General features: G+C 40.2%; 56 protein-coding genes (2 of these 56 only partly in view). 30 read left to right on the forward strand and 26 right to left on the reverse strand.

The window, feature by feature from the left end; all coding sequences use genetic code 11:
• Both C8D94_RS06780 and C8D94_RS06785 read right to left on the reverse strand, forming a co-directional pair.
• Positions 1 to 223 carry the start of a histidine kinase gene (locus tag C8D94_RS06780; RefSeq protein WP_317047714.1) on the reverse strand. Its footprint begins 1316 nt before the window's first position, so the window shows 223 of its 1539 coding nt (coding positions 1-223); the start codon lies at positions 221 to 223; its stop codon lies beyond the left edge, outside the window.
• The gene (locus C8D94_RS06785; RefSeq protein WP_115123182.1) at positions 196 to 942 is read right to left on the reverse strand and encodes a LytR/AlgR family response regulator transcription factor; all 747 of its coding nucleotides are present in this window, start codon (positions 940 to 942) and stop codon (positions 196 to 198) included. Before C8D94_RS06785 ends, C8D94_RS06780 begins: the two co-directional genes overlap by 28 nt.
• Before the next feature lie 589 nt (positions 943 to 1531).
• Between C8D94_RS06785 and C8D94_RS06790 the strand changes: the two genes are divergently transcribed.
• The 4 genes from C8D94_RS06790 to C8D94_RS06805 all read left to right on the forward strand — a co-directional run bounded on the left by C8D94_RS06790 (position 1532) and on the right by C8D94_RS06805 (position 5331).
• Complete coding sequence (locus tag C8D94_RS06790) at positions 1532 to 2395, forward strand: DUF4412 domain-containing protein (protein ID WP_170134733.1); 864 nt, start codon at positions 1532 to 1534, stop codon at positions 2393 to 2395.
• Between the two features lie 33 nt (positions 2396 to 2428).
• The gene (locus C8D94_RS06795; RefSeq protein WP_115123184.1) at positions 2429 to 3094 is read left to right on the forward strand and encodes a hypothetical protein; all 666 of its coding nucleotides are present in this window, start codon (positions 2429 to 2431) and stop codon (positions 3092 to 3094) included.
• Positions 3095 to 3791: 697 nt separating this feature from the next.
• Positions 3792 to 4400 (forward strand): hypothetical protein, encoded by a 609-nt coding sequence (locus C8D94_RS06800; RefSeq protein ID WP_147278509.1) that lies wholly within the window; start codon positions 3792 to 3794, stop codon positions 4398 to 4400.
• Positions 4401 to 4617: 217 nt separating this feature from the next.
• On the forward strand, positions 4618 to 5331 hold the full coding sequence (locus tag C8D94_RS06805; protein WP_115123186.1) for a hypothetical protein: 714 nt from the start codon (positions 4618 to 4620) through the stop codon (positions 5329 to 5331).
• 158 nt (positions 5332 to 5489) lie between these two features.
• Here the strand turns inward: C8D94_RS06805 and ribB are convergent, their stop codons facing one another.
• Positions 5490 to 6635, reverse strand: coding sequence for a 3,4-dihydroxy-2-butanone-4-phosphate synthase (gene ribB / locus C8D94_RS06810; protein WP_115123187.1), 1146 nt, complete (start codon positions 6633 to 6635; stop codon positions 5490 to 5492).
• 130 nt (positions 6636 to 6765) lie between these two features.
• Positions 6766 to 7002, reverse strand: a complete 237-nt coding sequence (locus tag C8D94_RS06815) for a hypothetical protein (RefSeq protein WP_147278510.1) — start codon at positions 7000 to 7002, stop codon at positions 6766 to 6768.
• A 176-nt stretch (positions 7003 to 7178) separates the two neighbouring features.
• Here C8D94_RS06815 and C8D94_RS06820 point away from each other — a divergent pair, with 176 nt between their 5' ends.
• Positions 7179 to 8213: an IS1595 family transposase gene (locus C8D94_RS06820; protein WP_115123189.1), complete on the forward strand. Its 1035-nt coding sequence runs from the start codon at positions 7179 to 7181 to the stop codon at positions 8211 to 8213.
• Here the strand turns inward: C8D94_RS06820 and C8D94_RS06825 are convergent.
• Together C8D94_RS06825 and C8D94_RS06830 are read right to left on the reverse strand one after the other, a co-directional pair.
• Positions 8203 to 8535: a hypothetical protein gene (locus tag C8D94_RS06825; RefSeq protein WP_115123190.1), complete on the reverse strand. Its 333-nt coding sequence runs from the start codon at positions 8533 to 8535 to the stop codon at positions 8203 to 8205. The genes C8D94_RS06820 and C8D94_RS06825 overlap by 11 nt on opposite strands.
• Positions 8532 to 9659: an SH3 domain-containing protein gene (locus tag C8D94_RS06830; RefSeq protein WP_147278511.1), complete on the reverse strand. Its 1128-nt coding sequence runs from the start codon at positions 9657 to 9659 to the stop codon at positions 8532 to 8534. Before C8D94_RS06830 ends, C8D94_RS06825 begins: the two co-directional genes overlap by 4 nt.
• 107 nt (positions 9660 to 9766) lie before the next feature.
• Between C8D94_RS06830 and C8D94_RS06835 the strand changes: the two genes are divergently transcribed.
• The 3 genes from C8D94_RS06835 (at position 9767) to C8D94_RS06845 (ending at position 12193) form a co-directional block, all read left to right on the forward strand.
• Entirely contained in the window at positions 9767 to 9982 is a 216-nt protein-coding gene (locus C8D94_RS06835; RefSeq protein WP_115123192.1) for a helix-turn-helix transcriptional regulator, read from the forward strand.
• A gap of 183 nt (positions 9983 to 10165) precedes the next feature.
• Positions 10166 to 11083 carry a hypothetical protein gene (locus C8D94_RS06840; RefSeq protein ID WP_115123193.1) on the forward strand — a complete coding sequence of 306 codons (918 nt, stop codon included), beginning with the start codon at positions 10166 to 10168 and terminating at the stop codon, positions 11081 to 11083.
• On the forward strand, positions 11084 to 12193 hold the full coding sequence (locus C8D94_RS06845) for an HNH endonuclease (protein ID WP_115123194.1): 1110 nt from the start codon (positions 11084 to 11086) through the stop codon (positions 12191 to 12193). It begins immediately after the preceding gene.
• A gap of 3 nt (positions 12194 to 12196) precedes the next feature.
• Here C8D94_RS06845 and C8D94_RS06850 read toward each other — a convergent pair whose 3' ends face one another.
• Positions 12197 to 12532, reverse strand: a complete 336-nt coding sequence (locus C8D94_RS06850) for a hypothetical protein (RefSeq protein WP_147278512.1) — start codon at positions 12530 to 12532, stop codon at positions 12197 to 12199.
• Between the two features lie 19 nt (positions 12533 to 12551).
• Complete coding sequence (locus tag C8D94_RS06855) at positions 12552 to 13193, reverse strand: AbiU2 domain-containing protein (RefSeq protein WP_115123196.1); 642 nt, start codon at positions 13191 to 13193, stop codon at positions 12552 to 12554.
• A gap of 61 nt (positions 13194 to 13254) precedes the next feature.
• Here C8D94_RS06855 and C8D94_RS06860 point away from each other — a divergent pair, with 61 nt between their 5' ends.
• The gene (locus C8D94_RS06860; RefSeq protein WP_115123197.1) at positions 13255 to 13608 is read left to right on the forward strand and encodes a hypothetical protein; all 354 of its coding nucleotides are present in this window, start codon (positions 13255 to 13257) and stop codon (positions 13606 to 13608) included.
• A 219-nt stretch (positions 13609 to 13827) separates the two neighbouring features.
• Here the strand turns inward: C8D94_RS06860 and C8D94_RS06865 are convergent, their stop codons facing one another.
• The 9 genes from C8D94_RS06865 to tpx all read right to left on the reverse strand — a co-directional run bounded on the left by C8D94_RS06865 (position 13828) and on the right by tpx (position 23295).
• Positions 13828 to 15450 carry an LptF/LptG family permease gene (locus tag C8D94_RS06865; protein WP_115123198.1) on the reverse strand — a complete coding sequence of 541 codons (1623 nt, stop codon included), beginning with the start codon at positions 15448 to 15450 and terminating at the stop codon, positions 13828 to 13830.
• A 7-nt stretch (positions 15451 to 15457) separates the two neighbouring features.
• Positions 15458 to 16114 carry a LolA family protein gene (locus C8D94_RS06870; protein WP_394340209.1) on the reverse strand — a complete coding sequence of 219 codons (657 nt, stop codon included), beginning with the start codon at positions 16112 to 16114 and terminating at the stop codon, positions 15458 to 15460.
• Positions 16101 to 18482 carry a DNA translocase FtsK gene (locus C8D94_RS06875; protein ID WP_115123199.1) on the reverse strand — a complete coding sequence of 794 codons (2382 nt, stop codon included), beginning with the start codon at positions 18480 to 18482 and terminating at the stop codon, positions 16101 to 16103. The genes C8D94_RS06870 and C8D94_RS06875 overlap by 14 nt, the downstream gene beginning before the upstream one ends.
• A 92-nt stretch (positions 18483 to 18574) precedes the next feature.
• Positions 18575 to 19021, reverse strand: coding sequence for a hypothetical protein (locus C8D94_RS06880; protein ID WP_115123200.1), 447 nt, complete (start codon positions 19019 to 19021; stop codon positions 18575 to 18577).
• Positions 19022 to 19106: 85 nt separating this feature from the next.
• Positions 19107 to 20102 (reverse strand): hypothetical protein, encoded by a 996-nt coding sequence (locus C8D94_RS06885; protein WP_115123201.1) that lies wholly within the window; start codon positions 20100 to 20102, stop codon positions 19107 to 19109.
• A gap of 10 nt (positions 20103 to 20112) precedes the next feature.
• The gene (locus C8D94_RS06890) at positions 20113 to 20667 is read right to left on the reverse strand and encodes a hypothetical protein (RefSeq protein WP_115123202.1); all 555 of its coding nucleotides are present in this window, start codon (positions 20665 to 20667) and stop codon (positions 20113 to 20115) included.
• A gap of 77 nt (positions 20668 to 20744) precedes the next feature.
• The gene (locus tag C8D94_RS06895) at positions 20745 to 22154 is read right to left on the reverse strand and encodes a vWA domain-containing protein (protein ID WP_115123203.1); all 1410 of its coding nucleotides are present in this window, start codon (positions 22152 to 22154) and stop codon (positions 20745 to 20747) included.
• A gap of 281 nt (positions 22155 to 22435) precedes the next feature.
• On the reverse strand, positions 22436 to 22795 hold the full coding sequence (locus C8D94_RS06900; RefSeq protein WP_115123204.1) for a diacylglycerol kinase: 360 nt from the start codon (positions 22793 to 22795) through the stop codon (positions 22436 to 22438).
• Positions 22795 to 23295: a thiol peroxidase gene (gene tpx / locus C8D94_RS06905; protein WP_115123205.1), complete on the reverse strand. Its 501-nt coding sequence runs from the start codon at positions 23293 to 23295 to the stop codon at positions 22795 to 22797. The genes C8D94_RS06900 and tpx overlap by 1 nt, the downstream gene beginning before the upstream one ends.
• A 198-nt stretch (positions 23296 to 23493) precedes the next feature.
• On the opposite strand from tpx, the gene C8D94_RS06910 reads away from it, so the two are divergent.
• Together C8D94_RS06910 and C8D94_RS06915 are read left to right on the forward strand one after the other, a co-directional pair.
• Entirely contained in the window at positions 23494 to 24798 is a 1305-nt protein-coding gene (locus tag C8D94_RS06910) for an OmpA family protein (protein ID WP_115123206.1), read from the forward strand.
• Positions 24799 to 24834: 36 nt separating this feature from the next.
• Complete coding sequence (locus C8D94_RS06915) at positions 24835 to 26388, forward strand: hypothetical protein (RefSeq protein ID WP_115123207.1); 1554 nt, start codon at positions 24835 to 24837, stop codon at positions 26386 to 26388.
• Between the two features lie 57 nt (positions 26389 to 26445).
• Here the strand turns inward: C8D94_RS06915 and C8D94_RS06920 are convergent, their stop codons facing one another.
• The 6 genes from C8D94_RS06920 to C8D94_RS06945 form a co-directional block, all read right to left on the reverse strand.
• The gene (locus C8D94_RS06920) at positions 26446 to 27129 is read right to left on the reverse strand and encodes a hypothetical protein (RefSeq protein ID WP_115123208.1); all 684 of its coding nucleotides are present in this window, start codon (positions 27127 to 27129) and stop codon (positions 26446 to 26448) included.
• 73 nt (positions 27130 to 27202) lie between these two features.
• Positions 27203 to 27835 (reverse strand): response regulator transcription factor, encoded by a 633-nt coding sequence (locus tag C8D94_RS06925; RefSeq protein WP_115123209.1) that lies wholly within the window; start codon positions 27833 to 27835, stop codon positions 27203 to 27205.
• A gap of 36 nt (positions 27836 to 27871) precedes the next feature.
• The gene (locus C8D94_RS06930; protein ID WP_115123210.1) at positions 27872 to 31027 is read right to left on the reverse strand and encodes a ligand-binding sensor domain-containing protein; all 3156 of its coding nucleotides are present in this window, start codon (positions 31025 to 31027) and stop codon (positions 27872 to 27874) included.
• 210 nt (positions 31028 to 31237) lie between these two features.
• Positions 31238 to 31882, reverse strand: a complete 645-nt coding sequence (locus C8D94_RS06935; RefSeq protein WP_115123211.1) for a peroxiredoxin — start codon at positions 31880 to 31882, stop codon at positions 31238 to 31240.
• A gap of 166 nt (positions 31883 to 32048) precedes the next feature.
• Complete coding sequence (nhaC, locus tag C8D94_RS06940; RefSeq protein ID WP_115123212.1) at positions 32049 to 33536, reverse strand: Na+/H+ antiporter NhaC; 1488 nt, start codon at positions 33534 to 33536, stop codon at positions 32049 to 32051.
• 111 nt (positions 33537 to 33647) lie between these two features.
• Positions 33648 to 34856: a trans-sulfuration enzyme family protein gene (locus C8D94_RS06945; protein ID WP_115123213.1), complete on the reverse strand. Its 1209-nt coding sequence runs from the start codon at positions 34854 to 34856 to the stop codon at positions 33648 to 33650.
• Between the two features lie 158 nt (positions 34857 to 35014).
• Between C8D94_RS06945 and C8D94_RS06950 the strand changes: the two genes are divergently transcribed.
• The 17 genes from C8D94_RS06950 (at position 35015) to C8D94_RS07030 (ending at position 53062) form a co-directional block, all read left to right on the forward strand.
• Complete coding sequence (locus C8D94_RS06950) at positions 35015 to 35473, forward strand: Lrp/AsnC family transcriptional regulator (RefSeq protein ID WP_115123214.1); 459 nt, start codon at positions 35015 to 35017, stop codon at positions 35471 to 35473.
• Positions 35470 to 36105, forward strand: a complete 636-nt coding sequence (locus C8D94_RS06955) for a CPBP family intramembrane glutamic endopeptidase (protein ID WP_115123215.1) — start codon at positions 35470 to 35472, stop codon at positions 36103 to 36105. The genes C8D94_RS06950 and C8D94_RS06955 overlap by 4 nt, the downstream gene beginning before the upstream one ends.
• 133 nt (positions 36106 to 36238) lie before the next feature.
• Positions 36239 to 37639, forward strand: a complete 1401-nt coding sequence (gene lpdA, locus C8D94_RS06960; RefSeq protein ID WP_115123216.1) for a dihydrolipoyl dehydrogenase — start codon at positions 36239 to 36241, stop codon at positions 37637 to 37639.
• 79 nt (positions 37640 to 37718) lie between these two features.
• On the forward strand, positions 37719 to 39023 hold the full coding sequence (pabB, locus tag C8D94_RS06965) for an aminodeoxychorismate synthase component I (RefSeq protein ID WP_115123217.1): 1305 nt from the start codon (positions 37719 to 37721) through the stop codon (positions 39021 to 39023).
• Positions 39024 to 39111: 88 nt separating this feature from the next.
• Positions 39112 to 39804, forward strand: coding sequence for a fumarate hydratase (locus C8D94_RS06970; protein WP_115123218.1), 693 nt, complete (start codon positions 39112 to 39114; stop codon positions 39802 to 39804).
• Position 39805: 1 nt separating this feature from the next.
• A complete protein-coding gene (locus C8D94_RS06975; protein ID WP_115123219.1) occupies positions 39806 to 40543 on the forward strand; it encodes a DUF3307 domain-containing protein in 738 nt (245 codons plus the stop codon).
• A 5-nt stretch (positions 40544 to 40548) separates the two neighbouring features.
• The gene (gene tilS, locus C8D94_RS06980; RefSeq protein WP_115123220.1) at positions 40549 to 41859 is read left to right on the forward strand and encodes a tRNA lysidine(34) synthetase TilS; all 1311 of its coding nucleotides are present in this window, start codon (positions 40549 to 40551) and stop codon (positions 41857 to 41859) included.
• Positions 41856 to 43832, forward strand: coding sequence for a protein-disulfide reductase DsbD family protein (locus C8D94_RS06985; RefSeq protein WP_115123221.1), 1977 nt, complete (start codon positions 41856 to 41858; stop codon positions 43830 to 43832). Before tilS ends, C8D94_RS06985 begins: the two co-directional genes overlap by 4 nt.
• 13 nt (positions 43833 to 43845) lie before the next feature.
• Positions 43846 to 45687 (forward strand): CocE/NonD family hydrolase, encoded by a 1842-nt coding sequence (locus C8D94_RS06990; protein ID WP_115123222.1) that lies wholly within the window; start codon positions 43846 to 43848, stop codon positions 45685 to 45687.
• 303 nt (positions 45688 to 45990) lie between these two features.
• Entirely contained in the window at positions 45991 to 46977 is a 987-nt protein-coding gene (gene pfkA / locus C8D94_RS06995; protein ID WP_115123223.1) for a 6-phosphofructokinase, read from the forward strand.
• Between the two features lie 13 nt (positions 46978 to 46990).
• On the forward strand, positions 46991 to 47986 hold the full coding sequence (gene gap / locus C8D94_RS07000; RefSeq protein WP_115123224.1) for a type I glyceraldehyde-3-phosphate dehydrogenase: 996 nt from the start codon (positions 46991 to 46993) through the stop codon (positions 47984 to 47986).
• A 1-nt stretch (position 47987) separates the two neighbouring features.
• Complete coding sequence (locus C8D94_RS07005; RefSeq protein WP_115123225.1) at positions 47988 to 48860, forward strand: BadF/BadG/BcrA/BcrD ATPase family protein; 873 nt, start codon at positions 47988 to 47990, stop codon at positions 48858 to 48860.
• A gap of 12 nt (positions 48861 to 48872) precedes the next feature.
• Positions 48873 to 50435, forward strand: a complete 1563-nt coding sequence (gene pgi, locus C8D94_RS07010; protein WP_115123226.1) for a glucose-6-phosphate isomerase — start codon at positions 48873 to 48875, stop codon at positions 50433 to 50435.
• 84 nt (positions 50436 to 50519) lie between these two features.
• Complete coding sequence (locus C8D94_RS07015) at positions 50520 to 50897, forward strand: hypothetical protein (protein ID WP_115123227.1); 378 nt, start codon at positions 50520 to 50522, stop codon at positions 50895 to 50897.
• Positions 50898 to 50907: 10 nt separating this feature from the next.
• Positions 50908 to 51531: a hypothetical protein gene (locus tag C8D94_RS07020; RefSeq protein WP_115123228.1), complete on the forward strand. Its 624-nt coding sequence runs from the start codon at positions 50908 to 50910 to the stop codon at positions 51529 to 51531.
• 62 nt (positions 51532 to 51593) lie between these two features.
• Positions 51594 to 52394 carry a sensor histidine kinase gene (locus tag C8D94_RS07025; RefSeq protein WP_115123229.1) on the forward strand — a complete coding sequence of 267 codons (801 nt, stop codon included), beginning with the start codon at positions 51594 to 51596 and terminating at the stop codon, positions 52392 to 52394.
• An 8-nt stretch (positions 52395 to 52402) separates the two neighbouring features.
• A complete protein-coding gene (locus tag C8D94_RS07030; RefSeq protein WP_245946226.1) occupies positions 52403 to 53062 on the forward strand; it encodes a response regulator transcription factor in 660 nt (219 codons plus the stop codon).
• Here C8D94_RS07030 and C8D94_RS07035 read toward each other — a convergent pair whose 3' ends face one another.
• The gene (locus C8D94_RS07035; RefSeq protein ID WP_115123230.1) at positions 53063 to 54487 is read right to left on the reverse strand and encodes an L-serine ammonia-lyase; all 1425 of its coding nucleotides are present in this window, start codon (positions 54485 to 54487) and stop codon (positions 53063 to 53065) included.
• Between the two features lie 169 nt (positions 54488 to 54656).
• Here C8D94_RS07035 and C8D94_RS07040 point away from each other — a divergent pair, with 169 nt between their 5' ends.
• Both C8D94_RS07040 and C8D94_RS07045 read left to right on the forward strand, forming a co-directional pair.
• Positions 54657 to 55025, forward strand: coding sequence for a S24 family peptidase (locus C8D94_RS07040; protein ID WP_115123231.1), 369 nt, complete (start codon positions 54657 to 54659; stop codon positions 55023 to 55025).
• The gene (locus C8D94_RS07045) at positions 55022 to 56281 is read left to right on the forward strand and encodes a Y-family DNA polymerase (protein WP_115123232.1); all 1260 of its coding nucleotides are present in this window, start codon (positions 55022 to 55024) and stop codon (positions 56279 to 56281) included. Before C8D94_RS07040 ends, C8D94_RS07045 begins: the two co-directional genes overlap by 4 nt.
• Here C8D94_RS07045 and C8D94_RS07050 read toward each other — a convergent pair.
• The gene (locus C8D94_RS07050; protein WP_115123233.1) at positions 56271 to 57530 is read right to left on the reverse strand and encodes an MFS transporter; all 1260 of its coding nucleotides are present in this window, start codon (positions 57528 to 57530) and stop codon (positions 56271 to 56273) included. The genes C8D94_RS07045 and C8D94_RS07050 overlap by 11 nt on opposite strands.
• 70 nt (positions 57531 to 57600) lie before the next feature.
• A protein-coding gene (locus C8D94_RS07055; RefSeq protein ID WP_115123234.1) for a hypothetical protein crosses the window boundary here: on the reverse strand, positions 57601 to 57671 show its 3' portion. It continues 265 nt past the right edge of the window; only the last 71 of its 336 coding nucleotides appear in the window; its start codon lies beyond the right edge, outside the window; it ends in the stop codon at positions 57601 to 57603.

Here is a 57671-nt window from a genome sequence, read left to right on the forward strand (position 1 = left end):
CGGGAATTACACTGTTCCTCAAAAATAGTAGAAAGGTATAACAGCTATAATACAGGTAGCTTTTGTCTTTATGTTGAAAAAAGAGCAAAAAATGATAAATGGATAAAACCAATAATCCACCAATGATAAAGGTGCCTATCCCGTTTTGTTGGTGATGCTCTAATATATGTAGTACAGTATCTATTACGGTAGTTTTTATATAGGATTGCCTAAAAACGCTAATAAAGAAGCTTTTTTAGATCGGGAAACCGGTATGTTTGTTCCATCTTTTAATAGTAAGTACGGACCATCTGTTTTTACAAATTCTTTAATATAGTGGACGTTTACCAAATACGAATTGTGTACCCTAAAAAAAGACTGATTTACAACACTTTCCAGTTCTTTGAGCTTTTTTGATACCATTTCCTTTTTGGCTTCCTTGAAATAAATTTCGGAGTAGTTGCCATTTGCTTTACAATATATAATGTCTTCCATGGCAACATAAATAGTCTTTCCAATGAGTGACAAGGCCAGTCTTCCCGGTTGTTTACTTGGGGCATAAGATGCTATCAAGGACTTAATCTCATCGCCAAGAGCATTACGGTTTTTATTATCACGAATACGTTGTACGGTCACTATTAAATCTTCAGAATCTATAGGTTTCAATAAATAGTCGATGGCGTGTTCTTTAAATGCCTGGATGGCGTGATTTTCATAAGCCGTGGTAATAATCAAATCGAAATTTCTAAAGTTTAGGTTGTTCAATAACTGGAACCCATCCATTTCCGGCATCTCAATATCCAGGAATACACAATCCGGTTGCAAGTAGTTTATAGCTGAAATGGCATCTACAGGATTTGTAAATGTATCGCAAACCGTAATGTCATTACAAAAATTCTCAATCTCCCATTTTAAATTCTTAATGGCATTTATCTCATCATCAACTATTATGGCCTTAATCATCTTGTGTCTATTTCATTACCAAATATAAGTAGTTAATCCATAGCATGTGTTCAAATAACCTAGATGGTAGCATCTGCCAAATACATGGTATGAAATTACGTATGAATTGCAAAAAGAGCTTCATCCTCAAGAATATTCCATGCATACTACAATATAAACAACTTGTAAATCTCTTTCGGTTGGCTATATATCCAGCACTCTTAATACAGTATTGGGGTGTTATATTTCGATGCCGAAAAAAGGAATGAAATTGAAATTACTAAATGATGGGCTTCCCTGAAATAATTGGAGATCCAATTGGTATACAGGGTACAGGTATCGTGGTACTAACCAATAGGGATGCTCAAAACATCCGTTGTGACATTGCTAACACCATATGAGGGAATATGGATGGTAATTCAACTATTTCAATACGTATACAATGAAAATAAAAAACAATAGTACCAAAAGACCTGATACCATTGGTCTTGTAGCCTTGTTACATAGTTGCAATAAAATGTTACATATCTAATATCGATGATTGTAACCGTAACGTAATTTTAAACTGTTCATAAAAAAAAACGAATCATACGTAACTAAAAAGATGAATATGAAATTTTTAAAAACCTTATGTACTATACTATTTATTAGTAGTGTTTCAGTAAATGCCAACGCACAATTCTTTAAAAAACTAAAGAAAAAAGCCGAAAACGCTGTAGAGCGTACCGTCCTCAACAAAACAGACAGGGAAGTTTCCAAAGAAACCGACAAGACCATAGACGGTGTTATTAAAGGGGATAAGAAAAAAGAAAAGGAGGAGCCTACGGACGAAGAAAAAGAGGCAGCTGAAAAAAACGCCATGAATATTTTTGGAGGAAGTCTGGAAGGAATACCAGATTCGTACGAGTTTCAATACATCATGGACATGAAATTGACCACGCATAAAGATAAAATGGACATGAGATATTTCATACAACCCGATGCCTCGTATTTCGGCAATGCCATTGTAGATAAAAGAGCCAATAGCATTATTGTATACGATATGGAAAACCAAGCCATGATCACGTTTATGGACAATGGAAGCCAAAAAATGGCTATGAAAACCCGTATGCCCTTTGATGAGGCAGCCCAAAAAGAAATGGCCAAAAATGACACCAATCAAGAAGACGTAAATATTACGCCTTTACCCAGTAAAACAATATTGGGATACCACTGTAAGGGATACCAAATTGAACAGGAAGACGGAGTGAGTAAATTTTACATCACCAATGAGGCTCCCGTAAGTTTTGTGGGCGTTTTTTCCAGTATCCAGCAAATGCCCAAATCGGGTTATAATGCTACCGTTCCTTTTGATGAAAACTCTATGGTCATGGAAATGGAATTCATTTCCAATAATAGAAAGCGTGATAATGTACATATAATCTGTACCAATCTGGCAGAAAAGAAATTCGCTATCAATAAAGCAGATTATTAATAGAGGGGGGCATTATCCATTAAATCTTGAATGATGAAAACAATAGTTCTAATAGCCGCTTTTGTATGGTTTGCAGTGCCCCATATACTTTATTCCCAAATAGGAGGAAGCGTATTTGAAGTAACCAGAAAAGCACAGAAGAAAGCGAAGGGCGAAGCCGATGACGAAGCAGAAGAAGCCCAAGAGGCGGAGGATATGAAGAATTTTGAAGAAGGATTGGAAAACTTTTCAAAAGAGCTGGGAGATTTGGGAGAGAGACCGGTGGAGGTAAACTGTATGGCACTTCTGTCTTTTCACGCGCATAGTTTAACCAAGCAACAAGAATTAATTGAGTCGCCAGTAGCCTCTTGCCACAAAAGCAAAGAATTGCTCGAAGCGCAAGCATTGATGTTATTATCTGCGGGTACTCAAATTTATTGTCCAGAGGAATTATATGCTGATAAATTATACTATGGACGAATGATTTTAACAATATATTTCTCTGTTTTTATTGAGAAAGATGACCATTATGAACTTATTAAAAAAGCCTTCAAAAGATTAAAGGAGGCGTCTTTAAAATTTGGAAACCCCCATTCTGAAATTTTAAGGTTTTACGATTATATCCAAAAAGAAATACTTAGAAGAAAAGAGAACGGAGAAAATTTAGAGGATTTCGACGCTATCTTAAAAGATGCGATGGGGGTTGAAGAAACAGCTTAAGATTGGGAGGTTCAAAAAGAATATGTCTATTTGGAATTGATTAACTATATCACATATTTTCATTCGCCCGGATTTATAATAAAACGATCGGACCAAATAAGTTCTCTTCGCGAGAGCTTGCCCTGCAAATAATTTTAAAATTCAAATACTATATGATGACACCATTTTTAAAAACAATTTATTAATTACTTAAATCTATTTGATATGAAAACTAAATTCTTATTTATCCTATTATTGCTTATCTCGATTGGTTTTACGAGTTGTGAGGAAGAAGATGCGAAAGAGAGTTGTGAAGATCTTGGATGTCAGTGGTACCAGCCACTTGATGAGGATGAATTTATCTGTAGTTGTTAATTGAAACGTTAACTTTTAAACAGTGAAGAGCTAGCGCTATTGTATTTATGTAACATGAGTACGTATATGATAAAGCATTAGGTGCAAGGCAAGACACTTGGCCTATGCTTTATCCATATAACACTATTAGAGATGTGGCTTGTACTTTTTATGTAGATATTAATATTGATGCTACAGGTGACTTTGATTTACAACGGTACTATAGGTATAAAGGAACATATTAGTCGCTTCAAGACATAAGTAGTCTAATAAAGAATAGTAACCCCATATGGCAACCAAAAGTGATGGAAATAGACCAAAAACACAAAGAATTACCCTAAAACAAATACCCTAAAACAAATTTATGAACTATTTAAAATACATACCAGCTATCCTCTTTTTAATAATGACGTTGTCCTCCTGCGGAAACGAGTCCAATAAAGTAGCAACAGAAATTGAGAATGCTACCCAAACCATAAAGAACTCAAAAAAAGTAGCCGAGAGTGCTTCAGGTATGCAAGAGAATATTCAACTACTGCGTAAAATGGAACACCTTACCAAGGAACAATGGGAAGCCTGGTTGCCAGAAACTGTACTGGGTATGCCATCAACAACACCACAGTTTAATTTTTTACCAGGACTGGGTTCCTGTGCTGCAAATTATAAGGTAGGTAATAAAAGAATTCGGGTCATGGTCATTGACGGAGCAGGCGAAAAGGGAGCAGGTGGCGTAGGACCGTACCGTATGTCCAGTAAAATGGATTATGATACTGAAGATAAATGGGGGTATACTAAAAGCAGGATGATTAACGGGATAAAAGTAAAAGAGAGTTATAATAAAACAGGAGATTCATATAGCCTCTCTATGTTTTATAACGAACGCTTTGCTGTAGATGTTGAAACCCACGAGATAGAACAAAGTGAATTGGATCAAATTGTTAAAGGTTTGAATTTAAACAAGTTGAGTAACTAAAATAGTTGCTTTACTTATAGTTTTTATCCTTTCGGTATCCTGCGGTGTCGAAGAGGTTAAAAATCTTGGAAAGTCCGATTGTGCTGCAAATTTCACCAACTTTTTAGATCAAGCAGAAGATGATTACGAAGAACTTATGACCCATCCAGAAAACCTTGAAAAATTAGTGCAATGCGTTGATTTATAAGATTTTATAGAACTAAAAAAGAAAGATACAATGAAACATTTCACGATAGTACTTTTCACTTTCATATTTTTTATGAGTTGTAATGATCCAACATCCACACAAACGGAACCAAAAGTTGAAGTTACCAATACAAAAGCGATAGCTGCTGATGCTACAAAAGAAGCAACAGGAGAAAGCTCTAAAGAAAATAGAAATAACACCCAATATAATCAAGACGATTGGTACTGGAAAAACACTCAAATGAGTAGAGATAATAGGTTTGAAAATTGGGAACAAGGCGTTGTGGACTTGGTGATGACCTACCGATATAAGAATAACGCTACTAGTCCAGAAACCATAAAAGTAGGTAGTATTGAAAGTGATGGAACTATAAAGGTACACTTGCCAGAAACTATTCAAACAGAAACAAAAGTTAGCAATATTTCAAATTTGGTATTCTATGATATTCAGGACATGACTACATTGCGTTCTCATAATCCCGAAACGGGGTATTTCGGTAAGACTACGATGCAGGTAGTGAAGAACGGAGCGGTTATCGGGAATTTAACGTTGGGAAATTCGGTACGCGTTACGTATAATCTTACCAACCAAAGCACCTTGACCATGGGTGATGAAGGATACCTGGTTTCTTGGGTATACGTAGATGGAGCTGCCAGTACGAAAGGCACCGAGGAAACAAAAACACAGTTCGTAGAGAAGGTACGAACACCATCGAAGCTGAAAATAAAGTTGTATATAACCTAGATTATAAACCAGGATGGAACCTTGTTAAAACAGAAGTGATAGGCAAATACGAGCTAGAACACGAACGCGGACTCAATGCATCGTGGTTTAAAGAGCATAAACATACAGTGATTCCAGAACTCCCAAGGGATGCTAATTATTTCTTTCGGAAATTGTAATTAATACGAAACATATTCCATAATCTCAAGCCCATACCCAATCATGCCAACGCGCTTGGTCTGCTCACTGTTGGATAGTAATTTAATCTTGTGAATGCCCAAATCATGGAGTATTTGTGCGCCTATCCCAAAATCCTTACTATCCATGGCAATGGCAGGGGCCTTCACAACTTCACCTTCTTTTTGAGACTCTTTCAACACTTTTAAACGGCTTAATAAGTTAAAGGATTGGCTTTGTTGATTGATAAAAACAATAGCGCCTTTACCTTCCGTAGAAATGGCGCTGAACATATCGTCCAGTTTTTTATCGGCATTGCTCGTTAGGGTGCCTAAAATATCATTGTTCACCAATGTAGAGTTTACACGTACCATAACAGGTTCATTTTCTTTCCAGCTACCCTTTGTAAGGGCGATATGTACCTGGTCGTTGGTAGTTTGCTTGTACGCCCGCAACCTGTAAGCCCCAAACTTGGTGTTAATGTTGAAATCTTCTTTCTTTTCAATCAAAGAATCGTGTTCCATTCTATACGCCACTAAGTCTTCAATGGAGACCAGTTTAAGGTCGAAACGCTTAGCAACTTCAACCAAATGGGGAAGGCGGGCCATGGTACCATCCTCGTTCATAATCTCCACGATCACTCCTGCAGGTTGTAATCCGGCAAGGCGTGCAAAGTCTATGGCCGCTTCGGTATGCCCCGTTCTTCTCAAGACGCCACCGTCTTTTGCCTTTAATGGGAAGATATGTCCCGGTTTGCTCAAGTCGTGGGGTTGTGTCTTTGGATCAATGAGAGCCTTAACGGTTTTTGCCCTGTCTGAGGCTGAGATCCCAGTGGTTACACCCTGTCCCTTTAAATCTACCGAAATGGTGAAAGCGGTTTCCATAGGATCGGTATTATTGCCCGTCATCATCTCCAGTTGCAACTCTTTGCAGTGTGTTTCGGTAATAGGGGCGCATATCAGTCCACGGCCGTGTTTGGCCATAAAGTTGATGGTCTCTGGGGTAACCAATTCTGCTGCAGCCACAAAATCGCCTTCGTTTTCACGGTTCTCATCATCTACCACAATAATTACCTTTCCATTGCGAATGTCTTCAATGGCTTCTTGTATGGTGTTCAGTTTTATTTGTATGCCGTTCTCGGTAGTCATTATAGCAGCTTTTTAAAGTGCAAAGATACGGAATTGTGTTGCTTCGATATAATTTAGTTCGTGTCCATACAACCACTCATTAATCTTAAATAGGTTAAATAATTAGGCGGTGTTGTAGAATAATGTGGGATTAATTATTCCAATCTAAATTTGGACTTCCCTTTTTCATCTTTTCAATGATTTCAAGGACTTGATACATTTGTAACCATAACATTCCGTTAAGATGGGTTTTGGGATCAATAGGATTAGTTTGATTTTCTTCTTCAATTAATCTCTTTATATCTTTTGAAACACTCTCTAACACTTCAAGTTTATCTTTCTTTATCAACCCTATTTTTTTTAAAAAATTCCTAAATCTAATTCTCATATTCATCTAATATATATTAGAAAAATACTTCTCCAAGATACTTTTTTTTCATTCCCGAGGCAACTTTTAATTTTCAATTCATATAAGGTATAGAATTTTAGCGCAAATTTAGCGCTTTAAATTCCCGTATCACCAGTATTCTCTGGATCTTAGCTAAGATCCAAAAATTAAAAAATATGAATTTTTCAGAATTTTCAAAGGACTTTAAAAACCTTCCATATCAGAAGCAACAGGAAATAATCCAATTATTATCCAAACAAATAATTGATTCACGTCCAATCTTAAATCATAAGGAGAAACCATCGAGTTGTCCTCATTGTAATCACACGACAATCCATAAACACGGAACTTATAAAATCAAAAATGGTGACGGTGTTAAAGTTACTGGTGGAACAAGGTATCAATGTCAAGGTTGTAAAAAGACCTTTAACGAACTTACAGGAACAACTATTCACGGACTTAAAAAGACCGATGAGTTCCGAGAGTTTATTGAGTTAATGTTTGAAGGGGATAGTATTAGAAAGATTGCTAAAAGACTTTCTTTATCCACAAAGACTGTTTTTGATTGGAGACATAAAACATTAGAGAGTTTCAGTGGAATATTCACAAAGAAGTTTAAGGGTATAGTTGAGACAGATGATGTGATTATGGGGTTCAACCAAAAAGGTCGGAAGAATAACTTTCTGAAAATTGGGAAGAGAAAAAGAGGTGTAAATAATGACCAAGATGTATCTGTAATGGTTTCATTAGATCGTTACAAGACTATTGATTTGAAACTTGTAACTTATGGAAAGGTAACTACTGAAAACCTTTATAGAGAAATGGATATGAATAAATACAATGAAGAGAACATCGTTATATCAGATAAGTCGAAAGCATTAGTAAAATTCTTTAAGACAATGGGATTTGAACACATCACATTTCTGGCGAAAGATCATGTTCATCCGAAGTATCCAATTTATCATGTCAATAATTTAAACAACCTCGTAGGTCGTTTGAGAAGGTGGATTAAGGAGTGTTTCTCTTCGGTATCTACTAAGTATTTACAGAATTATTTAAACTATTTCTTAATGTTAGAAATACTGAAAAATGACGATACTGAAAACCAAAGAAATCAATGGTGGGATTTCATGTTGGATGATACTAATACTTTTAAAAGATCAAAGAGCGTCGAAGAAAAGTATCAAGAGTTTTTAAGTTTCAAGAGTTAATTTTTCTCAGAACTCCATCAACATCTGAAATTTTAATGAGTAGTTCAAACATTTTCTGTTGAAGCACTTTTTGGTTTTTAACTTTATAGTCCAGAATTCCTCCATCTTGATTTTTGACATCAACATCAATAATCCAAGTTGATGGCATCTCACTTTCTTTCATTATAAACCTCTTAAATTTATAGTCTATCAATACCATTGTCTCATCAGTTTCAACAATCATATCATCAGATAAATGAACTCCATAAAGACTTTCTTTTATGCTCTTAAATGATGTTGGTCTTTTGGATAAGTCGTTAAGAAGTTTGTCTAGTTCTATCATAGTTTAACAACTCTTGAACTATGTATATAACCTATTGTTCCGTCCGATAGTTTTACTTTTTTATATTCTCCATCAGAAGATAACACTTCAAATTTTTCATTCTTTAAAACCTTACGGATAACCTCTCCCTTTGGTTTATCTCTAAGATTTGAGTAACCATCGGGATCATTTATTTTGAAGTATTTTGTTGTTGTAACAATGCTATTTTCTTCCTCAACCTCTTCGGTAACGTCTATCTTTTCTAATTCAAATCTTTTAGACGCACCAGAGTCACTAAAAAAATTGGCTTCTAACCCATTTTCAAACACGAAAAGAACACCATAGGTTCTTCCCCTATCTTTCTTATAATCAATAGAAAAAGTATATCTGTTACCATCATAACCAGTTTCATATGCAGATGTAAATTCCTTTTCGACATCCTTTACCATTAGAACACCACTAACAACACCTTTTTTACCAAATTTAGATAGTTCTTTTTCATCTATTGATGTAATACTGACACTGACATCCTTTTCTTCATCAGAACTCTTATATCGTCCTAAAATGGTGTTTTCATCAATTCCGTAATCCTCTATAACTTCTTCCTTGTTATTTTCGATTTCTTCTTGTTTTATTCTTTCCTCTTTTTCAATTTTGTTTTCCCAATCTTTAAGTATTATGAAATCATCTTTAGTCTTAGTTCCTTTCAAGATATATGGAACACTAACTTCTTTGATTGACTTTCCGTTTTTCTTTGAACCGTCTATTAAATAATCCACGAAAACAAAGTTGGTGTTAAAATCAAACTGAACAGTCAAAGTATTTCCATTACTCGATACTTTGTAAGTACCTGTAATATCTTCTCGATCAATAATCTCACCCATAACATAAAGAGATGCCACAGAAAAACGAACGGTATTTCCATCAAAAACTAACGCTTCAACTCCGAAGAAATCTCCACTATCACGAGTATATGGACTACTCTTTTGAAATAGTTCATTTATACCTTCTAAATCTAAATTATTCGAAACATTTTCTGTTTTAGAAATTGTTTCAGTAGTTAAAATATCCTTTTCTTTTTTGGATTGGTCTTTACAACTGAGTAGTAAAATTGCGACTATTAGGATGAAGATTGAATTTTTCATAGGACTATGGATTAAGAATTTACGGGGCAATTATAACTATAAATTTTAAAATACAACGTATCCGTTGTGTAAATAATCCTGGAATATCACCCTCTTTGTTCTCTACAATGGAGATAAACAAGGACATAGAACTGAAAAAACTTGGTGAAAAGATTAAAGCGGTTAGAAAGCGTTTATGTCTTACTCAATTTGATCTAGGTGTCCGTATTGATAAAGACCAACAAAGTATCTCACGACTTGAAGCTGGTGAGATAAATCCTTCTTATATCTACTTAATGGAAATTTGTAAAGGTCTTGAAGTTGAATTGAAAGATATTTTGTAATTTTATAAATGACTACCAATCTGTCAAATTGAGTCCAACATTGCAGTGTAATGCTCAACGCTTGGATTTTCTCTTTATTCCAGTCCCTGATCCTAAGTCCATCTTAGGTCATACTTACGTAGGGTTGGTAGTCATTTTATTTACTTCTTATATTGTTCAATATCTAAAAGTTTAAATTCACAAATGAATCAGGGTTATTTCATTCAATATGGTTTGGAGTTATTGGGTGGAGATTTAAAATCAGAAATGAATCATTTTGAAAAGATTTCAGATATTCTTCTAGCATTATATATTTCTCGAATTGACAACAAACAGACTAATTTTCACGGAGAACGATTACACTACATCAACTTAATTACGCAGAAATTTTTATTACACATAAATTCAGTCAAGAAATTAACTGATGGTATTACACTTAAATCAAAATCAAAAGATTTTGAGACAATTGTAAAAGACCCATTTTCAATAAGTGTTTTAGTGAGAGGGTCGATAGAAAATTACTTAGTGTTGAACTATATATCTAATCGTTTCAAAGATGAAGATTTATTGTCAGGAAGGTTTGAGATTTGGTTAAGATACGGGCTTACAAAAAGGGGTGTTCTTCCTGAGAATGATGAAGAAAGGAGAGTGAATCAGAGTGATAAAGATAGTATTGAACTTCTAACTGAAAGAATTATAAACAGAAATTTCTTCAAAAATTTATCAGAACAGAAACAAGAAACTTTTTTGAAACAAATCAATAGAGAATGGAAATTCACCTTTAAGGATGATAAATTTTTTCCAGCATCATGGAAAGATCTAATTTACGATTCAGGACTTAAATCTCATATCGGTCAAAATGTATATAATTATCTATCATGGCATGCTCATACACAAAGTATTTCTGTAATTCAATTAAAAGATATGTGGAATGAAAATTTTGATGAGTTTTCTACAAAAGTTTCTATCAGTAAGCTCAATATGTTTGGTTCGTTTTTGATAAGTGATATTATTCAAAACGATAGTGAATTTAAAAATGCTTTTAATTCTATGAGTGAAGATTTGAGAGAGTTAATAAACTTCTATAACTACTCTTATAGAGGGGATGAATTTCTCATTTAATTGAATTATATTTTAAAACTAAAATTTATTGATTTGGGGTTTTCAAGAGAAGTTAAAGAAGAAATATTTGTTCGATGTGCGAGACATTGTTGTGTCTGTCGAAAAGGTGTTGGATTAAATATAGAAGTCCATCACATAAAACCACAAAAACAGGGAGGGGATGATAGTATAGACAATGCTATTGGATTATGTTTTAATTGTCATGCTGATGCGGGTCATTATTTCGCTGGTCACCCGAAAGGTTCAAAACTATCACCTAGTGAATTAAAAAAACACAGGAATAGTTGGTTTAATATTGTTGAAACAAATGATATTAAACCACCACCAGAAAATTACATAGAAATTGTATTGAATAATAAAAAATCAGAAGGCTCACTTACACCAATATTTGTTCAAGAAACAACACGGTATATTGATAAAAAAAGTATGTATCGATTCTATGAATTGACTGGAGAAGACCCTATGGACTTTGTAAGAAAAAGAATCAATGAAAATACATGGAATAGCCCTTTTTACATACCTAATCTAAATAAAATCAAAACCTATGACGAATATTTAGACTTTATGAGCAGTGATAAATATAGATTTGAGGATGAAAATGAGAACATTGACTGCCAGCCAATAAAACATTCCATGAATATGATGAAAATGACTGAATACAAAGAAATCAATAAGAGTAATTGCGTCATAGATATCAGCATCAAAAATATTAGCAGCGTACCTCTTGAAGATTACAAAATTTATCTAAATTTCGAAAACGTTGTTAATGTTGATTCGGTAGACAAAAATGACAAACATTTAGACTTTTATAATTATTCTTATAATGTCAAATTTGACGAAAATTTAAGAGGTGAATTTACTCCTAGTCAAAATGTTCTTGTTCAAAAAGATACTGTAAGAATTGATTCAATTTGTTTTAGAACAAGACACGATACCAATAAGGTAGTTCTAAAATGGGAATTATTCGCTAGAAATATTAGTGATAAAGGGGAAATAGAATTGACCATAAGCCCTGTTTTAGAAGAGGACGACCACCGAACAAAATACGTGAATCCTGACGAAGTTAGAGAACCAACAATAAGAGTTCTTCCCAAATTAGAATTTGAGTAAAAACTATCCCAACCATTCCGAAACAGTATCCATAGGTTGTCGAGTCCAAGTTTCTTTTAAGCCACTCTGTCCAGAGAAATGACATTTATTTCTATCCTCTTTATCTAACTCAAAATAATAAGCTTTTCCACTATGAATATCATGGAAAATTATTTTATCCTCATCCTCTATTAAATTGAAGTCCAATCTAGATATTTTTCCACTTGAATTTATTTGTATTCCTTGTAGGGGTACATTAAGGTGTGTTAGGGGTGGAAACAAAAAATACTTTTCCTTGTTTTCAGATTTCCAATGAGAATATGTTATCTCTAAATCAGTGTCTTTAAAATGCTCTATCATATTTATTTTTTTTACGTATTTAATCCAATTCACTTTCTAAATCATATTGTTTCGCCAGTTTCCGATAACCTTCCATATATGTTCTTTTCTCTTTAACTAACCTATCAATTGAGTACTTTAAATTTTCCGCAGGTGAGTTCATAATTTTTCTATCCATCAAAGACAACCCCAATGAAAATCGAACTTCTTTTACAACATCGTGAGCAATTTCTAAAAGAGCATCTATATCAGAAAGTTTTACTATTCCCTTTATTTCATGCTCAACACCATCTTCGTGAGCGTACAATTTATCCCTTTGTAATTTCAAATTTTCAATCTGTAATCCATAAGTATTAATTTTTGAAAACCAAATGTCTATTTTACGTTCGTCTAATCCAACCCATTTAAATTCTCCATCATTTCTGAATTTTTTTATCAACTTCTGAATACTAAACTTTTCCCTTTCAATAAATAACTTTGAGATTTCAATAACTGTCATTTGCCAATTAGTATATCGAGAATAATGAAAGTATGAATTCATCTTTTTCTCATAATGAGCCTGATCATCTTCTTCCGATTTCATCAGATATTCAACTATCAAATAATGCTCTTGTGTTTTAAATAATATATTCGATACTATCTTAATGTACCTTTCTAGTTTTTCTTTTTTATCTATCATCATACATATTTTAAATTCAATGTGTTAAAGATACAATAAGACCTTTATTTTTTATATATACAATATGAAATATCTAGTAAGTTTTAAAGAAAATAAAATCGCAATTGGTTCAAAACCACAACCAGAAAAAATAACCCTATCGGAAGACCTCGAAAAAATATTCTTTGAAATGATCTTTGATAATATTGTCGGTGGGTATGGGAATAACTTAGAGCAGTTAGTAGAAGATATTAACTTTCAAGAAAGCCTTGAAGATTGGATCAACTTTATACATAAGAATACATCCGATGAATGTAAAGAACATCTAGGAAAATATTTCACCACAAACTATATTTATAAAAAAGGAGAACGAAAAGAGAAAAGACGACTTTACGAATATATAAAAGAGAAGTTGATTGAATATGTCGGAAATAATTGATATTTTTCGATGTCGGATTTGAAAACCCACATTATTCTACAACAGCGCCAATAATTATAATTTGTGTTTTTTAATATTGAATGAGTGCGCTGGTTCCTTTTGGGATTGAGAGTATAGGGTTGTGTACTATTTCCTTTTTAGGGTACCATGAATATTATTTTTTCTGAAATTTTAGCTGCTTGAAAATTTGGGATATTGTTTTGAATAAACGTGTACTGTCTACAATGAATCCAAATCGTAGCCTTTCGATTTTAGCTGTTGTTTGGCAGCTTGTAGCACTTCATTGGAATGAGGCTCGCCGTCGGTTTGTTTTACAATTGCGATAAGCTGTTTATCATTTCTAGAGAGGACAAGTGCTTTTTCAGATTGTGTTAACAATACAGCTTCCTCCCCATCAACAATTGCAGCATCAGTAGCTTTTTTTCCGAAGAGCCTTGCAATACGTTGGAAAAAGGTATCCATATCAAACACGCCTTGGTCTGTCGTGGCCCTATAGGTGAGCCAGATACTCAAGGGTAGCATAATGGCAGTGCTCAACCAGGTGGCTATAAAGGGGTGAAGGGTACCGTCCTCCGCACTGTTCTTGGCAAAAATCCCGATAAAATGATACGTTAAGAACAACATAATGGCAATCACCATGGGAAGCCCCATACCTCCTTTCCTAATAATTGCTCCCAGTGGAGCACCTACAAAAAAGAGGATAATGCACGCAATGGCCAATGCAAATTTTTCATGGAAGGCTATCTCGTGCTTGTTAAGGCGCTTGATCTTTACTTTAAATTCGTTTTTCTTGGCATCTACAGATTGCAGTGTGCCCTTTACGTTGTTTAGTGCCATAGAGACAACCTCCAGCTTTCGTACAGGGTTTACCAGTTCCAGCACATTGCTGGGGTTTTCAACAGCCACGGTATCTGCTACTTTTTCGTCATTAAACTTTACAATACCGGTGCGGTAGTACATATTGTTGCCAAATTCTGAAATATCGGTTGAAAAGGCTCTTGAAAGCGTATCAATTTCCTGTACGAGCTCATGCACTTGGTACATGTTATGGCTGTTCAGCTCGTTTTCCTTGTCTACATCCACATCGTTGAACTTGGTGAGGTCCAGGTTTATGGCGTATTCATCCAAAAAGCTTTTTGCGAATGGCAGCTTATCGCGTTCAGAAACCTTATCGGGGACTATATCTTCATAATAGTTTACATTCTTAAGAAGCAGGGTAAGGGTATTGCTGTTTTCTTCGCCAATAAGCTCGCCTTTTTCGGCAATCATGACAATGTTGTTGTTGTTGGGCCTCTTTGGGTTTTTCTTGTGTATTACAACATTGTCCAGGTATTGGTCCCTTTCACCATGTTTTTTGTCCACCTTAATATTGAAATCGTCGCCCACTTGGCTAAACTGTCCTTCGGCAATGACCATGGAGGGACTCAACTGGGCAATGTTACGGCGCAGGTTTTGCCATTTATATTCAGAATAGGGGATTACATTGTTACTAAAGAGAAAGGCTGTGGCCGCTAGGGCGATGATAAAAACCATGAGGCTACGCATGGCACGCTGTAATGAAATCCCAGTAGATTTCATAGCTGCGAACTCGTACTTTTCAGCAAAATTCCCAAAGACCATTAGCGATGCCACCAAGATAGTGAGGGGCAACACCATAGGGATCAGTTTTGGGGCAAAAAACCACAGAAACTTCAGTATAACAGAAAAGGCGAGGTCCTTACCCGCCAATTCAGAAATATAGAGCCATATACTTTGTAGTACAAAAATGAACATTAAAATAATGAAGACGCTCGCAAACGTCTTCAAATATGTGGTTAATATGTACCGGTCCAGTATTTTCACCAGGTGTCTAGTCTAGTTTGTTGATGTAGTAGCCGTCCTTTTTGTATTTGGCCTCATCAAAAGTAAACATTGCAGTGCTAATGGGTTGGTTGGTTTTAAAAGAATTTACGGTAAGGGTATATTTTGTCCCGTTGGCATCTGTTTGTATCAATTTGTAGATATGCTTCGTCTGCGCATCTATTCCCAATAATATGTCTTTTATTTCGGCATTGCTATCTATAGGAATAAGCTTTACAAACTGGATCTTACGTCCTTTTATATTTTGGGTAATATCCATCTTGTACGTATAGCCCTTTTCGTAAAATGTGAGCATTTTGCTTGGGGTAATTTGCTTATCCTCGGCAGGGTTGTATCTTGAAATGGTCACTTCCTCATCTTCTGGTACCACGGTGTATATATTCTTACCGTCAAACATTGTAGTGGTGCCCAGCATGTTGAGCACGTACTTATCACCATTTAGGGTGACATCGCCACGCGTATCTTGGTTTATACCTTCTTTTGCATTGTTGAGGTTGTACTTAAAATCTATTTTTATGTTATCGTAACTTTTTACTTTTGCCGAAACTTCATTCAAAAGTTTTTTTGGATCCTGTGCCTGTGCAAATCCAAAGGTTACCGTAGCTATTATGAGTAATACTAAATTCTTCATTTTAAGTGTCTTCATTTTCGTTGTCTAAATGTTGGCTTAAAGCTTCAATAGTGGGAACGAGCACCTGTCTTGCCTTACTGCCTTCAAAAGGGCCCACAATCCCTGCGGCTTCCAATTGGTCTATGATGCGGCCTGCACGGTTGTAACCTAGCTTCAATTTCCTTTGTAATAATGAAGCCGATCCTTGTTGTGCGATTACCAAAACTTCGGCAGCATCGCGAAACAGTTTATCACGTTCCTCCACATTATTATCAAGAGTTGTGCCACCTTCTTCACCAACGTATTCTGGTAGCATGTGTGCATCTGGATATGCCTTTTGGCTTCCTATAAAATCTGTGATATCTGCAACTTCGGGGGTGTCTACAAAAGCACATTGTAAACGTGTGAGGTCGTTACCCTGTGTAAAGAGCATATCTCCACGCCCAATGAGCTGGTCCGCCCCGCCGGAGTCCAAAATTGTTCTGGAATCTATCTTACTGGTTACCCTAAAAGCAATCCTTGCAGGGAAGTTAGCTTTAATGATACCCGTAATAACGTTTACCGATGGTCGCTGCGTAGCAACAATCAAATGTATACCAATGGCACGTGCCAATTGCGCCAATCGTGCGATGGGTGTTTCTACTTCCTTGCCGGCGGTCATAATCAAATCGGCAAACTCATCTATCACCAATACTATGTAGGGTAGGAATTTATGCCCATCGTTCGGGTTCAGTTTTCGATTCTTAAATTTCTTATTGTATTCTTTTATGTTACGGCACATCGCGTCCTTGAGCAGGTCGTAACGCTCGTCCATTTCAATGCACAACGAGTTGAGTGTATTTATTACCTTGTTAGTATCGGTAATGATAGCTTCTTCGGTATCGGGCAGTTTGGCCAAGTAGTGTCTTTCAATTTTATTGAAAAGCGTGAGTTCTACTTTTTTAGGATCTACCAGGACAAACTTCACCTCGGCAGGATGTTTTTTGTACAGAAGCGAAGTAAGGATGGCATTGAGCCCAACCGATTTACCCTGTCCCGTGGCTCCGGCCATCAAGAGGTGGGGCATCTTGGCAAGATCTACCACAAAGGTTTCGTTGCTAATGGTTTTTCCAAGGGTGAGGGGTAGTTCCATTTCGGCATTCTGAAACTTTGGCGATGCAATGGCAGAGCGCATGGAAACAATTTTCGGGTTTTTATTGGGCACCTCGATACCTATGGTGCCTCGCCCGGGAATAGGTGCAATGATACGTATGCCCAATGCCGAAAGCGATAGTGCGATATCATCTTCCAAATTTTTGATCTTTGAAATACGGACACCAGCTTCGGGCACAATCTCGTAGAGCGTTACCGTAGGACCTATAGTAGCTTTGATGTTCGAGATACCTATTTTATAGTTCTGGAGCGTCTCTACGATGCGGTTCTTGTTTTCTTCCAGCTCTTCTTGGTTTATGGTAATGCTCTTTCCTGCGGTGTAATCCTTGAGCAGTTCTATGGTGGGGAATTTGTAATTGCTCAGCTCCAGTGTGGGGTCGAACTGCCCGAAATCCTCCACTAGCTTTTTGCTCAGGTTTTCCTCTACTTCGTCTTCTTCGGCGGCGGCCTCTACCTCCATAGCCACATCGCTATCTGGGGCTATGTCTTTTTGTATTTCGGTTTTTAGGACGGGTTCTTCAATTTTTTCTTCAGGAGGCGTCACTATTTCCATTTCTGAAGTAGAGGAGGTAGCTTTTTGGTCTTCAACTAAATTTTCAACCACGTCTTTCTCATAATCTGTTTGGTCTATTGTTTCAGCATTGAAATCTTCTTTTATGCCTTTTTTCGTATTCTGAAATACTGCTGAAACTTTCTCAGGTGTAATTTTTAAGCGAATCACAAAATAGACAATAGCGAGGAACGTCATCACCAAAATGGCTCCTGTGAGCCCAAGGTAATCCTGGAGCAAGTCGTTAATCTCAAACCCTATGGTGCCGCTTGCTATTGTTGACGTTCCAGTAAAGAAACCGAAGAACACAGCAATCCATATCATTACCAATATCCCCCAAAACCAAAAGCGTTGCAATTGTTTTTTTGCATAGTCCAAAAAGTAATAAACGCCTGTAAGGGTAATTAGGAAGGCGAGGATAAAAGAAGCAACACCAAAGCCTTGGTACACAAAAAAGTGGGCCACGTTGCTGCCAAATTTATTGAGCCAGTTTTTGGTCTCAGCTTCACGGTCCAGAATGCCAATATCGCTTTGGTCTGCTTGCCAGGTGAGAAAATAGGAGGCAAACGAAATAATGAGCGCCAAGCCAAGGAGGGTTAAAAAACTTCCCAGTACTATTTTTTGCTGTTTGGAAAGCGTAAAGGATATTTTTTTACGCGTGGTGGCAGATTTTTTGTTGGTCTTTTTTTTCTTTTTGGCCATAAATGCTAGTGTCGTTGTGCAAAAATACAACGTTACAAACTACATAAAAATTTTGGAAAGGGTAAATTGATAGGGTTCAAAATTTACACAAGTTATTCAATGGCTATACCTACGTGATCGCTAGTATAGGTATGGAACTTTTGGGCAATATTGCTCGAGGTGTACGTTGTGGTATCTCCGTTTTTAATAATATGTAGGTATTCCAGGTTTTCACTCAGTATCTCTCCATCGTATTTCAAACTGAAATTTACATCTACTCCCACCCACAACGCTTGTTTGGGGATTAGTGTTGCATGCAGGGTTAGAGAGTCTCTTTTGGTGATGGCTTGCGGGTTGGCAATTTCGTTCTTTACTTTTTTATAATTTTTGAACTTGAACAATTTTGGCGCCGTTACAAAAGGCTTGTCCAATTGGGTTCTCTTGGTTTTATATACTATTTGAAGTGTATCTTCGGAATTATTATAAATGTAAAACTGTGTAAGGTACGAACAGCTGGAGAGGCAATATGAGATACTACATATAATAATCCATTTTTTCATGTACGTTGTTTTTTGTAGTGCTATTGCTGAAATGTACTAAATTTAAAACTTTTAGTAAGTCTCGATATAGGGCTTAGCCTCCTTTTCAGCTTAAAAAAGAAAAGGAAATGAGCAATTTACCATCGCTTTTCCAGCGAATCCACCCTGTGTCCAGTGTCGTAAAGGTTTTATCGGTCAACAATACGAGCATCCATTCGCCCTGTACTAACAAGGGTTTTAAAAAGGCGTGGGATGTACTCGTTTGGCTAGCATGGTCCAAAGGTTTTATTTTAATGGGTTGTGGATGTTCGGCTAACATTTCAATTGTGTTGACGGACAATAAAAATTCTGGCCAATAAAGGATTTCCCCATCATTTTTGTTCAAGTAGGCAATCTGGCCATTTTGTTTGTTCACTTCTACTTTTACAAAATCGTATCCTATCCCCAATGCTTTAAAATGAAAGATACCGTAGTCCAGTTTCATATGTTCTGGCAAAAGGTAGGGAGGGGCGTAGGTACTGGTGAAATCGCCATTTTGGTTTTTTCTTAAAACCAAGCTGTCCTGGGGCAGATGGTCAACAACTCCTTTTTCCAAATTTATACCTCCATAAAAATAGAGTGTGGGATACTCATGAAAATTGGGCTTAAAAAAGCCAATTCCCAAGTCTTCTTGTCCTGAAGTTTCAGCAATACCCTTTTCATTCTTTATTGGAACGGTCATCTTTAAATGTGCTGAAATGGGTTCTGCAATTTCAGTAGGGGTTTTGTTCTTATTCTGGTATGGCGCGTTTTTTTCTTCCTGTATGGAGTCCCGTTGCCTGAATTGGTAATGTTTGTACCCCCAAGTGGCAAGAATCAAAATCAACAATACCCAATTTATGATCTTGATTTTTGAAATTTCCAAAAAGTGTGCAATAAAAAAAGAAGCTACAAAAGCTACTCCGCCAAAAATAATACCGTAGCCCAAAACAATGGCGCCCCCCGCTAATCCTTCCCCCTTGCCGGCACCTACATACCCTGCGTAGTATAGCCCGATAATAAAAAAAGCAAGTAACATTAAAACGTAAAATCCAATACGGGCGGGTTTAAAGAAGTTTTTCATGGCAACAGGTTTAAGCAAATAAGTTATAATGTATCAAGATTTTTCCGTCTTTTTTCCAACGTATCCACCCTTTTCCTTTTACGGTGTTGTAGTTGTCATCCAAAATTTCAACCTCCATCCAATCTCCCATAATGTAGCGGGGTTTAAAATTTCCCGGAGCAACCACGCGGCCAGCCGATTTTATCATAGGATCGTCAAAGACTTTTTGGTTCTTGTCTTTAAATTCTACTGAGTGGCAATTCAGGAAAAACTCACCCCAGCCCATAAAACTCCCTTGCCATGCGCTAACATAGACGGTCTCGTTAGTTTCTTCGTTTATGATGATTTCGTGGTAATCCCGTCCTAATCGTTTCACCCTAAGTATAAACAATCCATAATCCAGTTTTTCGTGGAAAGGACGGAAATTCTTTGGGGCATACCCAATAGCGTCCACGTGGTTAGCATAACGCTTGCTGAATGTAATGCTATCCAAGACCTTTCGGTTTACGCCATCTTTGTTAAAGTTACCGTAGAGGTACAGGGTTTCCACCACATCGGTCTTTGGGGAGAAAAAACCTTCGCCCATTTGGTTTTGGGCAAAAGCAGGAATGCACTCCAGGAAAAAACAAAGGCAACTAAGCTGTAAGATTCTAAGGTACATAATTATTTTACTTCAGCAGTTTTGGTGAGGGTTTTGCCTTCTTTAACTTCTATGGTAAATGTTACGCCCTTTGCGGTTTTGTTATATGCGTTGGGCTCCCAAAAGGAAACTTCATACGTTCCCGGGTTCAGCAACAATTCTAAATTTCTTTTTCGCGTTCTAAAAGCATAAACGCTTTTCCCTGTTGAAACTTCTTTAATATCAATGTGCGCATCGAAAGGTTGTTCTTGATATGTAGCACCCAGAATGGCTGTACCCGTTTTAAAGTTGTGCGAAACTTCGGTCACTTCGCCATTACCTACTGCTACGTTTTCAATCACATATTCTTTTTCAAGACCGTGGATGTCCCTGGCGATAACGGTTACATTGTAGGTGCCAGCATCAATTTGTAATTCCTTTGGTTTGCCGTAAGTTCTGCTACCAGCCACAAGTTTTCCGTCCGGGGTTGCGATGCGAACCTGACTGTCCCATAGCGTACCGTTGTTAAAAACGGAAACGTTCAATTTTGCCCCGTCCAGGCTCACGGTCTTGTAGGTTACTTCCTCATTCAAGGTTTTTACGCCCTTAATTACAATGGGAGAAATACTATTAAAACCGTGTTGCTTGACCTCCAGATCATAGGTTGCCTGTGGGAGGTAGAGATAGGTGGTGTCCTTATAGGTACGGCCAGCATCGGCTTTATTTTTTGTTCCGCTCAAGTATGCCTGTACATCTGCATCTAATGGTTTTCCATCCTTTAGCACGAACACACCAAGATTTCCTGCGGGTTTATCAACGGTTTGTACGGCAACATCGGTCATGGCATCGCTCAATCCACCAGCATCTGCTGCGTCGTAATAATTCCCGTCTCCTGCTTTTGCGGCGCATTTCAATTGGGATGTTTCTCCTTCCTTTAAACCGAAACCAACAATGTGCAGTTTAAAATCGATCCCCTCTTTTTTGGCTGCTGAAACTACCTTGCAAATGTCCCCGTCACAGGACTCAATACCATCGGTAATTAATACAATGGTAGCTTTTTCCTTTCTAGTACGCAGTTGCCCAATCACTTTTTCGGCGGAATGTGCCAAGGGTGTCTTTCCCAGGGGTTTAATAGCTTTCACTGCTGAAGAAACTTTCACTTTTGAAGTATTGGTAAGCGGAAGTAACGTTTCCACATCACGGCAATCTCCCTTTTTACGGTGGCCATAAGCAACCAAACCAATTTGTTGGTTTTCAGCAAAATTGTTGATGGACGTAGAAAGCACCGAAGATGCTATCTCCATCTTGGTCTTGCCTTCCATCTGGCCCCACATAGAGCCACTGGCATCGTAAACGAAAATAATGGGCGAGGGGACTTCCGGTGCTTGCCTGGACTGTGCAAACAGGGTCTTTGCTACTACACACAAGCAGAGGGTTATGAGTAAGTTCTTCATAGTTGAAAATAGTTGTTGGTTAGAATGCCGAAACGAAAGTTACGACAAAAAAATAATTAGGAATAAACTTACAACCAATGAGTTAGGGTGTCAATTACCCGTTTGGGTGGTTTTTTAGTAGGTAGTTTTTAGTGGGTAGTACGCAACTGAAGTTGTTGGTAGGATACGGGCTGTTTCGCTCGCCCATTTCGTTTAGTAGTTTAATCCAATTAAAAGAGGTCAACGCTATTTAGGCGCGGACAATAGATAAAATTTGAAGCTTGGAACCTAAAACCTTGAATTTAAAACTTAGGTATATAGATAATACAGCCAACAATTATCGCTATTCCAGCGGCAAAGAAAACAGCTCCTGCGGCTACATCTTTTATATAACCTATTTTATTGTGAAAATCGGGATGGACAAAGTTGGCAATCTCTTCGGCAGCGGTGTTAAGTCCCTCAACACTTAAAACAAGCCCTATGGCAAGCATCTGTGCGAGCCATTCGGTCGCTGAAATTTCAAAGTAGAATCCAGCACCAATCATAATGAGTGCAATAACAAACTGTACCTGTATGCTCGCTTCATTCTTGATGAGCATATAAGCTCCTTTTGTAGCATATTTAAAGCCTTTAATGCGTTTGCCTAAAAATGTATTCCACATTACTGTAAAGCGTTAAGTGCATCTTGGTAGTTGGGTTCTTGTCCAATTTCAGGAACCTGCTCCGTATGCAATATCGTATTGTCCTTATCAAGTACTATCACAACACGGGAGTGCAGTCCCTCAAAAGCACCGTTGCTTATCTCGAGACCATTTTCCTTACCAAAACTACCCTGTTTAAAATCACTCAACATTTCAACATTTTCCAATCCTTCTGAAGCACAAAAACGTGCCTGCGCAAAAGGTAGGTCGCGTGAAATGCAGAGCACCTTTGTATTCTCTAATCGTGAGGCTTCTTCATTAAATTTTCGTGCCGAAGTTGCACAAACGCCCGTATCCACACTGGGAAAAATATTCAGCACTTTTCGGTAGCCATCATAATCGTGTAGGTTTTTTGTAGAGAGATCGCTAGCGGTCAAAATGAAATTTGAAAGTTTCGACCCGTTCTCTGGTAGCTTTCCAGATGTTTCGGTGGGAGTGCCCCCTAAGGTAATTTGTGCCATGGTGGTTCTGTTTTAAGCTATAAAAATAGGCATTCAGGATAAAAGGTGGTGGTAAAGCTTTCATAAAACTGAAGGATGCACTTCAGTATACCAATACATTTTCTACCATTACAAAATCACCCAACTGGGTAATTGACAGGTAGTTAGGTTCCCGATAGCTTTGTAGACATTCAAAAACCAATATATAATCTCACTGAAATGAAAAATCAAAACAACTTCTTAACAGTAATGGTTTGTGCCTTGTTTGTGCTTGGGGCAACGCAAGGTGTCGAGGCACAAATCTGGAAAAAAATAAAGAAAAAGGCCGAAAAAACCGTCGAGAGAAAGCTCGAGGATAAAACCCAAAAGGAGACCGAGAAAGCCATGGACACTATTTTAGGGAATGGACAGGGTGGTGGGGGATCGCAATCTGGGGGTACTTCTTCTGGTGGTGGTTCCAGCGAAAGTGGAAACAGCGACGCTCCACCCACTACCGAAGCAGCCGAAATAAGCATGTATAAAAAAAGCGATTGGGTAACTGGGGAAGATCTAATTCTTTATGATGATTTTGCCAATGACCCCGTGGGCGATTTTCCACAATTGTGGAATACCAATGGCTCAGGCGAATTGATCACACTAAGCGACAACCCAAAACAAAAATGGTTAAAGCTATATAATGACACTTGGTACGAGGCGGATCTGCCCGAAGAGCTACCCAAGGATTTTACCGTAGAGTTTGATCTGCGATCCTACAATATGAACGAAAAGGTTTCCCAAACGGCAGGTTTCTATGTGTATTTTGGCGATGGAAAAAAACCTCTGAAGATCGGTAGTCGTTGGGTGTATAGCTACCTGTCCCCATTTCCAAATTGGGTGAAGGAACAATATGTCAAATCCATCGATAATGAAGGAGCAGGGGAACTTACCAACGGGCACGTAAAAAAAGATATACGCCAAGCATTTAAGGATGGGATGCACGTAGCCATTTCGGTAAAGGGAAAGCGCTACAGAATGTACGTGAACGGTGAAAAGTTTTTTGATGCACCTCGCGCTATCAATGATACCCAAAACTTCGGGGCTATACTTTTTGACACCTATGGTTTGGGCGATGACCAGGCCATTCTCATTAGCAATCTCCGCGTTGCTGAAGGATTGCCGGAACCCCGTGAAAAATTGTTCAAAACGGGAAGCTACTCCACCACAGCCATCACTTTTGATGTGGACAGCGACCAACTAAAACCTGAAGCCTACGGAATATTAAAACAACTCGCCGATGCCATAAAGGCCGAGAAAGACAAAAATATTCTAATCGCGGGACATACAGATAGTGACGGTAGCAACGAGTATAATATGGATTTGAGCGCACGAAGGGCCACTGCCGTAAAAAATGCTTTGGTGACTGATTTTGGAGTGTCAGCAAGCAGATTGACCACAAAGGGAAAAGGAGAAACCGAACCTGTTGCCTCCAACGATACTGCAATGAACAAGGCAAAGAACCGCAGAACAGAATTTATCCTCTTATAACCTTTGAAAGAAAATGAATTTTAAAATATTACAATTATGAAACATCTTATATATCTTTTTGTGCTGCTCTCTTGCGGAATAGTATTTTCCCAAGACTGCCAGATCCCCAACGGTAATTTTGAAGTCTGGAAAAACGGAGATAAAGCATTGCACTGGGCTGGCTCCAATATGGCAGGCGTTGAGGGTGGCGCAAATGCTATGGCGGGGTATGATTTCAGAAACACCTTCCGTACACCCGGCAAGGTGGGTTATGGGCTGCACATAAAAAACGTGAGCATTGCCGATATGTTGGCCGAAAAAAAGCCACAGGAATGGGCACGCCTTCCTGAACAGTATAAAAAAATGATTCGGGAAAGTGCTTTTAGTGGCTATGTTTTTTCGTGCCAGAGTGGATGTGAAGGAAATATCATGGCACAGAATGAAGGAGCTGTACTACAAGATATGTTTTTTCCTATACAACCAACTTTTGGAGCGTTGTGTGGTTATTATAAAGCTAATTTCAAAAAAGGGGATAAAGCTTGGGTCAATACATTTGTGACCACAAAGAACCCTACACAGGTAGCTGGTGCCGTAAGGCCTGGGGAATCATCTGCTGTGATGCTAACCAGTACTACGCAATGGACACCCTTCAAGATTCCCATCTACTTTTTTGAGGGATTGGAGCCTTCTAAGATGTTCATTCAATTATATCTGGTAGGGAGTGGATTCCCTAATGGACAGCCTACGGGAATGAACCCCGTACAAATGGCGATGGAATTCAAAAGTTCTGATGGCAGTGAGGTGTTTTTTGATGAATTGTGCCTTTGTGACGAACCTAAGTTTGTGGATATTTCCGATCCTGCTTTCCAGAATTTTGAAATACCCACCAGCACAGACCCAAATGACGATGACGACGACTCCGACCCCGATGAGACCATTTTTATAGCACCTAACGGTAGCGATGCGGGTAGCGGTTCGAGGACCAATCCTTTTGCTAGCTTAAAGAAAGCCATACAGGTTGCACAAGGAAAACGCATTCAGGGAAAATCGGTTACAATTGTTGTGAAAGATGGGACATATAGGCAGGAGGCCAACGTGGACTTGGGTGTTACCACTAATCTTCCAACCCTAAAAATTGAAGCTGAGAATACCCACCAAGCTATTTTTGAAGGTGCCGAACCCATTAATAGTAGCATTTCATGGAGTGATATGGGAAATGGTCTCTACCGCGCGAGTGGCCCCCTGCACCCAGACCAAAAACCCGTGATAGATTATAGTGACCCAAGTACATTCAATGCTATGGATGCTAAAGTTCCTGCTGTCATTGTTAATGGGATTGCATATACACCAGCAACGAATATTCAGCAAACGTCTAACTCATACATCTTCTCACCACAAATGGTAATGGTGAACCCAGCTGGCTCAAATTTGAATTCGGCGCAAGTGAGGGTTTCAGTGAGAGAATATGCTGTTAATGTTGGGAATGGTGGAAATGTGATAGTCTCCGGACTAAGAATAAAAGGATACCCTATATCACAATATCCACAGACCAATCCAGATGGTATTTCAGGATTGATGGGCGTCACGCCACGCAACTGCATATTTGAGTAATACTTTTTTTTGTTGATGTGTTTTTTAACCCTGCTAAAGTTTTAAATTTTGGTAGGGTTACTCCTTCACTTCACTTAGCTGAAACCCTTTGGTGTTGAAGACGGTTTCAGGAATTTTAGGAGAGATATTTTTTATGGTCAGTGTAATGGTTGCATTTCGGGTTTTATCTTTTATGGTGCTTTCTACCGCAAAACCCTGCACTCCACAGTCCGATAAAAAATCAACGGCTTCGGTACCTTCGCCTGCTCCCACGCTTTGATAGGCTAATACCTGAACTAGACTTAATTCAACTTCAGGAGCGATAAAAAGGGAAGCGTCGTATTTTTCGCTCTCACAGATGATTTCGTTGCACACGGTCCCGTTTATTTCTTTTTGTGTCCCTGTATAGTTCAATTGTGTTCTTGGTCCAGTTCCATAGTCCTGAAGCGCATAGTGCATCCCAGGCCAATATTTTTGGTTCATGGGCAGTATGTATCCACCTTTGTTTCCGTTGTGCTCAAAAAGGCCTGTAATGGTGCTATCTGCTGGCTGAAACAACAACCGAAGATCTGGTTGGTTGCCACCGGCTTTAATGATGATGGCCAATTTCTCTTCAGCAAAAAAATACTGGATGGTATCGCTCCGTACGTTCCCGTTTAGGTATTGTTGGGTAGCGATAAAATCGAAACTACCTTTAAATTGGGCGTGCAAAGGAAGGACAATGCATAGTGCGAACAGAAAAAATATAATTCTTGCTTTCATAATTGAAGGTGTTTATGGCTTGCCAGCTGAAAACCAGCAATGTATATTTTATAAAATCTAAAATCGTAAATCCCTAAATCCATCCTTTCTTCATTGCTTTGCTCACCGCTTCGGCGCGGGAATTTACGTGCAGTTTTTTATAGATGTTCTTTATGTGGGCCTTGATCGTATTTGTCGAGACAAATAGATCTTCGGCGATTTGTTTATTGTTGGTGCCGTTGCTCAATTTTTGCAGCACTTCCATCTCGCGGTTGCTCAGGATGGTTTCGGTCTGTGGTTTAAAGGAGGCAATCACCTGTCGTGCAATGCTGGGGCTCATAGGGGCGCCACCTTCAAACACCTCACGAATGCCCTGCAAGAGATATTTCGAGTTGCTGCCTTTTACCAAGTACCCCACTGCACCGTTGTGGAGCGCAGAGAACACCAATTGTGACTCTTCGTGAACGGTGAGCATCACGATGTTGAGTTCGGGTTGCAATTTTTTTAGTTTTGAAATGGCGTCTATACCCGATATTCCTGGTAAATCTATATCCAGCAGGAGCACATCTGGGTGATGGTCCTTCAAATTTTCCAGTGCAGCTTCTGCCGAAAAGAACGTACCCGTGACCGAGAACCCTTCGGCATTGTTCAAAACTTGCTGAAGGGATTTCAGGATGAGCGCATCATCTTCTACGATACAGATCTTAATATTTAGAGTGCTTTTCATTGTAAACCAGCAAGATACATTCAAAATTTATGATTATCAATTACCCAAGCGGGTAGTTTCCAAAGTAAGTGTGAGTGTGGTGCCACCATTGGTCTTGGAAGCTATCTTTAGCGCACCGCCCAAAGCATTTGTTCGTTCTTGCATATTATTGAGGCCGTTACCATTGGTTTGGTTCGCCGTATTGAAACCTTTGCCGTTGTCCTTGAGTTTGAGGATTAACTTCCCTGGTTTGTGACTGGTCCTGAAATGTATGATGGTTGGATTTCCGTGTTTAATACAATTGTTGGTAGCTTCTTTCAAGATCATTAGTAAATGGCGACGTTCGGCCATATTGAATTCTTTTCTTTTCAAGTCTTCTGAGATTTCTTCAGATTGAAACTTCACATTTGCCATTTCACAAAAGCTTCCTGCAAATTCAGTATAGCGTATAAGGGTATCGTAAGCATTATCCTTAGTGGGATCCAGCGTCCAGATAAAGTCTCGCATACCGCTGTTGAGGTCTTGAAGGTTCTCTTCAATTTGGCTTAGATGTTGTTGCAGTTCTTTGTTTTCAGTATTCTCCAACCGTGCCAGCTCGGTTATCAAGGATATCCTGGTGATCTTGGTGCCTGCCTCATCGTGGAAATCGCGCGAGCTCCGCTTTCTGAACATATCCCGCTCCTGTGCCCTGGCAAGTTCTACCCTGCGTTCTTGTTGCAAGCGTAGTTTCAAGAGAACATATATAGCCCCTGCTACTAGCAGGGCAAATAATATATACGCCCACCACGTCCTGTACCAAGGAGGAAGTATTTCAATTTGTAGTGTTGTGGTGTTGCCCCAAATCCCGTCGTTATTGGCTGCTTTTGCAAAGAGGGTATAGGTGTCAGGATCTAGGTTAGATCGGGTGATGATTGGGTTTTGGGTGTAGGTCCACTCTTTATCAAAACCATCGAGTTTGTATGCAAATTCAGTTAAACTTGGTAGTGTGTGGTTCACACTGCCAAGATGTACAGAAAAGATTTTATGCTTAGGCTGCAGGATGATCTTATCCATAAACGGCAATGCCCTTGGTAAGGTAAATTTTTGTCCATTGCTTTTTGTTCTCCCTATGGGAACTGCTTCATTCAAGATGCGTACTTCTGAAAAGTAAACATTTGGCGGCACGGGGTTGCTATACACATTGCTGGGTTTAAAAGACACGAGACCAGAAGTGCTGCCAACGTAAAGTGTGCTATCCTTGGTGAAATGGGTTGCCCCCAGGTTAAAGTCCATGCTTTTATTGGCCAGTGTTTTCGTGAAGGGTGTTAGGGTGTTTGATTTGCTGTTCCATCGGGTGAGCCCGCTACCTGTGCTAATCCAGTATTGGAGGCCATCGGTTTGTACTACATCGTAGATTACATTATCACTCAAACCATCTTCTTCGGTAAACTGTGCGTACTTTGGTGCCTGGGTACTGAAGAGCTCTTCTTTGTCCTCAAATTGAAAAATTCCAACGCCCGTAGCCATTAAAAGTTTATCCTTTTCTTTGGTTAAAATACTATGGATACCTTCTGAGCTTACGACGGCATTCCCTGGCAATCTTTTAAAACTATCTTGTTCTTCGGGGTTTTCGATCATTGCAAAGCCCATGATACTGGTTCCCAGCCAGAGGCGTCCCTTGTCATCAATTTCCATGGAGAGGATTACATTCTCCAGTATGCCCTTCGGCTTGCTCTCCCAGCTGTATTGTTTCAGGTTTCCTTCAGGACCTATTTTTATGAGCCCCGCTCCATGGGTGCCCACATACATTGTGCCGTCGTCCCCCTTTTTTACAAAATAGGTGTATTGGCTCAGGTGTGGATTGTTGGAAACTGAACTTAAATCCAGTTTTGATATACTATATCCATTAGTACTTCTATCTGGCCAATCAATTATATTAATGCCGTTAAACGTAGCGAGCCACAGGCGACCTTTGCCGTCTTCAGTAATACTTAATACTTGTGGTCCTGACAATTTCTTGGGACCCTCGCCTTGGGTGATGAACAGGTTGGGTACATCGGTATCCTTCGGAGGGATCACCGTGAGTCCATTTTCATAATTGCCTACCCAGAGATAACCTTTGCTGTCTTCAAAAACCGAAAAGGTTTTATTGCTGGAAAGCCCTTTTCCATTTTCTTTTAGATTGTCTAAGAGCTGAAATTGATTCAAGTAGGGGTCGTACAGGTTCACCCCAGAGATGGTCGCTACCCACATTCTTTCGTGTTTGTCGCGGTGAATATCGAATACCTGATTGGAACTTATACTCCCTCGTCGGTTGGGATCGTGATGTATGTAACGAAAGGTTTCTTGTTTAGTATCAAAAAGCGTGATACCGTTAAAGGTGGCTAGCCAGAGTATGCCGTTTTTGTCTTCGGTGATTTCATAGATAAAACCGTGCGAAGGACCCTCTTGGGGCACAGGCGGGTAGTGCGCAAAACTAGGATTGTCCCAACTGCCTATTAACCGCAACAATCCCATTGTTTCACAGCCAATCCAATAGTTGCCTTTTCGGTCTCGATAGATGGATTGCAACTTGTTCTCAGGAAGCCCTTGCGCCATGGTAATATGGCTGAAACTTTCATTCTTAGGGTTGAACAAAGAGATGCCCACATTAGAAATAATTGCCAGACGGCCATCGTCCAACAATTCAATTTCCCGGATGGCGGTTTTCATGGGCCCCTTTTCTTTGCCTTCCCCGTAAGGCCAAGAGATGATACGGTGTGTTTTTTTGTGAATTCTGGACAATCCGCTATTGGTGCCAATATAGATATGTTCTCCAACTTCCTTCAAAAAAACGGTGTGTTGTCGCAACAGGCAGTTCTCACAAATTCCCGCACGGGTAAAATTTGTAAAATAGAGTGTTCTGGGATCGTATTTTGAAAGTCCCTTGCGGGTTGTGATCCATATAAAACCTTCCGAATCTTCGATAGTATGTCCCACCTCATTGTGGACCAATCCGTTATTGATGGTATCCAGCGGACTTTCAAAAAGTGTAAAATGGGAGCCGTCAAACCTGTTCAAACCTTTGTGCGTGGCAAACCAGATGTGGCCTTGTTCGTCTTCAGCGATAGCGTACACCGAAACTTGCGATAGCCCATCATCCACCCCGAAATGCTGAAATTCATAGGTGCTTTGTGCCGAAATAATTTCAGAAAGAAAAAAAAGGATCAGAAAAATAGGTTTTAAAACCCTCATTTTATGATGGTTAATTGGTTTAAAAATACAAAATAGTTGTGTGGTGTCTATTTTAACAAGTAAAAATTTACATTGGAATACTACTGAAATTAATAATTAAACGACATTACCCATTTGGGTGATTTACATAAAAAAACCCGCTCTCATAGCTGAAAGCGGGTAAAGTTTAACCTAACTTACTTAAAAAATAAACTAATCTCTTGGCACGAATTAGTTTAAGTGTTGTGAAAGATATTCGGCAACCCCTTCTCGGTCTGCGTTCATTGCAGTTGCACCTTCCTGCCAGTTGGCCGGGCATACTTCACCGTTTTTCTGAACGTGGGTGTATGCGTCTATCAATCGTAAAAATTCTGATGTGTTTCTACCCAAAGGCATGTGGTTTACACTTTCATGGAAAACAGTGCCTTCTTCGTCTATAAGATATGTTGCGCGGTAGGTTACATTGTCGCCATCTACCATAACGGTACCGGTTTCTTCATCGTAACGCTCATTGGTGATGTCCAAGATACCTAACTGATTAGCGAGGTTGCGGTTGCTGTCTGCCACGAGCGGATAGGTAACACCTTCAATACCGCCATGGTTCTTAGGAGTATTCAACCAAGCAAAGTGAACTTCTGGAGTGTCACATGAAGCACCTATTACTATAGTGTTTCTCTTTTCGAATTCTTCCATAGCTGTCTGGAAAGCGTGCAGCTCGGTAGGACACACAAACGTAAAGTCTTTTGGATACCAGAAAAGGATCACTTTTTTGTTCTCTTGCTGCGCTTTTTCAAGAATATTTATCTTTTTGGTAACGCCTGTTTTATCGGTTGTATCTACTGAAAGGTTTGGAAATTTTTTACCTACAAATGCCATATTTATGTGTATTTATTATGTGTGTAATTTTAAGGGTGCAAAAGTACACATTGAAATATAAAACTGAAAGGAAATCCAGTTGCAATTTTTATAAAGTATTGTTAATTGAAAATGCTCCGAAAAGTATGTTTCGGAGCATTTTCAATATTGACATGTGTTTGGATTTCTAAGAAGCAACTTTTGGCTCTCGTAACATCTTTATTTTTATCCTGAAAGCAGCGAACAGCAAGGTCATAAATGGACTTAACCAGTTGAAGATGGCAAAGGCAAAATAATCTACAACAGGAACTCCCAAGACACCACTTTGATATGCCCCACAGGTGTTCCAGGGCACCAATACCGATGTCACGGTTCCCGAATCCTCTAATGTTCTAGAAAGATTCTCAGGAGCCAAACCTTTATCTTTATACGCTTTGCTGTACATTTTTCCGGGTACTACAATAGCTAAATATTGGTCGCTTGCGGTAACGTTCAATGCCAAACAACTGGCAACCGTACTGGCAAAAAGTCCGAATGTTGTGTGGAACAACCTCAACAAAGCCTTGCTAATCGTTGCCAATGCTCCAATGGCGTCCATCACACCTCCAAAGACCATGGCGCAGATAATGAGCCAGATAGTGCCCAGCATCCCGTTCATCCCACCAGCTGAAAATAGATCGTTAAGAGCTTCATTGTCTGTAGGTACCGATGTGTCCACCGTTATGGCATTCATTATTCCTTTATAGGCCGTTGTGAAATCCAGCGAATTTCCGCCACCTACCATAGCCACAATGCTGGGTTGAAAAATAAGTGCTGCCAGTCCACCCAACAAGGTTCCTGCAAGCAGTGCAATAAGTGGTGGTGTTTTTCTCACAATCATTACAATCACTAAAATAGGTACTATAAACAACCACGGTGAAATAGTGAATGATGCCTCAATAGAATTTAGTATCGTCCCTGTATCTGCAACGCCTTCGGGGTCTAATCCAAAACCTATGATTATAAACACGATCAAGGTTATTACAATGGTGGGCACGGTAGTATATGTCATATACCGGATATGTGTAAATAAATCGGTTCCCGCCATGGCGGGAGCGAGATTTGTAGTATCGCTTAAAGGGGAAAGCTTATCGCCAAAATAAGCACCTGAGAGTACAGCACCTGCTGTCATTCCCAACGATATTCCCAAGGCTTCCGCAATACCTATCAAGGCAATACCCACGGTTGCCGAAGTGGTCCAACTACTTCCTGTTGCCACAGAGATAATGGCACATATGATAACGCAGGAGGCGAGAAATATGGTGGGATTGAGTATCTGCAAGCCATAATAGATCATCGTGGGAATAATACCACTGATGAGCCAGGTTCCTGCCAAGGCACCTACCATAAGTAATATAAGAAGCGCGCCAGTGGTGCTTTTCACATTCTGCGCAACTTCCTCGACCATTTGTTTGTAGCTTACTTTATTAAAAGTTCCAACTATAGCCGCTACCGCTGCTCCCAATAAAAGTATAAATTGGTTGCTACCGCTGAGCGCATCATCACCAAAGGCATAAAAAACGTTGTAAAACAACATAATTACCAATGCTATAACTGGAATAAGCGCCTCCCAAATATTCAATTCTCTATTTTCTACAATTTTTTCGTTTTGGGGGTCTTGGCTTTGGCTTTGCATGAAGGCTGGTTTAAAATGTTGGATGTGTAATGTTACGATTTTGTAGCCTTGTATGCAAATGAAAAGAGCCACGCAACAAGCGCAGCTCTTCCAATGATATGAAATTCAATTTTATAGCACACCCACTTCTTGCATACATTGCTTCATCGAGTTGTAGGTACGCTCAATATCGGCATCCAGCCCAATACTGAAACGTATCAACCCATCGGTAAGACCCATTTGGGCTTGTTCTTCCTCTGGAATTTCAGAAGAGGTTGAAGACCCCGGAGCGCTGAAAAGCGTTTTGTAAAAACCAAGACTCACCGCAAGATACCCCAGGTTTCGTTCTTGCATGAGTTCCATGAGTTCATTGGCTTTATCCAGTGAGCCCACGTCTATGGTGAGCATCCCGCCAAAACCGTATTGTGGGTTCATTTGGCGTTTCATCAATTCGTGGCCTGGATGGCTTTTAAGTCCTGGATAAACGGTTCGCAATCCATCGGATTCAAATTTTTCGGCAAGGTACAAGGCGTTGCTACTGTGCTGCTGCATCCTAATGTGGAGGGTTCGTAAATTCTTCAAAATAGAAGCGGCCCGTAAACTATCCATAGAGGCTCCCAAGAGCATACTGGCACCATCGTTTACATTGCGCAAGGTATCGATCAATTCTTGGTTGCCACATACCACGCCGCCCATGGTGTCACTACTTCCATTGATGAATTTGGTCAAACTGTGCAGTACCACGTCTGCCCCTAATTTTGCTGGAGAAATGGATAGCGGCGAAAAGGTGTTGTCCACCAATAATTGTAGCTTGTGTTTTTTAGCAAGCTTTGCAAGGGCTTCAATATCGGCAATTTCCAGCAGCGGATTGGAGACACATTCGCAAAAGATAATTTTTGTTTCAGGGGTAATGGCCGCTTCGACCACATCCAATTTTGTAATATCCACAAACGAAGTTTCGATACCCAAACGTGGGGTGAAATTCTTCAAGAAGGCATAGGTGCCCCCGTAGATGGTTCGGCTGGAAACAATATGGTCCCCAGCTTGACAGAATTGAAGGATGGTAGGGGTAATGGCACCCATCCCGCTAGCGGCAACATTGGCGGTCTCGGTACCTTCCATAGCGGCAAGGGCTTCCCCCAGATATAGGTTTGAGGGTGTAGAATGGCGGGAGTACAAATAACACCCGTCTGCATTGCCCTCAAACGTATCGAACATGGTCTTAGCCGAAAGGAACGTGTAGGTTGAAGAATCGGAAATGGAAGGGTTTACTCCTCCAAACTCACCAAAATATTGTAAATCCTGTATGTTGTTTGCGGGTTTAAAATCGTGCTTGCTCATAGTTGTTTCAAATTTGAATCCAAATGTAGTCTGACTTAGAATATTTATCAATCATGTAACGAAAATTCAGTTTAATAATTTATTAAGTTTTATTCTTATAGAATATTGTTCTGTATTTTTACTGAAATTGAATATCTTTCAGAAAAATTTTCAAGAAGTTGAATTTGGATACCATAGATAGACAATTGCTGAAACACCTTCAGCAAGATGCAAAGCAAACCAATAAAGAACTATCTTTAAAACTGAACCTTTCGGTCACGGCGGTGTACGAGCGGATTAAAAAGCTAGAGCGCCAAGGGGTGATACGGCAATATGTGGCACTGGTAGATGGAGATACGCTGGAAATGGGTTTTACTGTATTTTGCCATATAAAGCTGGTAAAACATTCCGAAGAGAACATCACAAAATTTGAAACAAAAGTGCTCCAATTGCCCGAGGTAATGGAGTGTTTTCACGTAAGCGGGGATTATGACTATCTACTAAAAGTTTTGGTAAAGGATATGGAACACTTCCGTGAATTTATGGTAAACAAGGTAACAAGTATGGAGCATGTGGGTAGTACCACGAGCAGCTTTACCATCCATGAAGTAAAAAATACAACTGCCATAGCATTATGAAGACCAGACTAGGCCTGCTTTTAGAGTTTTTTACCCTTTTTATACTTTTACCGGTGAGCCTTGCTGTCCCGTTTTTAATATGGATAAAAGTTGGGATGGTGGTTGTGGGCTTTTTTTATATACTGTTCCGGCTAAAAAAGTCTGAAAATATCAACTTCCGTATCAGGAAAGGTCTGGATTGGAAATCGTTTTGGCGGCGGCTGGTTGTTACATTTTTACTAGTGGTACTTATAACTACTGCCTACGTTTGGTTCCAAGATAAAACCGCATTGTTCTTCGTGCCGAAAAACAATCCGGGGCTGTTCGTTATTATTTTGTTTGTGTATACATTTCTTTCGGTCTGGCCACAGGAAATAATTTACCGTACGTTCTTTTTTGAGCGTTATGGGGTATTGTTCCAAAATAGAACTTTCTTCATTTTTATAAACGCCATCGTGTTTTCCTTGGCACATTTGTTTTTCAGAAACACGCTTGTCCTTTTGCTCACGTTTATTGGCGGGGTCTTGTTTGGCTATACCTACCTAAAATATAGGAGCACAACCTTGGTGAGTATTGAGCACGCGCTCTATGGCAACTGGCTCTTTGCGGTGGGAATGGGGCAGATGCTGGCATTTCCTGGGATGGAAGGATGATTTTAATGGTTTGATTTCTATTTTCAGCAAATTATGCAATCACTGTTCTATTTGTTTTAAAATCTAAAACGGTGCTTCGTAAATCTACGATCAAAATAGTACCTTTGCATTCGCATATAAAAAACTCATCACTATGTCCAAATATGACGTTGCAATTATAGGTTCTGGCCCTGGGGGCTATGTAGCAGCAATTCGCTGTGCCCAATTGGGTATGAAAACCGCCATCATAGAAAAATACAACACCCTTGGAGGTACCTGCCTTAACGTAGGTTGTATACCAAGTAAAGCGCTGCTGGATTCTTCGCACCATTACGAGGATGCCATAAAGCATTTTGAAGAGCACGGTATCGAGATACCCGGAGAGGTAAAGATCAATTTCAAGAAAATGATCGAACGCAAGGGAGCTGTAGTAGAGCAGACCACCAAAGGAATCGAATTTTTGATGAACAAAAACAAAATCGATGTCTATACAGGTCTGGGGTCATTTAAGGACGCAACGCATATTGAAATCGATGGCGAGAAAAAACAAACCATCGAGACAAAAAACACTATTATCGCCACAGGTAGTAAACCGGCGTCGCTTCCATTTATCGAAATTGACAAAGAGCGCATCATCACCTCTACCGAAGCATTGACGCTGAAAGAAATCCCAAAACATATGATCGTTATTGGTGGTGGCGTAATAGGGTTGGAACTTGGGCAAGTGTACCGCAGGTTGGGTGCTGAGGTTTCAGTAGTTGAATATATGGACCGTATTATCCCCACGATGGACAGTGCACAGAGCAAGGAATTGATGAAGGTGATGAAAAAACAAGGCGTGAAATTTTATGTTTCCCATAAAGTTTCAGCAGTTGAAAGAAAAGGAAAAGAAATAACGGTTACCGCAACCGATAAAAAAGATAAAGAGGTAAACTTTAAGGGCGATTATTGTTTGGTTTCCGTAGGAAGAAGGCCTTATACAGATGGGCTGAAAGCTGAAAATGCTGGAGTTAAGGTAAACGAGCGTGGCCAAATCGAGGTGAACGACCATTTACAGACCAACGTTAAGAATATCTATGCCATTGGCGATGTAATTCGCGGAGCCATGTTGGCCCACAAAGCCGAAGAAGAAGGTGTGCTGGTTGCTGAAATCTTAGCGGGACAAAAACCGCACATAGATTACAATTTAATCCCGGGCGTGGTCTATACGTGGCCAGAAGTTGCCAGCGTGGGAAAAACCGAAGAACAATTAAAAGAAGCAAAGATCGACTATAAAAGTGGACAATTTCCTATGCGTGCATTGGGGAGAAGTCGTGCCAGCGGGGATACCGATGGTTTTGTAAAAATATTGAGCGATGCCAAGACCGATGAGGTATTGGGTGTTCACATGGTTGGTGCCCGTGTTGCCGATTTGATTGCTGAGGCCGTAACAGCCATGGAGTTCCGTGCCAGTGCCGAGGATATTTCCCGCATGAGCCACGCGCATCCAACCTATGCAGAAGCTGTAAAAGAGGCAGCTTTGGCGGCTACAGATAACAGACCGCTGCACGTGTAGTTAAAGTTTGATGTTTATTTATATAGAACCATTCCAAAATTTCGGGATGGTTCTTCTTTTTTAAATACCTTCGTGTTGTATGCGAGTAACAAAAACAATCTCTGTATCGTTAACTTCGAGTCTTAAGCAAAAACTGTTGCAGTGGGCCTCTAGGTTTGAAGAGGTTGCTTGGCTCGACTCCAATAAATACCAGCAAGGGCATGGGTCTTATCAGGCTATTCTGGCTGTGGACGCTTTTACCGCCATAAAGACAGATTACCACAATGCGTTTCAGGAACTGGACGAGTACCAAACGGCTACAAAGGATTGGTTGTTCGGGTATTTGAGTTATGACCTGAAGAACGACGTTGAAAAGCTAAAGTCGCAAAATTTCGACGGTCTCGATTTTCCCGATCTCTATTTCTTTCAGCCAAAAAAAGTTTTTCTCTTTTCTGAAACCGAAATGGAAATGCATTACCTGAATATGGTTGATGATGAATTGGAGAGCGATTGGGAAGAAATCCTATCTACCGAAAATGTAGTATCCGAAAACAATTCTTCAGCTATAAAAATTAAGCTGCGTACTTCAAAAGACAGGTATGCCAAAAAAATGAGTAAAATGCTCCACCATATTGAGCGAGGCGATATTTATGAGGCTAACTTTTGCCAAGAATTTTATGCCGAAGATACTGTGATAGACCCCTTGCAGGTTTTTTTTTTACTGAACGATATTTCTAAGCCACCTTTTGCTAGTTTTCTTAAATTGGATACACATTTTGTGATCTCTGCCTCTCCCGAGCGCTATCTGAAAAAGCAAGGGGACACTGTTATTTCCCAACCTATAAAAGGAACCGCCAAACGTCTTCAAAATGCAATTGAAGATAAGGAGATGGCCATAGCGTTGCAAAACGACCCCAAGGAACGTAGTGAGAATATCATGATTACAGATTTGGTGCGTAACGATCTTTCCCGCATTGCCCAGAAAGGTTCTGTTAACGTAGAGGAGCTGTGTGCTATTTACACGTTTGAGCAGGTACATCAATTGGTTTCCACAATTTCCTGTCAAGCCAAAACCCACTTCTCTCCAGCACAGATTATTAAGCACACTTTTCCAATGGGGAGTATGACAGGTGCACCAAAAGTAAGTGCCCTGAAGATCATAGAGTCGTTGGAGGATGCCAAAAGAGGTGTGTACAGTGGTGCAGTGGGCTATTTTTCTCCTAAGGGAGATTTCGATTTTAACGTTGTTATACGTAGCATTTTATACAATGAGGCTACAAATTACGTCAGTTTTTCAGTAGGAGGAGCTATCACTTCAAAATCTACCGTAGAGGCAGAATACGAAGAATGTTTGTTGAAAGCCAAAGCCATGCGCTCAGTTTTAGAATATATATGCTTCAAATAGTACATAAAGTATATTTATGTATTAATAGAAACATAAAAGCTGTTTATGTATATTTTAATACATATTTTTGTATATTTGAAAAATAATTATGAAAGTCAAATATTCAGTAATATCGGGTGACATAGTTTCCTCAAGCAGTCTGGACAGTGAGGATAAGCAAATTTTAGAGACACATCTAGAATCCTTGATGGACGATCTCCATGAACATTTTGAGAGTTACGGGCGGTTAATAAAAGGGGATTATATAGAGTGTGGAATCCCCAATGCGGCAAATGCTCTACGGGCTTGTTTGGCTATAAAAAGCTATGTTAAGACTATCTCTATTTCAGAAAGATCTCTATCAAAAAATAAAAAGCGGGCACGGCTCTTTAAGGAGTATGGAGTGCGGCTGGCCATAGGGTATGGAGAATTGGAGAGGTACGACCCAATTAATGGAGTGATGGATGGAGAGGCTATTTATTATGCTGGCCGTAAAATTAATAGTATATCTACTCATGATAAGGAACGTGTCGTTATTAAAAACACATTGTTTTTCCATTCAAAAAATGAAGAGATGAACAAAAAATGGACGGCTATGTTGGGATTATTAGATGTGCTCCTTAACAAGGCAACCCAGCGCCAGTGCGAGGTAGTGTACTTAAAGCTTATGGGACATAGTGAGGATGTTATATCTAAAAAATTGGGCATAGACCAGTCTGTGGTAAACCGCCACTCTACAAATGTGGGCTGGAATGCTATAGAGTCTGCTGTTATTTATTTTGAAGAATCACTAACTTTATAAAATGCAACTGACCACATTTATTCTATTACAGTTCTTGGCACACATTTTAGCCGACTTTTTTTTGCAATCCCAAAAAATGGCGAACGAAAAAAACAGTATTGGTTTTAAGAGTAGATTATTGCCTGTACATGTTCTTATTGTGTTTTTGTGCTCGTGGTTGTTATCGTTTCAAGTTGAATTTTTCGTGGGTGCGGGTGTCATTGCTATAATCCACTATATAATAGATGGTTTTAAGGCAAGGGCCAATAGGCACCCAAAATTTTGGAAATACGCTTTTTTTGTAGACCAATTGTTGCATATTGTTGTTTTGGTGGGGGTTTCTTTGTTTTTTGAAAAGTACCACGGGTTGCAACCACTTTTTGAAATCCCTGTTTCTACTACCTTTATCGCTATTGTTATAGGGTATTTACTGTGCTTGCGTCCAGCAAATTTTGTGATCAAAGAGGTTTTCAGGTCGTCGGAGATTGATGTAGCGATCGCTCAACAGGAAAAGGCCGAAGTTTTGGAGGGTGCAGACGAACTTCCAAATGCGGGCAAACTCATAGGTATTTTGGAACGGGTACTGGCGCTCACGTTTATTTTGATTGGGCAGTTCCAGGCTGTTGGATTTTTACTTGCAGCAAAGTCTGTTTTGCGGTACAAGGACACCGATACGCTAAAAACCGAATATGTCCTAATTGGCACCATGCTTAGCTTTGGTATTGCCGTAGTTTGTGGTATTTTAGCAGGTGTTATTTAACTATCATGCTTTCAGAATTTAAAAAAGAGCTTTCACAACATTTTTCTTATTTAAAAGGCGCCAAATTGCTTATTGCTTGTAGTGGGGGCTTGGATAGTGTAGTATTGACCCAGCTTCTTTTTAAACTGAAATATAACATTGCCATTGCGCATTGTAATTTTTCATTACGTGGCAAAGAAAGTGACGAAGATGCCCTTTTTACCGAAAATTTGGCTGAAAGTTTACAAATCCCTTTTCATTCTGAAATTTTTGATACCGAGACTTATGCAAAAGACCATAAGCTTTCCACCCAGATGGCAGCAAGGCAGTTGCGATATTCTTGGTTTGATGAAGTGATCCAAAACTTTGGTTACGACTATATTTTAACCGCCCACCATGCCAATGATGATTTGGAAACATTCTTTTTAAATCTTACCCGGGGCACTGGTTTGCGAGGCTTAACCGGTATCCCATCCAAAAACGAAAAAGTCGTTCGTCCTTTGCTTCATTTTTCGAGAGAAGAGATTTTAGCATATGCAAAGTCACAAAACCTATACTGGCGGGAGGACAGCAGTAATGCAAAGACAGATTATTTGCGAAACAAGTTGCGTTTGGAAGTGCTGCCCAAGCTTAAGGAAACTTCAAAAGATATACTTCAACATGTCCAGAAAACGCAAAAAAACCTCCAAGCATCACAGGCTTTAGTGGAAGATTACATGACGCTGGTGTACAATCTTGCTGTTTCTGAAAATGAAGGGGGATATAGTATCGATATAGCCAAGATTTCAGAATTGCCAAACACAAATGCCCTTTTGTACGAGTTATTGCATCCCTTTGGATTTACGGCTTGGGACGATGTGTATGGTCTGTTAAATGCACAAACGGGTAAGGAGGTGGTGTCTGGTTCGCACAGATTGCTTCGCAATAGAAACGAGTTTATTTTGACCAAAATCACCGAAAATTCAGAAAAAAATGAGTTTTTCATAAAAAAAAATCAAAAAGAAATTAACAACCCCATAGATATCAAGCTTAATCCTACCAACAAAATGGGGCATATTGATAATACTACGGTTTACGTAGATGCAGATAAGCTGTTGTTTCCGCTTCGTCTTAGGAAATGGCAGGAGGGTGATGTTTTTCAGCCCTTTGGAATGCAAGGAAAGAAGAAATTGAGCAAGTTTTTTAAAGATGAAAAGTTATCTTTGGTCGCCAAAGAACAAGTTTGGTTACTTTGTAGTGAGGACAAAATTGTCTGGGTGGTGAATCATCGTTTGGACGATCGGTTTAAAATTACCCCTAGCACTAAGAACCTATTAAAAATTACAACAAATCCATGAAAACTTTTTTAGCTCCACTATTTGTTTCATTTTTATTTCTCTGTGGTTTCTCTTCCAATGCACAAATCTTCGAGCCTGTAAAATGGAAGACAGATGTTGAAGACTTGGGTGACGATACATATAATCTTATCATGACCGCCACAATAGACGATGGTTGGTACTTGTACTCCCAAACCGTTCCCGATGGTGGTCCAATCGCAACGCTCTTTACTTTGGAAAGTGAAGAAGGAGGATATGAATTGATAGGCGAAACCGCAGAAGAGGAAGGAAAGACCAAGTTCGACAAGGTTTTTGAAATGGAGTTGACCACTTTCACAGAAACAGCAACCTTCACCCAAAAAATTAAAAGAATAAATGGTGATGTTACCACGATTACCGGAACAGTAGATTTTCAATCTTGTGACGATGAAAAATGTATCTTCGAGATGGCAGACTTGGAGTTTGAGCTGCCTAAAGGAACAGGAACTTCGGAATCTCAAAGTGGAAGCAAAACTAAAAATAAAGATTCCCTTGAAGCAGATGATGAAGATGATGCAAAGGGCCTGTGGGCTATCTTTTTTATAGCATTCCTGTCTGGATTTGCAGCACTGTTAACTCCCTGCGTGTTCCCAATGATCCCACTTACCGTGAGTTTTTTCACCAAACAGAGTAAAAACAAGGCAATTGGTATTAAGAACGCAATCTTATATGGTGTATTTATTATAGTTATCTATGTGTTGCTAGGCTCGATGGTTACGGCAATCTTTGGGTCTGATGTACTCAACGAACTATCTACATCGGTTTGGTTCAATGTAGTATTCTTCTTGCTATTGGTTGTTTTTGCAATTTCGTTTTTGGGAGCGTTCGAGATTACACTTCCACAGTCCTGGGCAAATAAAGTAGACAGTAAAGCTAGCAAAGGTGGTATAGTAGGTATCTTTTTTATGGCTTTGGCACTGGCAATTGTCTCATTTTCCTGCACTGGTCCAATAGTAGGTGGCCTCTTGGTGGAAGCGGCCTCAAAAGGAGGTATTGCACCTATTGTTGGTATGTTAGGTTTCTCACTTGCCATTGCGTTACCGTTTACCTTATTCGCAATATTTCCAGGTTGGCTCAATTCTTTGCCCAAAAGTGGTGGCTGGCTCAACACCGTTAAGGTAGTTTTAGGATTTTTGGAGCTGGCATTTGCCTTTAAATTTCTTTCACAGGCAGATCTTGTATTACAGTTACACTTGCTGGAAAGAGAAGTGTTTATAGCTATATGGATAGCTATTTTTGGAGCTTTGTCACTATATCTTCTAGGGAAGATCCGTCTACCCCATGATGGCCCTTTAACCCATATTTCGGTAGGTAGATTGCTCTTAGGGTTACTTACACTTTCATTTGTAATATATATGCTTCCAGGGCTTTGGGGCGCACCACTGCAGTTGATAAGCGCATTCCCACCACCGCTTGAATATAGTGAAGCTCCTTACGGAGTTGGATACACAAAATTAGGGGGGGGAGCAACAGCCTTAGGTGCTGAAGAACTACCGGATGGAGGCCATCTCATGGCTCCACACGATATTTTACATTTTTATGATTATGAGAAAGGGCTAAAATACGCCAAGGAAGTGAACAAACCTGTTATGATAGATTTTACGGGCTGGGCCTGTGTAAATTGCCGGAAAATGGAGCAGAACGTGTGGCCGGAACCGGGAGTGTTGAATATATTAAAAAATGAAGTCGTACTTATCTCGCTTTATGTAGATGATAAACGCGAACTTCCTGAAGACGAAAAATATGTGAGTCCAGAAACTGGTAAAAAAATAAAGACCATTGGTAATAAATGGAGCGATTTGCAAATAGTGCGCTATAAAGCAAATGCCCAGCCATATTATGTGTTGATGGGGCATGATGAGCAAAACCTTGTTGAACCCGAAGATTACACACCAGATGCCGAAGAATATGAAGCATGGTTAAAAAGTGGTATAGAAGCATTCAAGAACAACTAAATTTTAAAATATTATGAAGTATAGGTTTTCAGTACTATTGGCATTTCTTTTTGTGGCAGTTGCTATCGCCCAGAACGAAGATTATGTAAGGGATAATTTTACAAAGACTGAAACATATATCACCATGCGGGACGGCACCAAACTGTTCACATCCATATATGCACCCAAGGATACTTCAAAAAAATACCCTATTCTCCTTAAGCGTACACCATACAGCTGCAAACCCTATGGTGAGGACCAGTTCCCTTCAAAAATTGCTCCCAATGAATTTATGATGCAGGAGGGCTATATTGTAGTATACCAAGATGTCCGTGGCCGTTGGATGAGTGAGGGAACGTATGATAATATGCGTGCTTACATCCCCAACAAAAAAGGAAATCAGTTCGATGAGGCCAGTGATACCTACGATTCTATTGAGTGGTTGGTAAACAATGTTCCCAATAATAACGGCCGTGTGGGGACTTGGGGAATTTCTTATCCTGGGTTTTACGCAACGTATTCTTTACTGGATGCTCACCCCGCATTAAAAGCCTCATCGCCACAAGCGTGTATTGGCGATTTTTATTTTGACGATTTTCATCATAACGGCGCTTATTTGTTGAGTTATTGGCGTGCAACTTCAGTATTTGGGTACGAGAAAACACAACCTGCCAAAGAAGCGTGGTACAGTTTTCCAGATCTGGGCACAGAGGATCAGTACCAGTTCTTTCTGGACGCTGGACCGCTCTCAAACCTCGACCAGTATTACGGAAAAGATAACGTATTCTGGACGCAGTTAAAAGAACACCCAGATTATGATGAATTTTGGCAGAAACGAGGCATCATACAGCATTTAGATAATATTAAACCTGCTGTGATGGTCGTAGGGGGCTTGTTCGATGCCGAAGACCTTTACGGACCTTATGAAACGTACAAGAGCATCGAAAAATCCAGCAGCAATTACAACACAATGGTTTTTGGTCCTTGGAGCCACGGCGATTGGTCCCGAACCAAAAAGCGCCAGGCCATTGGCAATGTGTATTTTGGTGACGATATTTCAATTAATTACCAAAAGGATATCGAGAGCAAATTTTTCCGTCATTTCTTAAAAGAGAATGGTCAAGGAGAACCAGATCTTCCAGAGGCCTATATGTTCGATTCTGGCTCGTTACAATGGAAGGAGTATAGCCAATGGCCTCCCGAAAATACACAGAAAAAAACTTTTTGGCTACAAAACAACCAGCGTTTGAACGATGTTGCTGAAAGAAGCTACACCTTTGAAGAATTTATAAGCGACCCAAAAAAACCAGTCCCGTATTCCGAAGACATAAAAATGGTCTTTACGCCTAGAAAGTTTATGACAGACGACCAACGTTTCGCCGCCCGCCGTCCAGATGTGTTGGTGTTCGAAACTCCCGTATTTACAGAGGACTTGACCCTAGCGGGTGAAATTCTTGCAAAGCTCAAGGTTGCCACCACGGGTACAGATGCCGATTGGGTAGTAAAGGTGATCGATGTTTTTCCAGCAGATGCAGAGGATACCCAGGAAACTCAAGACCATCTTAAAATGGGGAACTATCATATGCTGGTACGTAGCGAGGTGTTAAGAGGAAGATATCGAAACAATTTCAGTAATCCAGAGCCTTTTGTTCCTAATGAAAAAACATCGGTAAACATTAAATTACAGGATGTACACCATACTTTTAAGAAAGGGCATAAACTTCAGGTACAGGTGCAGAGTACGTGGTTTCCGTATATAGATATCAACCCGCAGACTTTTGTAGAGAATATATTTTATGCAAAAGAAGAAGATTTCCAGAAACAAACACACAAGGTGTTTAATGATTCTTCAGTAGAATTTACAATACTGAAGTAGCACAAAAAAAAACTTTTCAGAATAAAAAAAGCGCCCCTAGAAGAGACGCTCATAACAAACCTAACTTAGTAAATTTAAATTTGCACATACTAGACTTTTTATCCCCACAAAAAGAATAGTGGTGTACAATTCACTAATTCAGGGTAAATATAATGAGAGTTTTTAAAATAGCACATACGTACAAACACGTATTTTACTAAAAATTAACATGTAAGGCAGTTTCTCCAGAAAGTTATTTACCGAAAACGATATCGTTAACCCACCATACTGGTTATTTCAAAATTTAAAGCTAGTTTTACTGTAATGAAACAACCCATACAAAAAATAGCGGTCCTTACAAGCGGAGGGGATTCTCCAGGTATGAACGCTGCAATACGTGCTGTGGTAAGGTGTTGCTTTTACCATAAGGTAGACTGCGTAGGCGTTTATAGAGGCTTGCAGGGTTTGATAGATGCAGACTTTACACCCCTGGGACCCAGAAGTGTAAAAAACATAATCAACCAAGGGGGTACTTTTTTAAAATCTGCCAGATCAGAAGATTTTAGGACCAAACAGGGAAGAGAAAAAGCCTATAAAAACTTAAAAGAGGCAACTATAGATGCTCTTGTTGCAATTGGTGGCGACGGTACATTTACAGGCTGTAAAATTTTTAATGAAGAATTCAACTTCCCTATTATTGGAATCCCCGGAACTATTGACAACGACATAAATGGCACCGATTATACCATTGGCTACGATACTGCCCTAAATACTGTGGTAGAGGCCATAGACAAAATTAGAGATACGGCAAACTCCCACAACCGTCTTTTTTTGGTAGAGGTGATGGGACGCAATGCTGGCGACATTGCTCTGAACGCAGGTATTGGAGCAGGAGCCGAGGAAATATTGATTCCTGAAGAAGATCTTGGGAAAGACCGTTTAATTGCCTCTCTCAAACGAAGTAAGGAAGCGGGGAAATCCTCAAGTATCGTAGTAGTTTCAGAAGGAGATCAAATTGGCAAGAACATCTTGGGATTGGCAGAATATATTAAGGAAAACCTTCAGGAGTACGAAGTTAAGGTAACTGTATTGGGCCATATTCAACGTGGGGGCGCTCCTAGTTGTTACGATCGTGTGTTGGCAAGTCGTCTTGGTGTAGCGGCAGTGGATGCCTTAATGGAAGGCAAAAGAGATGCCATGATAGGCATCAGGCACGGAAAAGAAATTGTAGTTCCCATTGTCGAAGCGTTAAAGGGCAAGAACGAAATAGACCTAAAACTTATACGGGTTGCAGATATAACATCATTATAAAAAGCAAAGAAATATGATTAAAATTGGAATAAATGGTTTTGGAAGAATAGGACGCATAGCCTTCAGGATTGCATCACAGCGAGACAATGTTGAAGTGGTTGCAATTAACGACCTGCTCGATGTAGAGCACCTAGCGTACCTGTTGGAGTTCGATTCGGTACACGGGAGGTTCGATGGAGAAGTTTCAGTAACCGATGGAAATCTAATTGTGAACGGAAAACACATTAGGGTAACTTCTGAAAAGGATCCTTCAAACTTAGCCTGGGACGAAGTGGGCGTTACTACCGTAATGGATTGTACGGGTATTTTTACTGAAAAAGATAAAGCCAATGCACACCTAGATGCCGGCGCAAAAAAAGTGGTTATTTCAGCTCCTTCAAAATCAGCTCCCATGTTTGTGATGGGGGTGAACCATAACAGTCTCAAGGCAAGTGATACCATTATCTCAAATGCTTCCTGTACCACAAATTGCCTGGCACCCATGGCAAAAATCATGAACGATGAGCTGGGAATCGTGGAAGGACTCATGACCACCGTTCACTCGGTTACCGCTTCCCAGGAAACCGTAGACCAACCCTCAAGAAAAAACTATAGGCTGGGCCGAAGTGCCTTGGCAAACATTATCCCCACCTCTACAGGGGCCGCTGTTGCCGTAACAAAAGTTATCCCACAGTTGGATGGTAAACTTACGGGAATGGCCTTTAGGGTTCCTACGGTAGACGTTTCGGTAGTGGACTTAACAGTACGCACCGAAAAACCTGCTACTTATGAAGAGGTAAAAAAGCTCTTCAAAAAAGCCTCAGAAGGTACTTATAAAGGAATCGTGAACTATACGGAGCAGCCTGTGGTTTCCCAAGATTTTGTGAGCGATCCGCACACCTGTACGTTCGATGCCGGGGCAGGGATTGCACTCAACGAAAATTTCTTCAAACTTGTGGCTTGGTACGATAACGAATATGGCTATTCAGCAAAACTGGTAGAGTTGACCGTTTACGCTTCAAACCTGTAATATGATCTTGTTTACCGATGGTGGCTCTACAAAATGCGACTGGGTTCTGTTGGACGATTCCAGGGACGTTGTACTCAAGACCCGTACACTTGGTTTAAACCCAGCCGTGACTGGGGAAGAGGAACTCCAGCAAAGGGTCAAGGACAACGCCAAGCTAATGGAGTTTGCAAGTAAAGTTTCAAAGTTAGATTTTTATGGGGCGGGCTGTGGCACACAAAAACCTTCAGCAGTACTGAAAAAAGTATTACAAGATATCTTTACCGAAGCTTCGGTTTCAGTGTTTGAGGATACGCTTGCCGCGGTCTATGCAACCACGCGAGCGCCTGGCATCGTGTGCATTTTGGGAACAGGCTCCAACAGCAGTTATTTTAACGGAGAAATGGTACGAAATGCCACACCATCCTTGGGTTATTCTGTGATGGATGAGGCAAGTGGGAATTACTTTGGGAAACAATTGTTGCGGGATTATTTCTACAAAAAGATGCCTGCTGAAATAGCTTCGGAATTTGAAGCGCGTTTCCAGTTAGACCCAGACGAAATTAAAACAAACCTATACAAGAAGCCCAACGCCAACAGATATTTAGCGAGTTTTGCTGAATTTATCTTCCTTCCCATTGAAACCAGGGAAGACCAACTGAAAAACTCAGAAAGCTACTTTTACAAACTTTTGGAAAAAGGTATAGAGGAATTTATTGAGTGCCGAATACTCACATACAAAGAATCCGCAGATGTTCCTATTCATTTTGTGGGGAGTATTGCCTATTTTAGCACGACCTTATTGAAAAAATGTTTCAAAACCTATAACTTACAATTGGGCAGTATCGTGAGAAGGCCCATTGATGGGTTGATAACCTACTACCAAGACCAACAGTAAAAAATCCACAGTATGCCACTGCCAAAGATAGATCCAACTTCCACCAAAGCTTGGAAAGCGTTACAGACCCATTTTAATGAAATGAGGGAGGTAGACGTTCGTGATCTGTTTGCTGAAAACCCAGCCCGTGCAACCGATTTCAGTATTTCATGGAACGACTTTTTTGTGGACATTTCAAAAAACAGAATCACGCCCAAAACACGTGAACTGTTGCTTCAGTTGGCAGACGAGGTAGCATTGAAATCGGCTATCGAAGCACAGTTCCAAGGTGAAAAAATCAACGAGACCGAAGATAGGGCAGTACTGCACACGGCATTGCGGGATTTCAGTAACATGAAACCCGAAGTAGCCGAAGGTCTCCAAAAAATGAAAGCTTTTTCTGAAGCCATTCACAACAAAACATATAAGGGATATACGGGGAAGCCTATTGATACAGTGGTGAACATTGGTATAGGGGGAAGCCATTTGGGACCAGAAATGGTGTGTACGGCATTACAGGATTATAACAAGGGTATTAACGTGCATTTTATCTCGAATATAGATGGTGATGCCGTGGCAAGGACCTTACAGCAAGTAGATCCGGAGACCACCTTGTTCATAGTAGTATCCAAAACCTTTACCACCCAAGAAACCTTGACCAATGCGCATACGGTAAAAGATTGGTTTGTGGACAGAACGAACAAAACAGCTGTGGCGCAACATTTTATAGCGGTATCCACCAATCCAGAAGAAGTTGCGGCTTTTGGCATTTTGGCGCAGAATACTTTTGCCATGTGGGATTGGGTTGGGGGTAGGTTTTCATTGTGGAGCGCAGTGGGGCTTTCTATTTGCTGTGCCATTGGATATACAAATTTCGAAACAATGCTAAAGGGAGCTCACGGGATGGACCAACATTTTGCGACGGCTCCATTTTCTGAGAACATACCCGTAGCATTGGCAATGCTCTCTATTTGGTACAATAACTTTTACGGTTTCGAGACCGAGGCTATCATTCCCTATAGCGAGGCCTTGAACAAGCTGGTACCATACCTGCAACAAGCGGTTATGGAAAGCAACGGGAAACAAATAGACCGCAATGGTAATTTGGTAGATTACCAAACCGGAACTATCGTGTGGGGTGCTACAGGTACCAACGCACAGCACGCGTTTTTCCAGTTATTGCACCAAGGGACCAAACGTATCCCAACAGATTTTATTTGCGTTTCGCAATCCAACCACGGACTGCAAGAGCACCACGATATTTTGGTGGCCAACTGCTTGGCTCAATCCGAAGCCCTATTGGAAGGCAAGCCAGCAAAGAGTGGTGAACCTTACCGAACTTTTAAAGGAAACAAACCCACTACTACAATCCTTATAGAGAAACTCACACCCAAAAACCTTGGAAGCCTTATAGCACTGTACGAACATAAAACATTTGTACAGGGGGTGGTTTGGAACATGTATAGCTACGACCAGTGGGGCGTAGAGTTGGGGAAAAGTGTGGCCAAGACCATATTGCAAGCTATTAGGGAGAAAGACGAAAGCGTATTACAGAACAAGTCTACACGGGCCATTTTTAAAAAGGTAAAGAAATAGGTAGGCCATACCGTAGGTTTCTTTATTTTTATGGTTGGGTAATAGCGTATTGCCCAATAATTACTAACCAAATATTTTTTAATTATGAGTGACCAAGACAAAAAAATTAGTTTAGACACTGCAAAAACATGGACTGCGCAATGGCGTTCGGAGGAGAGCGACTACAACAGCCACAACCAGTGTAATGCTTTTTTGATCCCTATACAGGATTTAAACGGTGTACTGGCAGAGATGGGCAATCCGGACGATAACTCCGATGCTTGCGTACGTGCCTATCTGGGTGTAGACCCAACCACCAACGAAGAAAAATTAATTATTGTAGGCACCGAGAAAGACCGTAGCGGAGTGTATCGGGATCTCCTGCCCAGCAACCCTAGTAATGCTGAGGGCAATGTAAATAGTGTTTGGGATTTTACCAAACGTTGTCCCCCACATTGTGATGACTCTAGTTCTTTAAATTAAGTATCAAACTTTGCTGAGCTTCTTTACCAATTTTTTGATACTGGTATCGGTAATACTACCGATACTATATTTTATAGGCTTTTCCAAATTTGGAAAAGCCTATAAGGTTTTTACACTATACCTGCTCTTTATTGCTATTGTCCAAGGATTATTGTTCTATTATGCTACTAGAAAGATAGATAATCTATTTTTATTCTCTTATTACTTTATAGGTCAGTTTTTATTGGTGTCACTGTTCTATTTCTTTTTACTGAAAAAGAAATGGATAGGCTGGCTTGTAGGAGCAGTGGTAGTAACCTTAATTGTCCAGTATGTTTTGAGCCCGGAGAGCTATGAATATTACAATGGTTTAGGGGTGAGCATTACACAAACGGTAATTGTGATTTATGCACTGTTTTACTACTTTAAATCTTTGTCTGGGAAAGCAACATTCTTATTGGTAAATACGGGCGTTCTTCTATATTTTTTAACGAGTTTATTGTTTTTTGCCTCTGGAAACTTAATATTGAGTTTAGGCTTAAGTAAAGAAATACAGTTACAGATAGGCCTTATAAATGAATTTGCCTACTTTATTTTTTTGATCTTAATATTTTTGGAATGGTACCGTAATTATCGTCCTAAAAAGGCATATTGACAGCTAGCTTTTTACATGCTGTTTCTCTCATACCAATGTCGTAAAATCGTATCTTCGCTATCATGCAATATACCCCGACAGACGAAATCCAAATTATCTCAATCCTGCTTATTGGTATCTCGCTATTGGTGTTGATGGGCATTGCCATTATCCTGTTTTTCTATTTTTCCCGAAAAAAAATAATTAAAACCGAACTGGAAAAAGCAAACCTGCAAATTGCCCACCAACAAGAAGTCCTGCAAGCCAGCCTGCAAACACAGGAGGCGGAACGAAAGCGTATTGCACAGGATCTTCACGACGATATAAGTAGTAAGCTCAACATTGTTTCCTTGAATGCCAATTTCCTGACAGACCAAAACATTACCCCACAAGAAGCCATTAAACTAGGAGGAAGCATCGCCAAGGTTACTGCTACTGTGCTGGAGAGTTCGCGCCGTATTGCCCACGAGCTTTTACCGCCTGCGTTGGAGAAATTTGGACTGGTACCCGCCTTGGAAGAGCTGTGCGATCAAGTGGAGGAATGTGGGACGCTTCAGGTAACATCACGTTTTCAATATGAGGAAGGGATTTTCAGCAAAGAAGAAGGATTGCACGTTTTTAGGATTGTACAGGAACTGGTAAACAACACCCTTAAATATGCTAAGGCAAAAACTATTTCAATAGCCTTGGTAGCTGAAAAAAACACAGTAACTTTACAGTATAAAGACAACGGAAAAGGTTTTGCACTGGAAGACGGTAAAAAAGTAAAGGGTTTGGGATTGAGCGGTATAGAGAACCGCGCGGCCATTCTCAATGCCACTGTAGAAATAGTTTCGGCTCCCGGTGAAGGCATGCAAGTTGTCTTGACAAAACAAACAAACTAGTATATATTTTGGATATCAATATTGTTATTGCAGACGATGAAGAATTGTTCCGCGTGGGCATTGCCCATATTTTTTCGCGAGAGCCCGGCATGGAAGTTATCTTTCAAGCTGAAAATGGACAAGAACTCTTAACGTATCTTGAATCCCAAGAAACCCTGCCCGATATCGTGATTACCGATATAAAGATGCCCGAAGTAAACGGCGTAGAGGCTACCAAACATATCACCACCCACTATCCCGAAGTAGGCGTTGTGGCCCTGAGCACCTACAACACCAAACCCTTTATTAAAAATATGATAGATGTGGGTGCCAATGCGTACTTGGTGAAAAATTCGACCCCGGCACAGGTAATACATACGGTGAAGCAGGTATTCCACAACGGGTTCTATTACGATAGGCACGTTATGGAGATACTCAACAAAAAATACCATGATACCCTAAAATCTCCCCACGATCCCGATTTCTTGACCGAACGTGAGCAGGAGGTACTGGAGTTGATATGCCAGCAACTCACTACTCCAGAAATTGCAAAAAAACTATTTATCAGCCCGCGAACCGTAGAAGTACACCGTAAAAATCTCTTAACAAAAACTGGAGTAAAAAACCTTGCGGGACTAGTGATTTTCGCCATAAAGCACAACCTTATCCCACCTATTGAAATCTCATAGTTAGCAATCGCTTATATTTACCTGTACGGCGAGTCCGCCCTCGCTTGTTTCTTTGTATTTGCTGGTCATATCCTTGGCGGTTTCCCACATGGTAGCAATAACTTTGTCCAAGGGGATCTTTACATCCTCAGGGTCTCTATCCAGTGCCATTTCACAAGCATTAATAGCCTTTATGGCTCCCATGGCATTACGTTCTATACACGGTATTTGTACCAAGCCGGCAATGGGGTCGCAAGTAAGTCCTAGGTGGTGCTCCATCGCAATTTCGGCGGCAATGAGTACCTGTGCGGGTGAACCACCCATCAATTCAGTTAGGGCACCAGCGGCCATGGCCGAGGATACTCCAATCTCTGCTTGGCATCCTCCCATTGCGGCACTTATGGTAGCGTTTTTCTTGAAAAGACTCCCAATTTCGCCCGCTACGAGCAGGAATTTCTTGATGTCGTCAAAATTACCGTCGTGGTTTTCAATCACCAGATAGTACATCAAAACTGCGGGAATCACCCCAGCACTGCCGTTGGTGGGAGCAGTAACCACTCTTCCTAACGATGCGTTTACTTCATTTACAGCTAGGGCAAAACAGCTTACCCATTTTAGGATTTGTCTAAACTTAACTTCGGTACCACGTATGGCGGCAATCCACTCAACAGCGTTGTTATAAGGGATATCTCCCTTTAGTTTCTCGTGGGTTTCAAAAGCACGGCGCTTTACGTTAAGCCCTCCTGGGAGCGTGCCCTCGGTGTGGCAACCCACATACATACTGTCCAGCATAACATCCCAAATGGCTTTCAATTTAGCATCAATCCTTTCAGGGTCCCGTAGGGAAAGTTCATTGGTGAGTACGAGTTCACTTATAGAAATATTTTCCTTGGTGCAATGTTCCAAAAGTTCCGAGGCAAGGGCAACACGGTAGGGAAAACTATTAAACTTTTCTTTTTGTCGCTTGGCACGGGCACGCTCCTTTTGTACCACAAAGCCCCCGCCTATGGAATAATAGGTATCCCTTGTTTTCTTCCCGTTGCGCAGTGTAGCTTCAAAAGTGATTCCGTTGGGATGGAAGTCCAGAAATTTTCGGTTGAACTTAATGTTCTCCTTAAAACTGAAGGGTATGTTTTTTTCATTGTTCAGTTTTAGTGTATTGGAAGCTTTTAGTGCTTCTATTTCGGGTTGTATACGCTCTATGTCACACGTTACAGGGTCTGTCCCCATAAGTCCCATGACCACGGCAATATCGGTCGCGTGCCCTTTCCCCGTAAGGGATAAAGAACCATATAGGTTTACCTGTACGGCTGCTACACTGGTAAATAGCTCGCGCTGCTGTAGTTTTTTAATCCACATATACGCTGCACGCCAGGGTCCCAATGTATGCGAGCTGGATGGTCCCACACCAATACTTAGCATATCAAAAACGCTGATACTTTCCATAGTTGAAATTTAAGGTAAACCTACTAATTTTTCAGTAGAAATATATCTCTAAATGATGAAATACACCTTATTCTTTAGCACATGACCATTTGCAGTTTGTCTCTGCGGATCGAAATATTTTATAATGGAAATAATCCTTTTTGTTGGAAATATTCCATACTTTTGAACTATGGAAATTTCATCATCTGGTAAACTGAAAAAAGCTGCATACCGCCACGCCCCCGAGGTGTCCAAACAAACCGGATTCCCTAGTGCAGCTACACATTATATGGAAACTCCCATAGACTTGCACAAGGAGTTGGCCATACACAAGGATGCCACGTTTTACGTACGAGTGGGTAGCGGTGCATGGGCAGAGTTCAACATTCTAAAAAATGATGTGTTGATCGTGGACAGATCGCTCTCACCCAATTTTGATGATTTGGCACTCGTGGTGCAAGATGGGGAGTTTAAAGTTGCCCGTATCGCTTTTGATAGGGAACAGGAGGAATGCACCCTCTGGGGCGTGATAACCTACATAATACACTACGCAAGATGATAGCAATGGTAGACTGTAACAGCTTTTACGCCTCCTGTGAGCAGGTGTTCCGCCCAGACCTTTGGGGGAAACCCGTAGTGGTGCTGAGTAATAATGATGGGTGCATTATCGCGGCCAATAAGGAAGCAAAAGCATTGACCCATATCCCTATGTTCGAGCCCTTGTTCAAGATTAAGGATGTTCTGGTAAAGAATAAGGTAGTTTTTTTTTCGTCTAACTACACTTTGTATGGAGAAATGTCGCAGCGGGTCATGAATATTTTGGGAGATTTTTCACCTTCAGTAGAGGTGTACAGTATAGACGAAGCGTTTGTAGATGTATCTGGTATTACTGAAGATTTGGAAACGTATGGAATGGCCATTAAAGACCAAATTTTTCAGTATACAGGACTTCCCGTAGGCGTAGGGATCGCTCCCACCAAGGTACTGGCAAAACTGGCCAACAAAATGGCGAAGAAAGTTCCCGGTACCCAGCACGTATTTGTAATAGATACCGAAAAAAAACGTATTAAAGCCCTACAATGGGCCAAGACCAAGGATGTGTGGGGTTTGGGAAAAAAGCATGTACAGCGTTTGGAAAAGGTAGGTGCGTACAGTGCCTACCAGTTTACACAGTTGCCGTTACAGTGGGTTCGTAAAGAGATGACGGTAGTAGGGGAGCGGTTGTGGCGCGAGTTGCGTGGCGAGTCGTGTTTGGAGTTTACCACCATGCCCAAACCCAAAAAGGGGATTGGTACGGCAAAATCGTTTGGGGTAAAGTTACCCGATCTAGAGCGAATTGAAGAAGCCTGCGCCTACTACATAAGCGAGGTCGCCGAAGTGTTGCGCGCGCAAAAATCCTGTGCTACCTATGTGCAGGTGTTCATCATTACCAATTTTCACAGCAATGTGGATAAACAGTATTCTGCCAGCAAGACGGTGACCATGCCCATTCCCACCAACGATACGTTTGCGCTTATCAAGGAAGCGCGAAAAGCACTCCAGCTTATCTACAAACCGGGGTATCGTTATAAAAAAGTAGGGGTAAACCTTACGGGGCTTATTCCGCAGGACTATGTGCAGGGCAATCTTTTTCTCTCTTCAAAACTGAACGACAAGAATTTGATACGCACCTTTGATATGTTGAACAATAAATTTGGGAAATCTACCGTGGCCTCTGCTATGATCGGGACCCGGGTGAATGAATGGGAACTCATTAAAAAAGAACGCAGCAAACGTATGACGACGCAGTGGAACGAATTATTGACTATTTCTTAGAAATCCTATAAAAAATTACCGAAGCGACGAACCCCACTGTCGAAAAACCAGCCAGCAACCAGAAAACATAGTGGTGGCCCGTTACGGTTTCAAAGTTGTCCAAGAAGTATCCTATCATAGGCCCTGCAAAAATATCTGGCGTATAGCCTATAAAGGAGATAATACCTACAGCGGTCCCAGTAAGTACCAAGGGGATGTTACCTTCCCTCATTACTGCGAAATACAGTACCCGTGCCGCATAAACACCCAGCGCAGTAATGATTATGGTCATGAAAAAGAGGCCATTAGTACCAGGGCCCAATAATCCAGACGCAAACAATACGGCACCCAAAATGGACAGTAAAAACCCGAAACAGAGATAGAGCGAGGGGCGGGAACGGTCGGCCAAGAAACCGATCACAACCCCTACCACGGGACGTATAAACAATAAGAAGGTACCTGTTTTTGCTGCATCAACTTCGGAGTATAGTAGTATTTCCCTGGCGTAGAGTGAAAATATATCGGTTATTTTATAGCCTACGTAGGCGCAGAGTATAATGATCATCAATAACCAAACGGCAGGTAATTTTAATACGGTTGTGATACTTTGTAGGGTGATTTTTTCTTTCAGGACTTTTTTTCCGGTACTATCAGATTTCAGAAAAAAGAAAACCGAGACCCCAATCAGCGCCACAACGGCCGAAGTAATATACACCACCATTGTAAAGGCATCCTTTTGTTGGAAGGTATTCAGCTCCACCGAACCATCTGGTATAAACCAAGAAAAAACAAGCACTCCCAACAGCCCGAACAAGGCACCCACCAAACCACGGCCACCGTCCAAAAAACCAAAGGCCTTTCCTTGGCTGGTATCGCCTCCCCAAATGCGGGTTGCTTTGATCATTGCCGCCCAAAACAGAAAGATAGTAGTAAACCCCCAATAGCCATAGAGAACCGTAAGGGTGGTTAAGGAAGGATTGTTTGCATATACCAACCCACCCGAAGCGGTTAGCACCAGTGCCGTCCCCATGAGTTTCCTGGGTGGGAACCTATCGGCCAGCGGGCCACCAACGAGGTAAGAGCCCAGCGCCACCAAGCCGTAGATGGAGAAGCAATAGCCTATCTCGGTATTGGTTATATCAAAAACTTCTAGAACAGTGGCCCTAAAGACCCGTGCCAATACAAAGGGAAGAATAAACGCTGCCTCTCCTGCTAGGATGAGCAGGATGATATATAATGGCGATTGTTTTACGGGTTTGGTAGGTTTCAAAAAAAAATATTCTTACGTAGCTGAAAAGGTAGGCGTTACATTTTAATCCTGAAACTTAATACTTGTATTTTCAATATAAAATATTATCCAACGTCCAATCCAAGCGCTTTTCCATCATTTTGAAATCACAGTCTGAAAAGA

It is taken from the genome of Marinirhabdus gelatinilytica (assembly GCF_003353425.1).
Taxonomy (GTDB): domain Bacteria; phylum Bacteroidota; class Bacteroidia; order Flavobacteriales; family Flavobacteriaceae; genus Marinirhabdus; species Marinirhabdus gelatinilytica.

Excerpts from the sequence above, each read along its gene's own strand:
- C8D94_RS06885 (WP_115123201.1), bottom strand. The coding sequence starts at position 20,102 with ATGAAAAACTTCTTTAAACCCGCCCGTATTGGATTTTACGTTTTAATG.
- C8D94_RS07045 (WP_115123232.1), top strand. The coding sequence starts at position 55,022 with ATGATAGCAATGGTAGACTGTAACAGCTTTTACGCCTCCTGTGAGCAG.
- C8D94_RS06930 (WP_115123210.1), bottom strand. The coding sequence starts at position 31,027 with ATGAGGGTTTTAAAACCTATTTTTCTGATCCTTTTTTTTCTTTCTGAA.
- C8D94_RS06925 (WP_115123209.1), bottom strand. The coding sequence starts at position 27,835 with ATGAAAAGCACTCTAAATATTAAGATCTGTATCGTAGAAGATGATGCG.
- C8D94_RS06790 (WP_170134733.1), top strand. The coding sequence starts at position 1,532 with ATGAAATTTTTAAAAACCTTATGTACTATACTATTTATTAGTAGTGTT.
- C8D94_RS06920 (WP_115123208.1), bottom strand. The coding sequence starts at position 27,129 with ATGAAAGCAAGAATTATATTTTTTCTGTTCGCACTATGCATTGTCCTT.
- C8D94_RS06890 (WP_115123202.1), bottom strand. The coding sequence starts at position 20,667 with ATGGGCGAAGGTTTTTTCTCCCCAAAGACCGATGTGGTGGAAACCCTG.
- C8D94_RS06955 (WP_115123215.1), top strand. The coding sequence starts at position 35,470 with ATGAAGACCAGACTAGGCCTGCTTTTAGAGTTTTTTACCCTTTTTATA.
- C8D94_RS06975 (WP_115123219.1), top strand. The coding sequence starts at position 39,806 with ATGCAACTGACCACATTTATTCTATTACAGTTCTTGGCACACATTTTA.
- C8D94_RS06830 (WP_147278511.1), bottom strand. The coding sequence starts at position 9,659 with ATGAAAAATTCAATCTTCATCCTAATAGTCGCAATTTTACTACTCAGT.
- C8D94_RS06840 (WP_115123193.1), top strand. The coding sequence starts at position 10,166 with ATGAATCAGGGTTATTTCATTCAATATGGTTTGGAGTTATTGGGTGGA.
- tpx (WP_115123205.1), bottom strand. The coding sequence starts at position 23,295 with ATGGCACAAATTACCTTAGGGGGCACTCCCACCGAAACATCTGGAAAG.
- C8D94_RS06825 (WP_115123190.1), bottom strand. The coding sequence starts at position 8,535 with ATGATAGAACTAGACAAACTTCTTAACGACTTATCCAAAAGACCAACA.
- C8D94_RS06805 (WP_115123186.1), top strand. The coding sequence starts at position 4,618 with ATGAAACATTTCACGATAGTACTTTTCACTTTCATATTTTTTATGAGT.
- C8D94_RS07015 (WP_115123227.1), top strand. The coding sequence starts at position 50,520 with ATGAGTGACCAAGACAAAAAAATTAGTTTAGACACTGCAAAAACATGG.
- C8D94_RS06970 (WP_115123218.1), top strand. The coding sequence starts at position 39,112 with ATGAAAGTCAAATATTCAGTAATATCGGGTGACATAGTTTCCTCAAGC.
- gap (WP_115123224.1), top strand. The coding sequence starts at position 46,991 with ATGATTAAAATTGGAATAAATGGTTTTGGAAGAATAGGACGCATAGCC.
- C8D94_RS06800 (WP_147278509.1), top strand. The coding sequence starts at position 3,792 with ATGAACTATTTAAAATACATACCAGCTATCCTCTTTTTAATAATGACG.
- C8D94_RS06855 (WP_115123196.1), bottom strand. The coding sequence starts at position 13,193 with ATGATGATAGATAAAAAAGAAAAACTAGAAAGGTACATTAAGATAGTA.
- ribB (WP_115123187.1), bottom strand. The coding sequence starts at position 6,635 with ATGACTACCGAGAACGGCATACAAATAAAACTGAACACCATACAAGAA.
- pabB (WP_115123217.1), top strand. The coding sequence starts at position 37,719 with ATGCGAGTAACAAAAACAATCTCTGTATCGTTAACTTCGAGTCTTAAG.
- lpdA (WP_115123216.1), top strand. The coding sequence starts at position 36,239 with ATGTCCAAATATGACGTTGCAATTATAGGTTCTGGCCCTGGGGGCTAT.
- C8D94_RS06850 (WP_147278512.1), bottom strand. The coding sequence starts at position 12,532 with ATGATAGAGCATTTTAAAGACACTGATTTAGAGATAACATATTCTCAT.
- C8D94_RS06820 (WP_115123189.1), top strand. The coding sequence starts at position 7,179 with ATGAATTTTTCAGAATTTTCAAAGGACTTTAAAAACCTTCCATATCAG.
- C8D94_RS06880 (WP_115123200.1), bottom strand. The coding sequence starts at position 19,021 with ATGAAAAAATGGATTATTATATGTAGTATCTCATATTGCCTCTCCAGC.
- C8D94_RS06935 (WP_115123211.1), bottom strand. The coding sequence starts at position 31,882 with ATGGCATTTGTAGGTAAAAAATTTCCAAACCTTTCAGTAGATACAACC.
- nhaC (WP_115123212.1), bottom strand. The coding sequence starts at position 33,536 with ATGCAAAGCCAAAGCCAAGACCCCCAAAACGAAAAAATTGTAGAAAAT.
- C8D94_RS06835 (WP_115123192.1), top strand. The coding sequence starts at position 9,767 with ATGGAGATAAACAAGGACATAGAACTGAAAAAACTTGGTGAAAAGATT.
- C8D94_RS06895 (WP_115123203.1), bottom strand. The coding sequence starts at position 22,154 with ATGAAGAACTTACTCATAACCCTCTGCTTGTGTGTAGTAGCAAAGACC.
- C8D94_RS06860 (WP_115123197.1), top strand. The coding sequence starts at position 13,255 with ATGAAATATCTAGTAAGTTTTAAAGAAAATAAAATCGCAATTGGTTCA.
- pfkA (WP_115123223.1), top strand. The coding sequence starts at position 45,991 with ATGAAACAACCCATACAAAAAATAGCGGTCCTTACAAGCGGAGGGGAT.
- C8D94_RS06945 (WP_115123213.1), bottom strand. The coding sequence starts at position 34,856 with ATGAGCAAGCACGATTTTAAACCCGCAAACAACATACAGGATTTACAA.
- C8D94_RS06795 (WP_115123184.1), top strand. The coding sequence starts at position 2,429 with ATGAAAACAATAGTTCTAATAGCCGCTTTTGTATGGTTTGCAGTGCCC.
- C8D94_RS06875 (WP_115123199.1), bottom strand. The coding sequence starts at position 18,482 with ATGGCCAAAAAGAAAAAAAAGACCAACAAAAAATCTGCCACCACGCGT.
- tilS (WP_115123220.1), top strand. The coding sequence starts at position 40,549 with ATGCTTTCAGAATTTAAAAAAGAGCTTTCACAACATTTTTCTTATTTA.
- C8D94_RS07040 (WP_115123231.1), top strand. The coding sequence starts at position 54,657 with ATGGAAATTTCATCATCTGGTAAACTGAAAAAAGCTGCATACCGCCAC.
- C8D94_RS06815 (WP_147278510.1), bottom strand. The coding sequence starts at position 7,002 with ATGAGAATTAGATTTAGGAATTTTTTAAAAAAAATAGGGTTGATAAAG.
- C8D94_RS07005 (WP_115123225.1), top strand. The coding sequence starts at position 47,988 with ATGATCTTGTTTACCGATGGTGGCTCTACAAAATGCGACTGGGTTCTG.
- C8D94_RS06910 (WP_115123206.1), top strand. The coding sequence starts at position 23,494 with ATGAAAAATCAAAACAACTTCTTAACAGTAATGGTTTGTGCCTTGTTT.
- C8D94_RS07035 (WP_115123230.1), bottom strand. The coding sequence starts at position 54,487 with ATGGAAAGTATCAGCGTTTTTGATATGCTAAGTATTGGTGTGGGACCA.
- pgi (WP_115123226.1), top strand. The coding sequence starts at position 48,873 with ATGCCACTGCCAAAGATAGATCCAACTTCCACCAAAGCTTGGAAAGCG.
- C8D94_RS06785 (WP_115123182.1), bottom strand. The coding sequence starts at position 942 with ATGATTAAGGCCATAATAGTTGATGATGAGATAAATGCCATTAAGAAT.
- C8D94_RS06900 (WP_115123204.1), bottom strand. The coding sequence starts at position 22,795 with ATGTGGAATACATTTTTAGGCAAACGCATTAAAGGCTTTAAATATGCT.
- C8D94_RS06870 (WP_394340209.1), bottom strand. The coding sequence starts at position 16,114 with ATGAAGACACTTAAAATGAAGAATTTAGTATTACTCATAATAGCTACG.
- C8D94_RS06990 (WP_115123222.1), top strand. The coding sequence starts at position 43,846 with ATGAAGTATAGGTTTTCAGTACTATTGGCATTTCTTTTTGTGGCAGTT.
- C8D94_RS06985 (WP_115123221.1), top strand. The coding sequence starts at position 41,856 with ATGAAAACTTTTTTAGCTCCACTATTTGTTTCATTTTTATTTCTCTGT.
- C8D94_RS06915 (WP_115123207.1), top strand. The coding sequence starts at position 24,835 with ATGAAACATCTTATATATCTTTTTGTGCTGCTCTCTTGCGGAATAGTA.
- C8D94_RS07025 (WP_115123229.1), top strand. The coding sequence starts at position 51,594 with ATGCAATATACCCCGACAGACGAAATCCAAATTATCTCAATCCTGCTT.